This window comes from Bradyrhizobium sp. 154 (genome assembly GCF_023073875.1).
Classification (GTDB): Bacteria; Pseudomonadota; Alphaproteobacteria; order Rhizobiales; family Xanthobacteraceae; genus Bradyrhizobium.
This window is the reverse complement of record NZ_JADPKG010000092.1, coordinates 1-51,606: the sequence shown is the minus strand read 5'-3', so window position 1 is coordinate 51,606 and position 51,606 is coordinate 1. Positions and strand designations below refer to the sequence as shown.

At 64.6% G+C, this 51,606-nt stretch carries 39 protein-coding genes; 28 read left to right on the top strand and 11 right to left on the bottom strand.

Features of this window, described 5'->3' with window-relative positions:
- Positions 1–158: 158 nt before the first annotated feature.
- Together IVA92_RS21225 and alkB are read left to right on the top strand one after the other, a co-directional pair.
- On the top strand, positions 159–905 hold the full coding sequence (locus tag IVA92_RS21225; protein ID WP_247278932.1) for a 2OG-Fe(II) oxygenase: 747 nt from the start codon (positions 159–161) through the stop codon (positions 903–905).
- 9 nt (positions 906–914) lie between these two features.
- A complete protein-coding gene (gene alkB / locus IVA92_RS21220; protein ID WP_247278931.1) occupies positions 915–1,568 on the top strand; it encodes a DNA oxidative demethylase AlkB in 654 nt (217 codons plus the stop codon).
- A gap of 122 nt (positions 1,569–1,690) precedes the next feature.
- Here the strand turns inward: alkB and IVA92_RS21215 are convergent, their stop codons facing one another.
- From IVA92_RS21215 to hpaH, 6 genes are all read right to left on the bottom strand, one after another.
- Positions 1,691–3,319 carry a thiamine pyrophosphate-dependent enzyme gene (locus IVA92_RS21215; protein WP_247278930.1) on the bottom strand — a complete coding sequence of 543 codons (1,629 nt, stop codon included), beginning with the start codon at positions 3,317–3,319 and terminating at the stop codon, positions 1,691–1,693.
- A 25-nt stretch (positions 3,320–3,344) separates the two neighbouring features.
- The gene (locus IVA92_RS21210) at positions 3,345–4,214 is read right to left on the bottom strand and encodes a fumarylacetoacetate hydrolase family protein (protein ID WP_247278929.1); all 870 of its coding nucleotides are present in this window, start codon (positions 4,212–4,214) and stop codon (positions 3,345–3,347) included.
- Positions 4,214–5,197, bottom strand: a complete 984-nt coding sequence (gene hpaD, locus IVA92_RS21205; RefSeq protein WP_247278928.1) for a 3,4-dihydroxyphenylacetate 2,3-dioxygenase — start codon at positions 5,195–5,197, stop codon at positions 4,214–4,216. Before hpaD ends, IVA92_RS21210 begins: the two co-directional genes overlap by 1 nt.
- 128 nt (positions 5,198–5,325) lie before the next feature.
- Entirely contained in the window at positions 5,326–6,864 is a 1,539-nt protein-coding gene (hpaE, locus tag IVA92_RS21200; protein WP_247278927.1) for a 5-carboxymethyl-2-hydroxymuconate semialdehyde dehydrogenase, read from the bottom strand.
- Positions 6,857–7,255, bottom strand: coding sequence for a 5-carboxymethyl-2-hydroxymuconate Delta-isomerase (locus IVA92_RS21195; RefSeq protein WP_247278926.1), 399 nt, complete (start codon positions 7,253–7,255; stop codon positions 6,857–6,859). The genes hpaE and IVA92_RS21195 overlap by 8 nt, the downstream gene beginning before the upstream one ends.
- A gap of 33 nt (positions 7,256–7,288) precedes the next feature.
- Complete coding sequence (gene hpaH, locus IVA92_RS21190; protein WP_247278925.1) at positions 7,289–8,095, bottom strand: 2-oxo-hept-4-ene-1,7-dioate hydratase; 807 nt, start codon at positions 8,093–8,095, stop codon at positions 7,289–7,291.
- 111 nt (positions 8,096–8,206) lie between these two features.
- On the opposite strand from hpaH, the gene hpaR reads away from it, so the two are divergent.
- The 14 genes from hpaR (at position 8,207) to IVA92_RS21120 (ending at position 28,096) form a co-directional block, all read left to right on the top strand.
- Positions 8,207–8,725 carry a homoprotocatechuate degradation operon regulator HpaR gene (gene hpaR, locus IVA92_RS21185; protein ID WP_247278924.1) on the top strand — a complete coding sequence of 173 codons (519 nt, stop codon included), beginning with the start codon at positions 8,207–8,209 and terminating at the stop codon, positions 8,723–8,725.
- Between the two features lie 118 nt (positions 8,726–8,843).
- Positions 8,844–9,929 (top strand): malate/lactate/ureidoglycolate dehydrogenase, encoded by a 1,086-nt coding sequence (locus IVA92_RS21180; protein WP_247278923.1) that lies wholly within the window; start codon positions 8,844–8,846, stop codon positions 9,927–9,929.
- Between the two features lie 115 nt (positions 9,930–10,044).
- Positions 10,045–10,821: an aldolase/citrate lyase family protein gene (locus tag IVA92_RS21175; RefSeq protein ID WP_247278922.1), complete on the top strand. Its 777-nt coding sequence runs from the start codon at positions 10,045–10,047 to the stop codon at positions 10,819–10,821.
- 211 nt (positions 10,822–11,032) lie between these two features.
- On the top strand, positions 11,033–12,556 hold the full coding sequence (locus IVA92_RS21170; RefSeq protein ID WP_247278921.1) for an altronate dehydratase family protein: 1,524 nt from the start codon (positions 11,033–11,035) through the stop codon (positions 12,554–12,556).
- A 104-nt stretch (positions 12,557–12,660) separates the two neighbouring features.
- Positions 12,661–15,936 (top strand): transglutaminase family protein, encoded by a 3,276-nt coding sequence (locus tag IVA92_RS21165; RefSeq protein ID WP_247278920.1) that lies wholly within the window; start codon positions 12,661–12,663, stop codon positions 15,934–15,936.
- 27 nt (positions 15,937–15,963) lie between these two features.
- A complete protein-coding gene (locus IVA92_RS21160; RefSeq protein ID WP_247278919.1) occupies positions 15,964–18,489 on the top strand; it encodes a circularly permuted type 2 ATP-grasp protein in 2,526 nt (841 codons plus the stop codon).
- A complete protein-coding gene (locus IVA92_RS21155; RefSeq protein ID WP_247278918.1) occupies positions 18,486–19,364 on the top strand; it encodes a transglutaminase family protein in 879 nt (292 codons plus the stop codon). Before IVA92_RS21160 ends, IVA92_RS21155 begins: the two co-directional genes overlap by 4 nt.
- 216 nt (positions 19,365–19,580) lie before the next feature.
- Positions 19,581–20,408, top strand: a complete 828-nt coding sequence (locus IVA92_RS21150) for an HD domain-containing protein (protein WP_247278917.1) — start codon at positions 19,581–19,583, stop codon at positions 20,406–20,408.
- A 112-nt stretch (positions 20,409–20,520) separates the two neighbouring features.
- Positions 20,521–21,411 (top strand): alpha/beta hydrolase, encoded by an 891-nt coding sequence (locus IVA92_RS21145; RefSeq protein WP_247278916.1) that lies wholly within the window; start codon positions 20,521–20,523, stop codon positions 21,409–21,411.
- 137 nt (positions 21,412–21,548) lie between these two features.
- On the top strand, positions 21,549–22,175 hold the full coding sequence (gene folE / locus IVA92_RS21140) for a GTP cyclohydrolase I FolE (protein ID WP_247278915.1): 627 nt from the start codon (positions 21,549–21,551) through the stop codon (positions 22,173–22,175).
- 27 nt (positions 22,176–22,202) lie between these two features.
- Positions 22,203–23,726, top strand: coding sequence for an FAD-dependent oxidoreductase (locus IVA92_RS21135; protein ID WP_247278914.1), 1,524 nt, complete (start codon positions 22,203–22,205; stop codon positions 23,724–23,726).
- Between the two features lie 169 nt (positions 23,727–23,895).
- Positions 23,896–25,107, top strand: coding sequence for an ABC transporter substrate-binding protein (locus IVA92_RS21130; RefSeq protein WP_247278913.1), 1,212 nt, complete (start codon positions 23,896–23,898; stop codon positions 25,105–25,107).
- A gap of 29 nt (positions 25,108–25,136) precedes the next feature.
- Positions 25,137–26,354, top strand: coding sequence for an acyl-CoA dehydrogenase family protein (locus IVA92_RS21125; protein ID WP_247278912.1), 1,218 nt, complete (start codon positions 25,137–25,139; stop codon positions 26,352–26,354).
- Positions 26,355–26,665: 311 nt separating this feature from the next.
- The gene (locus IVA92_RS21120; RefSeq protein WP_247278911.1) at positions 26,666–28,096 is read left to right on the top strand and encodes a hypothetical protein; all 1,431 of its coding nucleotides are present in this window, start codon (positions 26,666–26,668) and stop codon (positions 28,094–28,096) included.
- Between the two features lie 258 nt (positions 28,097–28,354).
- Here IVA92_RS21120 and IVA92_RS21115 read toward each other — a convergent pair whose 3' ends face one another.
- Positions 28,355–30,094: a methyl-accepting chemotaxis protein gene (locus tag IVA92_RS21115; RefSeq protein ID WP_247278910.1), complete on the bottom strand. Its 1,740-nt coding sequence runs from the start codon at positions 30,092–30,094 to the stop codon at positions 28,355–28,357.
- A 318-nt stretch (positions 30,095–30,412) separates the two neighbouring features.
- Between IVA92_RS21115 and IVA92_RS21110 the strand changes: the two genes are divergently transcribed.
- The 4 genes from IVA92_RS21110 to IVA92_RS21095 all read left to right on the top strand — a co-directional run bounded on the left by IVA92_RS21110 (position 30,413) and on the right by IVA92_RS21095 (position 36,891).
- Positions 30,413–31,795, top strand: coding sequence for an ethanolamine ammonia-lyase subunit EutB (locus IVA92_RS21110; RefSeq protein WP_247278909.1), 1,383 nt, complete (start codon positions 30,413–30,415; stop codon positions 31,793–31,795).
- A gap of 147 nt (positions 31,796–31,942) precedes the next feature.
- On the top strand, positions 31,943–33,529 hold the full coding sequence (locus IVA92_RS21105) for a B12-binding domain-containing radical SAM protein (protein ID WP_247278908.1): 1,587 nt from the start codon (positions 31,943–31,945) through the stop codon (positions 33,527–33,529).
- Between the two features lie 6 nt (positions 33,530–33,535).
- A complete protein-coding gene (eutC, locus tag IVA92_RS21100; RefSeq protein ID WP_247278907.1) occupies positions 33,536–34,321 on the top strand; it encodes an ethanolamine ammonia-lyase subunit EutC in 786 nt (261 codons plus the stop codon).
- A gap of 206 nt (positions 34,322–34,527) precedes the next feature.
- On the top strand, positions 34,528–36,891 hold the full coding sequence (locus IVA92_RS21095; protein WP_247278906.1) for an MMPL family transporter: 2,364 nt from the start codon (positions 34,528–34,530) through the stop codon (positions 36,889–36,891).
- Positions 36,892–37,010: 119 nt separating this feature from the next.
- On the opposite strand, the gene IVA92_RS21090 is transcribed toward IVA92_RS21095, so the two are convergent.
- A complete protein-coding gene (locus IVA92_RS21090) occupies positions 37,011–37,508 on the bottom strand; it encodes a hypothetical protein (protein ID WP_247278905.1) in 498 nt (165 codons plus the stop codon).
- Positions 37,509–37,956: 448 nt separating this feature from the next.
- Between IVA92_RS21090 and IVA92_RS21085 the strand changes: the two genes are divergently transcribed.
- The 6 genes from IVA92_RS21085 (at position 37,957) to IVA92_RS21060 (ending at position 44,104) form a co-directional block, all read left to right on the top strand.
- On the top strand, positions 37,957–38,190 hold the full coding sequence (locus tag IVA92_RS21085; RefSeq protein ID WP_166817451.1) for a hypothetical protein: 234 nt from the start codon (positions 37,957–37,959) through the stop codon (positions 38,188–38,190).
- Positions 38,191–38,369: 179 nt separating this feature from the next.
- A complete protein-coding gene (gene hpnC, locus IVA92_RS21080; protein WP_247278904.1) occupies positions 38,370–39,254 on the top strand; it encodes a squalene synthase HpnC in 885 nt (294 codons plus the stop codon).
- A complete protein-coding gene (gene hpnD, locus IVA92_RS21075; RefSeq protein WP_247278903.1) occupies positions 39,244–40,083 on the top strand; it encodes a presqualene diphosphate synthase HpnD in 840 nt (279 codons plus the stop codon). The genes hpnC and hpnD overlap by 11 nt, the downstream gene beginning before the upstream one ends.
- Complete coding sequence (gene hpnE, locus IVA92_RS21070; protein ID WP_247278902.1) at positions 40,083–41,339, top strand: hydroxysqualene dehydroxylase HpnE; 1,257 nt, start codon at positions 40,083–40,085, stop codon at positions 41,337–41,339. The genes hpnD and hpnE overlap by 1 nt, the downstream gene beginning before the upstream one ends.
- A 51-nt stretch (positions 41,340–41,390) precedes the next feature.
- Complete coding sequence (shc, locus tag IVA92_RS21065; RefSeq protein WP_247278901.1) at positions 41,391–43,358, top strand: squalene--hopene cyclase; 1,968 nt, start codon at positions 41,391–41,393, stop codon at positions 43,356–43,358.
- On the top strand, positions 43,355–44,104 hold the full coding sequence (locus IVA92_RS21060) for a phosphorylase (RefSeq protein ID WP_247278900.1): 750 nt from the start codon (positions 43,355–43,357) through the stop codon (positions 44,102–44,104). The genes shc and IVA92_RS21060 overlap by 4 nt, the downstream gene beginning before the upstream one ends.
- Positions 44,105–44,182: 78 nt before the next feature.
- Here the strand turns inward: IVA92_RS21060 and hpnH are convergent, their stop codons facing one another.
- The gene (gene hpnH, locus IVA92_RS21055; protein ID WP_247278899.1) at positions 44,183–45,340 is read right to left on the bottom strand and encodes an adenosyl-hopene transferase HpnH; all 1,158 of its coding nucleotides are present in this window, start codon (positions 45,338–45,340) and stop codon (positions 44,183–44,185) included.
- A gap of 35 nt (positions 45,341–45,375) precedes the next feature.
- Complete coding sequence (gene ispH, locus IVA92_RS21050; RefSeq protein WP_247278933.1) at positions 45,376–46,302, bottom strand: 4-hydroxy-3-methylbut-2-enyl diphosphate reductase; 927 nt, start codon at positions 46,300–46,302, stop codon at positions 45,376–45,378.
- 465 nt (positions 46,303–46,767) lie between these two features.
- Here ispH and IVA92_RS21045 point away from each other — a divergent pair, with 465 nt between their 5' ends.
- Entirely contained in the window at positions 46,768–49,356 is a 2,589-nt protein-coding gene (locus IVA92_RS21045) for an MMPL family transporter (protein WP_247534312.1), read from the top strand.
- Here IVA92_RS21045 and IVA92_RS21040 read toward each other — a convergent pair.
- Positions 49,324–49,950, bottom strand: coding sequence for a DUF2147 domain-containing protein (locus tag IVA92_RS21040; protein WP_247278897.1), 627 nt, complete (start codon positions 49,948–49,950; stop codon positions 49,324–49,326). The genes IVA92_RS21045 and IVA92_RS21040 overlap by 33 nt on opposite strands.
- Positions 49,951–50,091: 141 nt before the next feature.
- Between IVA92_RS21040 and hpnO the strand changes: the two genes are divergently transcribed.
- Positions 50,092–51,483, top strand: a complete 1,392-nt coding sequence (gene hpnO, locus IVA92_RS21035; protein WP_247278896.1) for an aminobacteriohopanetriol synthase HpnO — start codon at positions 50,092–50,094, stop codon at positions 51,481–51,483.
- The last annotated feature ends 123 nt before the right edge of the window (positions 51,484–51,606 follow it).

Here is a 51,606-nt window from a genome sequence, read left to right as displayed (position 1 = left end):
ACCCCATCAGGCCTTGGCAGGACAAACTCCCAAGGCCTTCGCCGCTACCAAGACCACCGCGATCCAATCAGCGAATTATTGAACATCGACAGCAATGACGGGGAGATAGTCGGGAATCGGGTGGCGGCGGGTAGGGCAGTCTTGCGAAAGTCCTGGCCATGACAGCAACCGCACGCAAATCACCCCAGAAGCCATCCGCTGACCCTTCCGCCCAGGTCAACGCCCTCGACTGGCCGCAAATCACCGCCGAACTCGACGCCCAGGGTTGCGCTGTCCTGAAAGGCCTGCTGACGCCGGAGCAATGCCGTAGCATCGCCGCGCTCTATCCAGACGACACGCACTTCCGCAGCCGCATCGTCATGGGGCGCCACGGCTTTGGCCGCGGCGAATACAAGTACTTCTCTTATCCGCTCCCCGACCTGATTGCGCAATTGCGCCCCGTGCTTTATGCGCAGCTTCAGGGCGTCGCCAATCGCTGGAACGAGGCGATGGGGATCGACATCCGCTATCCCGCCGCGCATGCGGCGTTCCTCAAGCGCTGCCACGAAGCAGGCCAGAGCCGGCCGACGCCGCTGCTGCTGCAATATGAGGCCGGCGACTACAATTGCCTGCACCAGGATCTCTATGGTGAGCATGTGTTCCCGATCCAGGTCGCGATTCTGCTGTCAGAGCCGGGGCGCGACTTCACCGGCGGCGAATTCGTGCTGACCGAGCAGCGGCCGCGCATGCAGTCGCGCGCCGAGGTGGTGCCGCTGGCGCAGGGCGACGCCGTCGCCTTCGCCGTGCATCACCGCCCGGTGCAGGGGACACGCGGGACATACCGGGTTAACCTGCGTCACGGCGTCAGCCGGATTCGCTCCGGCCAGGGCCACACGCTGGGTGTGATCTTTCATGATGCCAAATGAGTGAGGCGATTGACTGCGGATTTGTTCGATAGCGTCGCCGAGGCGCAGCCATTGCGCGAGGAGATCGCTGACGGCGCCGTGCTGCTGCGCGGCTTCGTCACGCCGATCGAGAGCGAGTTGATCGAAGCCGTGCGCGCCATCGTGGCGCAATCGCCGTTTCGGCGCATGACCACGCCCGGCGGCTATCAGATGTCGGTGGCGATGACCAATTGCGGCGAGCGCGGCTGGATCACCGATCACACCGGCTATCGCTATGATCCAATCGATCCGCGAAACGGCGAGCATTGGCCGGCGATGCCGGCAGTATTCCGTGATCTCGCCCGCCGCGCGGCGGAGCAGGGCGGCTTCAAAGACTTCGCGCCCGATGCCTGCCTCGTCAACCGCTACGAGCCCGGCACGCGGCTGTCGCTGCATCAGGACAAGGACGAGCTCGACTATTCGGCCCCGATTGTCTCGGTCTCGCTCGGCCTGCCCGCAACCTTCCTGTTCGGTGGCTTGGCGCGCAGCGACAAGCCGCGCCGCTTCCGCCTCGTCCATGGTGACGTCGTGGTCTGGGGCGGGACTAGCAGGCTCGCTTATCACGGCGTCGCGCCGCTCGCCGACGGCGAGCATGCTCTGCTCGGCCGGAAGCGAATCAATTTGACGTTTCGACAAACACGCTAGTCCATCCCCTCATCCTGAGGAGCTTGCGAAGCAAGCGTCTCGAAGGATGGAGGCCCGAGCCGCCGCAGCGGGGGACCTCGTGGTTCGAGACGGCGCTTCGCGCCTCCTCACCATGAGGACAACTACGGCTTCGGCGGGTGAATGAACGCCCAGGGACTGACTTCGGAGTCCCGCGTCACTTCCACCGAGATCAGATACGGCCCGCCATGGGCGAGCGCCTTCTCCATCGCCGCCTTGAACTGGTCCGGCGCGGTGACGCGCGCAGCGGCAACGCCGAAGGATTCCGCGAGCTTGACGAAATCCGGATTGACGAGATCCGAAGCCACCACGCGGCCGTCAAACCGCTCGCGCTGGTCGCGGCGGACATTGCCGTAGGCGTTGTTGTTGAACACCAGCGTCACCACGCCGATGTTGAACTGCACGGCGGTCGAGAGCTCCTGCACGCCGAACATGAAGCCGCCGTCGCCGGTGATGGCGACGACGGGTTTGTCAGGGTTCGCGACCTTGGCGCCAAGCGCAGTCGGAAAGCCCGAGCCGAGCGTGCCCTGATAGCCTGACGTGATGAAGGTGCGCGGCTGATAGACCGGAAAGCCGTACCAGGAGGCGAAGCCGAACTGCGACAATTCATCTGTCACGATCGCATTCGCCGGCAGCACCTCGCGCAGGATGTTGAGATACGCCATCTGCGGCTGGATGCGCTGGATTTCCTGTTGCGCGGTTGCGGCGGCCTCGCGGATGTCTCCCCGCCGGCTGCGGCTTCTCGCATAGCCGGCCTTCTTCACGGCGGTGACGAGATCGGCCGTGCCAGCCTTGGCATCGGCGACGATGGCGGTATCGAAGGCGAGCCGCCGCATCTCGGCCGGATCGATATCGATCCGAATGGATTTCAGTCCCTTCGGCTGATAGGGCCAGCGAAAGCCAGAGGCCGGCAGCTCCGCGCGGGTGCCGATTGCGATCATCAAATCAGTGTTCGGCCACAGCTTATAGGCAGCAGCCATGGTGAGTCCGAGTTCGTGCGCATTGGAGACGATGCCGCGGCCGCTGCGAAAGGCAACGACGGGCGCATCGATCATCTCGGCGAGCTCGAGGATCTCCTCGCGCGCCTCGATCGCGCCGCTGCCGACGAAGATCATCGGCGCCTTGCTGGTCTTGATCAGCGCGGCGGCCTGCTTGATCAGGTCAGGATCAGGCAGCGGCGCGGGCAGCGGCTCCAGCATCTGTGCGGCGGCGGTTTCGGCGCGCTGGGTGAAGACGTCCCACGGCATCTCGACAGACGCAGGCCCACGCCGCCCCGACATCATCTCCTGAAAGGCGCGCGCGACGACCGTCGGCGCATTGCCGGGATATTCGATACGGTCTGCCCATTTCACATAAGTGCGCAGGGTCGCGAGCTGGTCCGGCATCTCGTGGAGATGGCCGCGACCCTTGCCCAAAAATGGCGTCGGCACCTGGCCGGTGACGCAGAGCACCGGCTCGTTGCAGCCGAACGCGGTGAGCAACGCCGCGCTGGCGTTGAGCACGCCGGGGCCAGGCACCACGCTGAACACGCCGGGCTTGCCGCTGGAGCGCGCATAGCCGAACGCCATGTAGCCGCAGGCCTGCTCGTGCCGCGCGCCGATCACCTTGAGCTGGGCTTGGTGGAAGGCATCGAACAGGCCGTAGACCTGCGCGCCGGGCAGGCCGAACACGGTGTCGACGCCGTGGGCGACGAGGCCGCTTACGATCGCTTCGCCGCCGGTGAGAGTGGTCATGGTGCTATTCCACTTCGATGGTTGATCAGGCTTCGTCGACGACGCCGTTGCGCAAGAGCCCGATGCCTTCTGCTTCGACCTCGACGATATCGCCCGGCCTCAGGTAGCGCGGCGGATCGAACCGCGCGCCGGCGCCGGTCGGCGTGCCGGTGACGATGATGTCGCCGGGGACGAGGGTGGCAAAGGTCGAGATATAGTTGATGAGGTAGCGGAACGGGAACATCAAGCGGCTGGTGCGATCGTCCTGCCTGAGCTCACCGTTGACATGCGTGGTGAGGCGAATGTCGGCGATCTGGGATTCCGTTGTATAGGGCACGAGCCATGGCCCGAGGCTGCCGCTGGAATCAAAGTTCTTGCCCTGCGTGACGTTGAACTTGGCATGACGCAGCCAGTCGCGCACCGAGCCTTCGTTGCAGAGTGTGAGCGCGGCGATGTGATCGAGCGCTGCGCTCTCCGCAATGTGCCGGCCTTCCTTGCCGATCACCAGCACGATCTCGCCTTCATAGTCGAGCTGTGCGGAGGCGCGCGGCCGCACCAGCGGCGTGCCATGGCCGACGAAGGAGCGTGGGCTCCGCATGAACATGCTCGGGTATTTCGGCGCGTCCTGGCCATCCTTGTACTCGGCGTTGCGATCGGGATAGTTGACGCCGATGCAGATGATCTTTTCCGGCGCGGGCACTGGCGGCAGAAAGGTGATCTCGCGGAGGGGATGATCCGGCGAGCGGCCTGCGGCTTCCTCGGCAAGGCTCGTCAGCTTCCCGGCCGCGATCACCTCGCGCAGCGTCGGAAAATCCTTGGCGTGGCGCGCGGAGAGATCGACCACGCCGCGATCGACGGCCGCGCCGTAGCGCGTTGCCCCCTCGACGGAATAGGTGGCGAGGCGAGGGAGTGTCATCAGTCTGCCACCAGCACGTCGGCCACGAATTTCGGCTCGCGCACGGCCTGGCCAGTGAAGGGCGAGCCCTGCTCGAACCAGGAGCGCGGCGCGGGGGCACCCCACAGCGTCTGCCGGCGCGGATCGCGCAGCGACCAGCGCAGCGGCTCGTGGTCGTGATCGCCCGTGAAGTAATCGCTGGTGTAGAGCTCGAGCCGGTGGCCGTCAGGGTCGCGCACATAAAGGAAGAACGCATTCGAGATGCCGTGGCGTCCGGGGCCGCGCTCGATGTTCTTCACGAAGCCCTGGGAGGCCATGACGTCGCAGAGATGGATGATGTTCATCGCCGTCGGCGTCCAATAGGCGAAGTGGTGCAGGCGAGGGCCCTTGCCGTTGGTGATGGCGAAGTCGTGGACGTTGCCCTTGCGATGCATCCAGGCTGCGGCGATACGTCCGTTCGGTCCGTCCTCCTCGGCATATTCGGTCAGCCGGAAGCCGAGCCGGGCGTAGAAATCGACGGTGTCCTGCACCTCGGCGGCGAAGACGTTGAAATGGTCCAGCCGCTGCGGGTGGCAGCCTCTGTAGAGATCGTAGCGGCGCAAGAGGTGTGGCCGGCGGTCCATCGCTGCATAGAGCTCGATCTGGAAGCCGAAGGGGTCCGTGAATTGCAGAGTGCGGCCCTGGAACGGCTGGTCCGCGAAGCCGTAGGCGAGACCGTTCTCGGAGAGGAATGCGGCCGCCTTGTCGAGATCCTTGTCGTTGCCGACCTTGAAGCCGAGCCGCGCGCAGGCGGGCGCTGCGGCCTTGCGCAGGACGAGCGAGTGATGCTGATGCTCTTCAGCTCCGCGCAAATAAACGACATTGTCGTCGGCGTCCTCGACATGCAGGCCAACAATGGTCTCGTAGAACTCGCGGCTCAGTTTCAGATCGGTGACGTCGAGCACGACATGGCTGGAGCGAATGATGTTGAACGGCGGCTCGAAGACGTGTTGCGGTATGGGCATTTGCGTTTCCCCTTGTATCAGTCATCCGGGGGGGCGGCTCGTTGAGCCGAACCCGGAATCTCGAGGTTCTCAGGTGCGCAATTGCGCACCATAGTTCGTGCTTCGCACGCCCCAAAACGACGGTTTTCCTAGATTCCCAGCTTCTGAATCTTGTGCGTGCCCCGCGCCAGCGAGACGTGCTTGGTTTCCATGTAGAAATCGAACGAATAGTCGCCGCCGTCGCGGCCGATGCCTGAGGCCTTCATGCCGCCGAACGGCGTCGGCAGGTGGCGGACGTTTTCCGAGTTCAGCCAGATCATGCCGGCCTCCAGCGCGTCCGCGACACGCAGGGCGCGGCCCATGTCGTTGGTCCAGACATAGCCGGTGAGGCCATAGCGAATGTCGTTGGCGATCTCGATCGCGTCCGCCTCGTCACGGAACGGCAACACGGTCAGGAAGGGGCCGAACACCTCCTCCTGCGCCACCCGCATCTTGCCATGCGCACCGGTCACCAGCGTCGGCTCGACGTAATGTCCGCCGCCGAGGCCGTCACAGGGCTTGCCGCCGACCGCGATCGTCGCGCCGTCCTGGCGCGCGACGTCGAAATAAGAGCAAACCTTTGCGAGGTGACGCTCGTGGATCAGCGGCCCGATCTCGGTTGCGGGATCGAGGGGGTGGCCGACCTTCAGCGCCTTCACGCGCGCGGTCAGCTTCTCCACGAATGTCTCGGCGATGCTCTGCTGAATCAGCAGGCGGCTGGAGGAGGTGCAGCGCTCGCCATTGAGCGAGTAGATCATGAACACCACCGCATCGAGCGCGCGGTCGAGATCGGCGTCATCGAACACGATCACGGGGTTCTTGCCGCCGAGCTCGAAATGCACGCGCTTCAAGGTCGGCGCGCCCTGGATCATGATCGCCGAGCCCGTCGCACTCTCGCCGACGAAGCCGATCGCCTTGATGGCGGGATGTTCGGTCAACGCCTTGCCGGCCTCTTCACCAAAGCCGTGCACGGTGTTGAGCACGCCATCGGGAATGCCGGCTTCCTTGACGAGCTTCGCCAGAATGGAGGCCGTCACCGGCGACCACTCGGCCGGCTTGTGCACGACGGTACAGCCGGCTGCCAGGGCAGGGGCGATCTTCCAGGTCGAGAGCATGAACGGCGTGTTCCACGGCGTGATCACGCCGACCGGGCCGATCGGCACGCGCGTCGAGACATTCCAGTGCTCGTCGCTCGGCGTGTTGAGGCCGTCGCGCGCCTCGGCGCATTTGTCGGCGAAGAACCGAAAGTTCTCGGCGGCGCGGATGGCGGCCTTGGCCATGAAGCGATAGGCTTGGCCGGTGTCGATGCATTCGAGCACCGCGATGTCATCGGCATTGTCCTCGATCGCGTCGGCGACCCGATGCAGCAGCTTGCGCCGCATAGCCGGGCCCATGTCGCGCCAGGATTTGAAGGCCAGCGCGGCAGCAGTGGCCGCACGATCGATGTCCTCGGCATTGCCGCGGGCGACGCTCGCGAGCGTCGCGCCATCGACCGGCGACTTGGTCTCGAAGGTCTCGCCAGAGATCGATGGCTCGATCTTGCCGTCGATGATGTGACCGATGCCGTCCGCGCGGAGCTTTTTCAGCAGCGGTGCGAGGCGGTCGCGGTTGGCCTGGAACACGTCGGCTTTTGGCGCGGGCTTATCCATTTGCGGCCTCCACTTTCAGGGCGTCGTGGATGTTGTTGCGCTTCCAGCTCGTGTCCTTGTCGTTGATCTGCATGTCGAACGACAAGGCGAACTTGCTGGCAGCGAAGACGGGGTCGAGATGTTTTGAGAGCGCCTGGAATACGTGCTCGCCGGCTTTCTGGCGCGTCTTGAGATCGCGGCCCTCGCCGATGCGCAATACCATGTCGAGAAAGCCGTAGTCCTGCCGCGCGTCCGCGATCGCGTAATGCTCGCACCTGACGGCGCGAACGCGGATGCCGCCGAGCGGGAAGATGCCGGTCTCGACCGCTGCCTTGCGCACGACTTCGCATACCAGGCCCATGTCGAGGCGGCCATCGAGATTGGCGGAATATTCGATGGTGAAATGCGGCATCGCGGTTTCACTCCCTGTCTTCTTATTGTCCGTCTAAGCGAAGTAGCAGCTCACCGAGCCGTAGGCGCCATAATCGGCCTGAATTGTGTCGCCCTTGCGGGTCTCGATCGGGCGGATGAAGGAGCCGGCGAGCACGACCTGTCCGGGCTCCAGCGCATGGCCGAGCGGTGCGATCTTGTTCGCGAGCCAGGCCACGGCGGTTGCGGGATGGTTGAGCACGCCGGCGGCAAGTCCGGTTTCCTCGAGCTGGCCGTTCCGGAAACACAGCGCGCCGATCCAGCGTAAATCGGCGTCCAGCGGCCGTATCGGCCGCCCGCCGAGCACGATGCCGGCATTCGCCGCGTTGTCGGCGATGGTGTCGAAAATCTTCCGCGTCGCTTTGGTCCTCGGATCGACCCGCTCGATGCGCGTGTCCAAAATCTCCAGCGCCGGCACCACGAAGTCGGTGGCGTTCAGCACGTCGAACATCGTGCAGCCGGGTCCTGAAAGGCGCTTGCTCATGACGAAGGCGAGCTCCGCCTCGACGCGCGTCGCGATGAAGCGCTCCGTCGGGACGGGGCCGCCATCAGCAAAGAACATGTCGTCGAGCAGCACGCCGGAATCCGGCTCGTCGATATCGAGCGCGCTCTGCATCGCCTTCGAGGTCAGGCCAATCTTGTGGCCTTTGACGATCCGCCCCTCGGCGATCTTGACGTCGACCCAAGCCTTCTGAATCGCGTAGGCGTCAGCGATGGTGATCCCAGGAAAATCCTGCGAGAGCTGCCGGATCTGCGTGCGAGTCTTCTCCGCCTGGTGCAGACGCCTCGCGCAAGCTTGGATATCGTCGTTGGAAAGCGCCATTTGTGATCTTACAAATCGGGGTGCCCGGAGATACTTAACATGTTAAATGAATGCGTCAAACACAATTCGCGCTTGCTGCATTGCGAAGATTTTGCAGCTTGAAAGGGTATCATGACGAAGAAACCCGCCGATCCCGCCGGCGAAAACGCGCCTGCCGCGCGGCAGGTGCCGATGCGCGACTTCTCGCGTTCACTGCCGATGTCGCTGCTGCGGGCACGCGAGGCGGTGATGCGGCAATTCCGCCCCTCACTGCGCGAGCACGGCTTGACCGAGCAGCAATGGCGCATCCTGCGCGCGCTGGCCGGCATCGAGGCGGCCGAGGTCACGGAACTCGCGCGCACGGCGTTCCTGCTCGGGCCGAGCCTGTCACGCATCCTGCGCGACCTCGAAGCGCGCAATCTGATCGAGCGCAAGACCGCCAAGGCGGACCAGCGCCGCAGCATGGTCTCGATCTCGAAAGAAGGCGTGAAGCTGATGGCCTCCGTGGCGCCGACGTCGGAGGCGATCTATGCCGAGATCACGCGACGCTTTGGCGCACGCAAACTCGTCGAGTTGCAGGACATGCTTGGCGAGCTCGAACAGAGTCTCGCAGGGCTCGGCAGCGGCGAGGGGGCAAGTGCCGAGGAGTGAAAGCTGATATGCGCGAGGGCGCGGTGCGAGCCATGGACATGGCCGCGTTTTTTCGCTCAAAGTGCCGCCCAAGCCGATCGCTGCAAAATCGGCAGCGGGTAGAGGTAAGCAGACCGTCATGGTCACCATTCAAGTCCAGAGGCTGATCGACTTCGTCAGCGAGGTCTTTGCGCATGCGCAGTCCTCGCCGGAGGAAGCCAGGCGCATCGCCACCTACCTCACAACAGCGAACCTGACCGGCCATGACAGTCACGGCGTGATCCGCGTGCCCGTCTACATCCGTTGGCAGAAATCCGGCGCGGTCGTGCCCAACCAGAACGCGGAAGTGGTGCTGGACACGCCCTCGCTCGCGGTGGTCGACGGCAAGTTCGGCTACGGCCAGACCGTGACGCCGCAGGCGGTTCGGATCGGCCTCGACAAGTGCAAGAAGGCGGGGCTTGCCGCGGTCGCGCTGCGCAACGCCGGCCATATCGGCCGTGTCGGCGACTGGGCCGAGATGGCTGCCGCCGAAGGGCTGATCTCGGTGCACTTCGTCAATGCGGCGGGCTCGCTGCTGGTTGCGCCGTTCGGCGGCGTCGAGAAGCGGCTGTCGACTGCGCCATATTGCGTCGGCATCCCCCGCGCGGGTCAGGATCCGATCGTGCTGGACTTCGCGACCTCGGTCGTCGCCGAAGGAAAGGTGCTGGTCGCAAGCCGTGGCGGCAAAAAGCTGCCGAAAGGCGCGCTGGTCGATTCCGACGGCAGCCTGAGCGAGGACCCAGTCGTGCTCTACGGCCCCTACACGCCGGCGGGACCGCGCGATCATACCAAGGGCACAGGCGCCATCCGTGCCTTCGGCGAGCACAAGGGATCGGGGCTCGCCTTCATATGCGAGCTCTTGGGCGGTGCGCTGACTGGAACCGGGGCCACATCGGGCGGGCGGCGCTTTGCCAACGGCATGCTGGCGTTCTATGTCGATCCGAAGGTGGTCGATACCTCCAACCTTTTCGACGACGAAGTCTCGCGCTATGTCGATTTCATACGCGCCACCAAGCCGATGGCCGACGTCGATCGGGTGCTGATTCCCGGCGATCCCGAGCGGAAAATCCGCGCGGAACGCACGAAAAACGGCATCCCCTTGCCGGATGACACCTGGGCGGCAATAGTGAACACGGCCCGCGAGGTCGGCGTCAGCGAAGTCAGCATCCAGAGGGCGACCGCATAGGTCTTGCGCCATTGCGAGCGTAGCGCGGCGATCCAGTTCGCGGTAACAGCGGGGTTGTGCTGTCGCGGCGCTCGTCATGGTGACGAAGGTTCAAACAACAAAGAAGGAAGGCAACGTGGCGAACAAGGTCAAGGAAATCTGGAAGTCGGGCAAGGCCGTGGTCAACGCGTGGCTCGCTATACCCTCTGGCTTCTCGGCCGAGATGGTCGCGCAATGCGGCTTCGACAGCGTCACCGTCGACATGCAGCATGGCGTGCAGGACTATCTGTCAATGGTCCAGTGCTTCCAGGCCATGGACAAGCATCCGATCACCCCGATGGTCCGCGTGCCCTGGAACGAGCCCGGCATCATCGGCAAGGTGCTCGACGGCGGCGCCTATGGCGTGATCTGCCCGATGGTCAATACGCCGCAGGAAGCCCGGAACCTGGTCTCCTATTCGAAATATCCGCCGAAGGGCGTGCGCTCCAACGGTCCGATCCGCGCCGGCATGTACGGCACCGCAGGCTCCTACCAGAAGACGGCCAACGACGAGATCGTGCTGCTGCCGATGATGGAGACCAGGACCGCGGTCGAGAACATGGAAGCGATCCTCGACGTCGAGGGCATCGACGGCGTCTATATCGGCCCGTCCGACCTCGGCTTCTCCTACGGCCTCGAGCCCAAGCTCGACCGCAGCGAGCCGGAGATCCTCGCGATCTACGAGAAGATCATCAAGGAGTGCGGCAAGCGCGGCCTCAACCCGGGCATCCATTGCAGCGGCGCCGAAGGCGCAGCGCGCGCCATCAATATGGGCTTCAAGCTGGTGACGTTGTCGAACGAGGTCGGTCTGATGACGACCTACGCCAAGATGCAGGTGAATGCGACCCGCAAGGAATCAGGCGGGAAGGCGTGATCTAGCGTGTCCCGGACGCGGTGCAGCGACAAAAGCGCGTTTACGCGCGTCTTTGACCGCTATGGCGATGCACCGCAGAGCCGCGACCCAGTTGCTGCGCAAGGCTGGCGTGACAAGGCTGACGTGACAATGGGCCCGGGATCAGCAGTGCATCCTTTCACGCTGCGCTGCGTCCGGCGCACGATATTTTGAAGACCCAAGGAGACCTCCCATGACCATTAGCCCCGTCATCCGCCTGCATCCCGATGATGGCGTGCTGATCGCGCGCGCGAGCCTGCCGCCCGGCACAATGGTCGCCGACGGCGTGATCACGGTCGATCGCATTCCCTCCGGCCACAAGGTCGCGATCAAGCCGATCGCATGGGGAGAGCCAATCAAGCGCTACGGCCAGATCATCGGCTTTGCCACGGTGCCGATCGCGCCGGGCCAGCACGTCCACACGCAGAATTGCGGCATGGGCGATTTCGCCAAGGACTATGCCTATTGCGCCGACGTCAAGCCGACGCCGAATTTCGACCTGCCGGCGACCTTCGAGGGCATCCGCCGTCCGGACGGCCGCGTCGCCACGCGCAACTATATCGGCATCCTCACCTCGGTGAATTGCAGCGCGCATGTCGCCAGTCTCGTTGCCGACGTCTTCAAGAAGAATCCCTTCACCGGCGACAACCCGCTGGCCGATTTCCCCAACGTCGACGGCGTGGTCGCGCTGACCCACAAGACCGGCTGCGGCATGACGCAGAACGAGCCGCTGGCGCTGCTCCGCCGCACGCTTGGTGGCTATGCGCGGCACGTCAATTTCTCTCACGTCATCGTGCTCGGCCTCGGTTGCGAGGTGAACCAGATCGGCGGCCTGATGGAAGAGCAGAAGCTCGCCGGCCGCCTGCGTGCGATGGACATCCAGGAGGTCGGCGGCACGCGCAAGACGGTGGAGGCGGGCATCGCCTTCGTGCGCGAGGCGCTCGCCGATGCCAACAAGGTCAGGCGCGAATCCGTGCCGGCAAGCGAGCTCACCGTGGCCCTGCAATGCGGCGGCTCGGACGGCTATTCCGGTGTATCAGCCAATCCCGCGCTCGGTGCTGCCAGCGACCTCGTCGTCCGTCACGGCGGCACCGTGATCCTGTCGGAAACGCCGGAGACCTATGGCGCCGAGCATCTGCTGACGCGCCGCGCCGTCAGCCGCGAGGTCGGCGAGAAGCTGGTCGACCTCATGCGCTGGTGGGACGAATACACCGCGCGCGAAGGCGCTGAGATGAACGCCAATCCAAGCCCCGGCAACAAGGCCGGCGGCCTCACCACCATCCTGGAAAAATCGCTCGGCGCAATGGCGAAGGCCGGCACCACCAATCTCGTCGAGGTGCTGCGCTACGCCGAGCCCGTCACCAAGAAGGGTTTTGTCTTTATGGACACGCCCGGCTACGACCCGGTTGCAGCGACCGGCCAGGTCGCAGGCGGCGCCAATCTCGTCTGCTTCACGACCGGGCGCGGCAGTGTGTTCGGCTGCAAGCCGGCGCCGTCGATCAAGCTCGCCACCAACACGCCCATGTACAAGCGCATGGAAGAGGACATGGACGTCAATTGCGGCACCATCCTCGAAGGCGAGGAGAGCGTCGAGCAGTGCGGCCAGCGCATCTTCGATCTCATCCTCAAGACGGCCTCGGGACAGCCGACCAAGAGCGAGAGTTTTGACTTTGGCGGCGCCGAGTTCGCGCCGTGGGTGTTAGGGGCGACGATGTAGTAAACCTGCAGCCTGCGCCATAGGCACGGTCTGCACGTTGTTAGTGCTTGATCGCGCTCACATCAGGTGTTCTGCTCAAAAAAGCTGCTGGAGCACCGCACCCCGTGTCGATCTACGTCGCACTACACCACGTCACGCACTACAAATACGACCGCCCGATCGATCTCGGCCCGCAGACCATCCGGTTGCGGCCGGCGCCGCATACTCGCACGCCGATCCTGAGCTATTCGCTCAAGGTCACGCCATCCAATCATTTCGTAAACTGGCAACAGGACCCGCAGGGCAATTGGCTCGCGCGCTACGTCTTCCCGGAGAAGACGACCGAGCTGAAATTCGAGGTCGATTTTACGGCGCAGATGACCGTGGTCAATCCGTTCGACTTCTTCGTCGAGCCTTATGCCGACAGCTTTCCGTTCGACTATCCGAAGGACCTGAAGACGGAGCTTGCGCCCTATCTCGAGACCATCAAGCCCGATCGCTTGTTTGCGCAATATCTCGATGCGATCCCGCAGGAAGCGCCGAACACCGTCAACTTCCTGGTCGATCTCAATCGGGAGCTCCAGAAGAAGATCCGGTACGTCATCCGCATGGAGCCGGGCGTGCAGTCTCCGGAGGAGACGCTCAGTTCCGGCGCCGGCTCGTGCCGCGATTCCGCCTGGCTCTTGATCCAGACCTTCCGCCATCTCGGGCTCGCCGCCCGTTTCGTCTCCGGCTATCTCGTCCAGATCCGTCCCGACATCGATCCGATCGAGGGGCCGCCGGAGGTTGAGAACGATTTCACCGATCTGCACGCCTGGGCCGAGGTCTACCTTCCGGGCGCGGGCTGGATCGGGTTCGACGCGACCTCCGGCATGCTCGCGGGCGAGGGGCACATCCCGGTTGCCGCAACACCGCATTATCGCTCGGCCGCGCCGATCTCCGGTGGCGCCGGCTTTGCCGAGGTCGAGTTCGCATTCGACATGAGCGTGAAGCGCATTCGCGAGGCGCCGCGCATCACAAAACCGTTCTCTGACGAAGCCTGGGCGCGGCTCAACGATCTCGGCGAGCAGGTCGACGGCGAACTTGCCGCCCACGACGTGCGGCTCACCATGGGCGGCGAGCCGACCTTCGTCTCGGTCGATGATCTTGAAGCGGCGGAATGGAACATCGACGCCGTCGGTCCGACCAAGCGCGCCGTTGCCGACGATCTGATCCGCCGCCTGCGCGTGCGGTTCGCGCCCGGCGGCCTGCTGCACTTCGGCCAGGGCAAATGGTATCCTGGCGAGACCCTGCCGCGCTGGGCGTTTGGCCTGTATTGGCGCAAGGACGGCGTGCCGATCTGGAAGAATGCGGATCTCATCGCCAGGATCGAGAACCCGGGGCGCGCTAACGTCAAGGACGCCGAGGCCTTCATGGAGGGCACGGTCGCACGGCTCGGCCTCGATCCCGGCTACATCATGCCGGCCTATGAAGATCCCGCCTATTGGTTGCAGAAGGAGGGGGAGCTTCCGATCAACGTCGATCCCTCGGATTCCAAGCTGTCCGATCCGGAAGCGCGCGCCCGAATGGCGCGGGTGTTCGACGAGGGGCTGAATACGCCAAAGGGCTTCGTGCTGCCGGTGCAGCGCTGGAACGCGGACGCGCCGCGCTGGCGCAGCGAGCGCTGGAAGCTGCGTCGCAAGCATCTGTTCTTGATGCCCGGCGATTCCCCGCTCGGCCTGCGATTGCCGCTCAGCGCGCTCGAATATATTCCGCCCGATCGCTATCCCTATATCGTCGAGCAGGATCCGATGGAGCCGCGCACCAAGCTGCCGGTGTTCGAGCGCATGCCACGCCTGCAATCGCCGCCGCCGCGACTGGCGCCGGACCGTCCCGACGCAGCGGAGCCGGTACGCACCGCGATGTCGATCGAAGTCCGCGACGGCGTGCTCTGCGCCTTCTTGCCGCCGGTCGAGCGCATCGAGGATTATCTGGAGCTGGTCGCGGCCCTCGAAGCCACGGCCGAGGAGATGCAGCTCCAGGTTCATGTCGAGGGTTATCCGCCGCCGTTCGATCCGCGCATCGACGTCATCAAGGTGACGCCTGACCCTGGCGTAATCGAGGTCAACGTCCAGCCGGCAAAGAATTGGCGTGAGGCTGTCGACATCACCGTCGGGCTCTATGAGGATGCCGCCAAGATCCGTCTCGGCGCCAACCGTTTCCTGATCGACGGCCGCCACACCGGCACCGGCGGCGGCAATCACGTCGTGGTCGGCGGCTCGTCACCGCAGGACTCGCCGTTCCTGCGGCGGCCCGATCTCTTGAAGAGCCTCGTGCTGTACTGGCAGCGGCATCCGTCGCTGTCCTATTTCTTCTCCGGCCTCTTCATCGGCCCGACCAGCCAGGCGCCGCGTATCGACGAGGCGCGCCACGACAGCATCTACGAGCTCGAGGTCGCGCTGTCGCATGTGCCGCCGCCCGGCACCCAGACGCCGCTGTGGCTGGTGGATCGCCTGTTCCGGCATCTGCTGGTCGACATCACCGGCAACACCCACCGTGCCGAGATCTGCATCGACAAGCTCTATTCGCCGGAAGGTTCGACCGGGCGCCTCGGCCTGGTCGAATTCCGCGCGCTCGAAATGCCGCCTGATCCGCGCATGTCGCTGGCTCAGCAGCTCCTGATCCGCGCGCTGATCGCAAGGTTCTGGCGCGAGCCGCTGACAGGCAAGTTCGTGCGCTGGGGCACCGCGCTGCATGACCGCTACATGCTGCCGCGTTTCATCTGGGAGGATTTTCATGACGTGCTCACCGAGCTGAAGCAGTTCGGTTATTCCTTCGAGCCGGAATGGTATCTGGCCCAGCTCGAATTCCGCTTCCCCGGCTTCGGCCGGGTCCATCATGGCGGCGTGACACTGGAGCTGCGCCAGGCGCTGGAGCCCTGGCACGTGCTCGGCGAGGAGGGCTCGGCCGGCGGCACGGTGCGCTATGTGGACTCATCGGTCGAGCGGCTTCAGGTTAAGGCCGAGGGATTCGTCGAGGGTCGCCACATTGTCACCTGCAACGGCCGCCGCCTGCCGATGACATCGACCGGCCGCTCGACGGAAGCCGTGGCCGGCGTCCGCTTCAAGGCCTGGCAGCCGGCCTCCGGCCTGCACCCGACCATTCCGGTCCATGCGCCGCTGACCTTCGACCTGATCGACACCTGGAACGGCCGCTCGCTGGGCGGCTGCGTCTACCACGTCGCCCATCCCGGCGGACGCAACTACGATACCAAGCCCGTCAACACCTATGAAGCCGAGGCGCGGCGGCTGGCGCGCTTCCAGGACCACGGCCATACCCCTGGGCCAATACAGCCGCCGCCCGAGGAACGCACAAATGAGTTTCCGCTGACCCTCGACTTGCGGACCCCGCTCCTGCAATGAGTATGATGGTGGGGCAGGGAGAGGCGCATGGCCGAGGGCGCAGCCGAGCAGGACGACCAGGCGGGCAGGGCGCAAGGACTGCGTGAAGGCCAGCGCCGCCTTGCGCAATGGGTCCGCGATTATAGCCGCCTGCCTGGCATCCCCGACGAGTTCCTGGGACCCGACGGCGCCCCGCGGGCGGTCTGGAGCCGCTTCTTCGATGCCTTCGGCGCGCTCGCGCCCGACGAGGTCGAGCGTCGCTTTGGCATGGCCGACCGCCATCTCCGCGAGGCCGGCGTCACCTACCGCGCCCCAGGCGACAGTGCCGACCGGCCGTGGTCGATCAGCCATCTGCCGCTCCTGATCGACGAGGCCGACTGGAAGCAGCTCTCCGCTGGCATCACCCAGCGCGCCGAATTGCTCGAGCTCGTGCTGCGCGACATCTATGGCGAGGGGCGCCTCATCGCCGAGGGCGCACTGCCCGCGGCTGCGATCGCCGGCAGTCCCGAATATCTCCGCCCCGTCTGCGGCGTGCCGCCGCCCGGCGGGCGCTACCTCTCGATCTATGCCGCCGATGTCGGCCGCGGTCCTGACGGCCGCTGGTGGGTGCTTGGCGACCGCACGCAGGCGCCGTCGGGGGCCGGCTATGCGCTGGAGAACCGCCTGGTGCTCTCGCGCGCCTTCTCCGATCTCTACAAGTCGATGAATGTGCCGCGCGTCGCGCCGTTCTTCGAGGCGTTCCGCGATAGCCTGCGCGCGCGTGCCGACCGCGACGAGCCGCGGATCGGCGTGCTCACGCCGGGCAGCTTCAGCGAGACCTATTTCGAGCATGCGACGCTGGCGCGCTATCTCGGCTTCCTCCTGGTTGAGGGCGACGATCTCGCGGTCAGCGACAACCGCGTTCACATCCGCACCGTCGCCGGCCTGAAGCGGCTCGACGTGCTCTTGCGCCGCGTCGATTCCAACTCGCTCGACCCGCTCGAGCTCGACGCGTCCTCGCATCTCGGCGTGCCGGGGCTGATCGACGTGCTGCGCAAGGACGGCGTCGTCATCGCCAACATGCCGGGCTCGGGCGTGCCGGAAGCACGGGCGCTGCTCGGCTTCCTGCCGGCGCTGAGCCGCCGCCTGCTCGGCGAGGAGCTGAAGATGCCGCACATCGCGACCTGGTGGTGCGGCCAGCGCGCGGCGCGCGACGAGGTGCTGGCGCGGCTCGACGAGGTCGCGATCGAGGGTGCCTACCGACGAGGCGTTCCCGGCTTCGACAGCACGGGACCGGTGCTCGCGAGCGAGTTGGATGCGAGCGAGCGCCAGCGCCTGGTCGATGCGATCACCGCGCGCGGCATGGACTATGTCGGTCAGGAGGTGGTGCGGCTCTCGACCATGCCGGTGTGGGAGCAGGGCCAGCTCACGCCGCGGCCGTTCGTGCTGCGCGTGTTCGCAGCCGCCACGCCCGATGGCTGGGCCATCATGCCCGGCGGCTTCTGCCGGATCGCCGAGCAGGCCGACGCGCGCGCGGTATCGATGGGCGACGGTGCCCGCGCCGCCGACGTCTGGGTCGTCTCGGACAAGCAGGTCTCGACCGCGACGCTGCTGCCGGCGACCGACAAGGTGCGCATCCGCCGCATCGCCGGCGTGCTGCCGAGCCGCGCCGCCGACAATCTGTTCTGGCTCGGCCGCTATCTGGAACGCGCCGAGGCGACGCTGCGCCTGGTGCGCGCGTTGGGATCGCCGAGCGGGCCCAACAAGGGCAGCTCGGCTACGATGCAGTCGATTGAACGGATCCAGCGCCTGCTGGTCGCATGGGGCGCGGTCTCGCAAATCTCGCGCGCGGCGCCTGGACCTATCGTCGCCGAAGCGCTGCAGAGCCCGGAGCGTTTCGGCTCGTCGCTGTCGCTGGTCCGCGCGGCGCAGCGCACGGCGACCTCGTTGCGCGAGCGCCTCTCGCCTGATGCCTGGCAGGTCATCACCGAGATGGCCGAGCGCCTCGCCCACGAGGTCGAGGACGACGACAGCGTCTTGAGCGCGGCCGAGCTCACTTTGCAGGAGCTCGCGAGCTTTGCAGGCCTCGCGCAGGAGAACATGAACCGCGCCGCCGGCTGGCGCTTTCTCGACATCGGCCGCCGCGTCGAGCGCGCCGTCAACACCACGCGCTTCACGCGTCAATTCGCCTATGACGAGGCCGGCGACGAGGATCTCGACATCCTGCTGACGCTGGTGGATTGCCAGATCACCTACCGCTCGCGCTATCTGCTGGCGCCGGTCCTGGCGCCGGTACGCGACCTCGCCGTGCTCGATCCCTACAATCCGCGTTCGGTGGCGTTCCAGGTGACGACGCTCAACGAGCACATCGCCGCGCTGCCGAGCCTGAAGGAGCACGGCCTGATCGAGAAGCCGCAGCGGCTTGCAGTGGCGATGCAGGCGATGCTCGCGACCGCGGAGGCCGAGAAGCTCGAGGTCAAGACGCTGTTCGCGCTGGAGCAGGATCTGCTCAGCCTCGCGGAGGCGATCGGGCAGCACTATTTCCCGCACGGCCCCAATGCCAGCCGGCCGGAAAAGTTGACGGGGCTGGCGTGATCTACGACATCCGTCACGTCACGACTTACGAATATGAGAGTCCGGTCAGCTTCGCCCGCTGCACGCTGCGGCTGGAGCCGAACAGCGGCAATGGCCAGGAACTGATCTCACACCACGTCGAGATCCGTCCGCGTCCGGCCGAGCGCAATCTCCGCCGCGATTTCTTTGGCACGCTCACCGAGAGCGTGGTGATCGAAGCTGCGCACCGCAACTTGCGGATCGATTCTCGATCACGTGTGTCCGTCTCGCGACAGCCGCCAGCGCGTGATGCGGAAAGCCCGGCCTGGGAAAGCATTCGCGACATTGCCTTCGAGGCGACGAGCCTCGGGCCGTCCTCGCCAGTCGGCTATGTCTTTGCGAGCCCGCTGGTGCCGGTGTTGCATCCGCTCAGCGCCTACGCGGCGATGAGCTTTGCGCCCGGCGCCGGCATCCTCAAAGGTGCAGCCAATCTCATGCACCGCATCCGCAGCGATTTTCGCTACGACCCAAAGGCGACGGTGATCTCGACGCCGCTCGGCGAGGTCTTCGACAAGCGTCACGGCGTCTGCCAGGATTTTGCTCATGTGATGATCGCAGGGTTGCGCGGGCTCGGCCTGCCTGCAGCCTATGTCAGCGGTTATCTGCGTACCGTTCCGCTGGCGGGCCAGCCGCGTCTGCAAGGTGCCGACGCCACCCACGCTTGGGTGTCGCTGTGGTGCGGGCCGGAGCTCGGCTGGGTCGATTTCGATCCCACCAACGATCTCCTGGTCGCAAATGACCATATCGTGCTCGCGGTCGGGCGCGATTTTTCCGACGTGTCGCCGGTCGACGGCATCATCGTCGGCTCGCCGAAGCAGAAACTCGGCGTCGCCGTGGATGTGCTGCTGGTGGAATGACCGCAATCTTGCGGTTTGGACGGAAGCGACCCTAAGATGTATCGCGCCGCAACTGCAACTGAGATATGACGCAGCGCAACGGCAACATATTTTCGTGTTTTCGTGCCGGGATTTGGTCAGTCGGCCCAAGATGGGCTATGCTCGCTCGTGCGTCGAGGACAAGAATGAGGCGTCGGGAGTTGGTATGGAACACCAGCGACAGACGGGGCTGCATCCATGATGACGTTACCGAGACTGGCGGCCGAGACCCTCGAGAAGATGCTGGGCTCGTTCATGCGTCGCCGGTACGACGAGACCTCTGCCAGGATGCTGGAAGGCTCGACGCGCACCGCGATGGAATGCATCGGCAACAGCGACGCGCTGTATCACAACATCGAGCATACGATGCTGGTGACTCTGGCCGCCCAGGCGATCCTCATGGGACGTAATCTCCATGCGCATCTTGCCGCGGAGGACTACCTCCATATCCTGATCGCCTGCCTTGCGCACGATATCGGCTATGTTCGCGGCCTGTTTCCTGAGGATGACGAAGACGGTTTCATCATCGACGAGGCGGGAACCAAGGTGTCGCTGCCGCGGGGCGCGTCGGATGCCAGTCTGATGATGTATCACGTTGATCGCTCCAAACTCTTTGTGCGGCGGCGGCTGCCGCCGATCCGCGGCCTCGACTCTGAGCGTGTCGCGCGCGCCATCGAGGGCACGCGGTTTCCTGCCCGCGAGGGCCAGGACTATGACAAGGACGCCTCGATCCTGCGCGCCGCCGATTTCATCGGCCAGCTCGGCGATCCCAACTATCTGCGCAAGGCCAACGCGCTCTATTACGAGTTCGAGGAGGTCGGCATCAACCGCCAGCTCGGCTACGACTCGCCCGCCGACATCGTCAACCGCTACCCACAGTTCTACTGGAACAGCGTCGCGCCGCACATCCAGACCGAGATCGGCTATCTCAACAAGACCGAGATCGGCCGGCAGTGGATCGCCAATCTTTACAGCAACGTGTTCCGCGCCGAACGCGACATCTCGCTGTCCGGTCCGCAGAAATGAGATCGAGCTCGAAGCTCGGATGAGCGCAGCGATATCCGGGTTCAGCATGCCTCATCCCGGATGTCGCTTCGCTGGTCCGGACTATGATAGCGAACAGCTTGGCGAAAAAATCATGCAACACAAAACGATCGCCACCGACATCCTCGAGATCGCCTATCTCGACTATGGCCCGATCGACGGCTGGCCCTGCATCATGGGCCACGGCTTTCCCTACGATGTGAACGCCTACGCCGAGGCCGCACCGATCATTGCACGGGCCGGCGCGCGGGTGCTGGTGCCCTGGCTGCGCGGCTACGGGCCGACGCGGTTTCGTGCTGCCGGGACGCTGCGCTCCGGCGAACAGGCGGCGCTTGGCGTGGATCTCCTGGCCTTCATGGACGCCCTCGGCATCAAGCGCGCGGTCGTCGGCGGCTATGACTGGGGCGGACGCGCCGCCTGCGTGGTTTCGGCGCTCTATCCGGAGCGCGTGATCGCCCTCGTCTCCGGCAATTCCTACAACATCCAGAACATCGCCCGCGCGATGGAGCCGGCCTCGCCGGCCGAAGAGGCCGCGCTCTGGTATCAATATCTCTTCCACAACGAGCGCGGCCGCCGCGCGCTGGAGCGCAACCGGCGCGGCTTTGCGCGTCAGCTCTGGTCGATGTGGTCGCCGAAATGGACGTTCGACGAGGCGACGTTCGAGAAAAGCGCGCTATCCTTCGACAATCCTGATTTTGTCGATGTCGTGATCCATTCCTACCGCCACCGCTATGCGCTTGTTGACGGCGACCCCGCCTATGCCGCGATCGAGGCCAAGCTCGCCGCGCAGCCGCCGATCCGCGTCCCGACCATCGCAATCGACGGCGACAGCGACGGCGTCAATCCTGGCACCGCCCATCACGCGCGCAAGTTCGAGGGGTTGTTCGAGCGGCGCGTCTTCACGAATGCGGGTCATAATTTGCCGCAGGAGCGGCCGGTCGAATGGGCGAGGGCCGTGCTCGACGTCCGGAAAGCGGCCGCATAGAGCCCGTTTCTAGTCTCGCGGCTGGCTTGTCTGTCATGCTTCCGATTTTTCCTGATTCTGGGAACCTTTTCCGATTGCAGCCGTCCAAGCTGTGGGGCCGCCTCTGTGTTGCGGCTCGTCGCAAGGGGAGGATCTAGATGAAGTCACAAGTGCGCAAGCTGGAACGTGTCGCGGTTGCGCAGAGGCCAACCGAACGGCCTGATCGGGCGGAGGTCGAGCAAGCGGTCCGGACCATGATCCGCTGGGCGGGCGATGATCCCGCGCGCGACGGCCTGCGCGATACACCGGATCGGGTTGCGCGTGCCTTCGAAGAATATTTTTCCGGCTATGCGCTGGATCCAACCGAAATCCTGCAAAAGACCTTCGAGGAAATCGAGGGCTATGACGAGATGATCGTCCTGCGCGGCGTCCGCTTCGAAAGCCATTGCGAGCACCACATGGCGCCGATCGTCGGCCGCGCCTGGGTTGCCTATATTCCGCAAGGGCGCGTGGTCGGCATCTCAAAGCTGGCGCGCGTGGTGGACATCTATGCGAAACGCCTCCAGATCCAGGAGAAGATGACCGCGCAGATCGCCAATACCATCAACGACGTGCTGAAGCCCGAAGGCGTCGGCGTCATCATCAAGGCGACGCATCACTGCATGACCACGCGCGGTGCGCACAAGCCCGGGACCGATCTCGTCACCAGCCGCATGCTGGGCGTGTTCCGCGACAATGCGCTGACACGTCAGGAGCTGTTGGGGCTGGCCAATTCGGACGATTGATCCGCGCTTGCTCAAGGAGATGACGCCATGACCGAGGACAATAAGCCGAGCGGACCCGATCTGGCCAGGGGCGTATCACTGACCGCGTTCGAGGACGGCAAATTGCTCGGCCACGTCGGCGAGGAAGACGTCCTGCTGGTGCAGGCCGGCAGCGAGATTTTTGCGATCGAGCCGGCCTGCAGCCACTACCACGGCCCGCTCGCCGATGGTCTGGTCGTCGGCGACACCATCCGCTGTCCCTGGCATCACGCCTGCTTCTCCCTGCGCACAGGCGAAGCCACCCGCCCGCCGGCGCTGAACGCGCTGGCGGTGTGGGAGGTCACGCGCGATCGGGACAACATCGTCGTCCAGCGCAAGCGCGACGCACCGAAGCCGTCGGCAGCGCATCGCAGCGCGTCGACGCCGGAGAAATTCGTGATCATCGGCGGCGGCGCGGCTGGCTTCGCCGCGGCCGACACGCTCCGGCGCGAGGGCTTTGCCGGTGCCATCACCATGCTCAGCAATGACGGCGCGATGCCGGTCGACCGGCCCAACCTGTCAAAGGATTACCTCGCCGGCAACGCGCCAGAGGATTGGCTGCCGCTGCGGGCCGAGGATTATTATCACGACGCGGGCATCGATCTCAGGCTCAACACGAACGTCTCCGCCATTGATCCGCAGGCGCGCAACGTCACGCTGGGCAATGGCGACAGACTGCCGTTCGACAAGCTGCTGCTGGCGACCGGGGCCGAGCCGGTCAAGTTGCAGATCCCGGGCGCGGACCAGCCGCGCGTCCACACCTTGCGCTCGGTTGCCGATAGCCGCGCCATCATCACGGCCGCAGGGACCGCCAAGCGCGCCCTGGTGATCGGCGCCAGTTTTATCGGCCTCGAAGTCGCAGCTTCCTTGCGGGCGCGGAAGATCGAGGTGCATGTGGTCGCGCCCGAGCAACGGCCGATGCAGCGCGTGCTCGGCTCGGAGATGGGCGACTTCGTTCGCGCACTGCACGAAGAAAACGGTGTGATCTTCCACCTCGAGGACACCGTGGAGAAGCTCGAGGGCGCACGCGCCACGCTGAAGAGCGGCGGCGTCATCGAGGCCGATCTCGTCGTGGTCGGCATCGGCGTCAAGCCGCGTCTCGCGCTCGCCGAGCAGGCGGGTCTTGCCGCCGATCGCGGCGTGAGCGTGAACGAATATCTGGAGACCAGCGCATCCGGCATCTTCGCCGTCGGCGACATCGCGCGCTGGCCCGATCCGCACTCAGGCCAGAACATCCGCGTCGAGCATTGGGTCGTTGCCGAGCGCCAGGGCCAGACCGCAGCGCGCAACATGCTCGGCAAGCGCGAGCGCTTCGACGCGGTGCCGTTCTTCTGGTCCCAGCATTACGATGTGCCGATCAACTATGTCGGCCACGCCGAGAGCTTTGACGATATAGTGATCGACGGCAGCATCCCGGGCAAGGACTGCCTGCTGAAGTACCGCAAGGGCGCCCGCGTGCTCGCGGTTGCTTCGATTTACCGTGATCTCGACAATCTCAAGGCCGAGCTCGGGATGGAGCGGTCGCGCACCTGAAGCCAAGCATCGGGTTTGACCCTCAACTCCTCACGTTACAGGCGCTGGAGGCGCTCCATCAGCAACTCGACGCAAGACCGTCTGGCGCAACTCCGCTGATCTGATGTGCTGACAAAAAACAGCACGCAGCGCGTTCGCTTCGCGCGGAGATGATCACCGGGGAGAAACCATGAAATCCGCCTTGGTCCTGGCCGCAGCGCTGGCTTCCGCCTGTCTGTTCACGCCCGTCGCCGCGCAAAAATCCTACGGTCCGGGCGTCACCGACACCGAGATCAAGATCGGCAATACCATGCCCTATAGCGGCCCGGCCTCGCCGCTCAGCATCACCGGCAGGGTGATCGCGGCCTATTTCGATGAGGTCAACGAGAAGGGCGGGGTCAATGGCCGCAAGCTCAATCTGATTTCCCTGGACGACGCCTTCTCCCCGCCCAAGACCATGGAAGCGGCGCGGCGGCTGGTCGAAGGCGATGGCGTCGCCTTCATCTTCGCCACCATGGGCACCGCGCCGAGCTCGGCGATCGCAAAGTACCTGAACAGCAACAAGGTGCCGCAGCTGTTCCTGATCAGTTCGGCCTCGAAATGGAACGATCCCGCCAACATGCCCTGGTCAATGGCGCTGCCATGGGCGCCGAACTACACCAGCGAAGCGGCGATCGACGTCGCCTATGCCCGTGCCAAGAATCCGAATGCGCGCTTTGCGGTGCTCTATCAGAACGACGACGCTGGGAAGGAATATCTGCGCGGCGTCAAGGAAGCGCTCGGTGCCGACGCCGACAAGGCGATCGCGATGGCCTCGAGCTTCGAGGTTGCCGACCCCACAGTCGATTCCCAGGTGCTGACGCTCGCCAATACCAAGGCCGACGTCTTCATGATCTATTCGGTGACGCCGCGCGCCTGCGCGCAGGCGATCCGCAAGGCGCATGAGGTCGGCTGGCAGCCGACGCGCTTCCTCGCCTCCGGCTGCGCCAACAAGGCGACCGTGATGGTGCCGGCCGGCCTCGATGCCGGCAAGGGCGTGCTGTCGCTCGGCGCGCTCAAGCCGTTCGTCGCCGAGCCCAAGAACGATCCGGCGATGACGGCCTATATCGATTTCATGAAGAAGCGCCTGCCCAATGCAGACATCAACAACGTCGCCGGCCTCTACGGCTACACCGTGGCCGAGGCGCTGGTGGTCCTGCTCAAGCAGTGCAAGGACAATCTGACGCGCGAGAACATCATGGCGCAGGCGTCGAACCTGAAGAACGTGCCGCTGTCGCTGCTGATGCCCGGCATCACCCTCAACACCACCCCGCAGGATTTCCGCCCGATCAAAGACGGCTACATGCTCCAGTTCGACGGCAACGACTGGGTCGTGGCGAGCGAGCTGCTGCGCGGTACCTGACGCGCCGGCCGAGCGAACGGGAGGATACGATGGATTTTCAACACTCCGCCCGTTCGCTCGAGCTCCAGGACCGCGTCCGCCAATTCATGCGGACGCATGTCGAGCCCGTCGAGGAGCTCTATTACGAGCAGGTCAAGCCGGAGGCCGCGCGCTACAAGACGCCGCAGGTGCTTCAGGACCTGAAGAAGCTGGCGCGGGAGCACGGGCTCTGGAACCTGTTTCTCTCCGGCGAGCACGGACCGGGCCTCAGCAACCTCGACTACGCGCCCGTGAAGGAGATCATGGGCCGCATCCTCTGGGCGCCCGAGGTCTTCAACTGCTCGGCCCCTGATGTCGGCAACATGGAGGTGCTGGCGAACTACGGCACGCCCGCGCAGCAGGAGCGCTGGCTGAAGCCGCTGCTGGAAGGGCGCATCCGCTCCGGCTTCTCGATGACGGAGCCGCAGGTCGCCTCCAGCGATGCCACCAATATCCAGTGCGAGATCCGCCGCGACGGCGACGATTACGTCATCAATGGCCGCAAATGGTTCACGTCAGGCGCCATGAACGAGGATTGCGAGATCCTGATCGTGATGGGCAAGACCGCGCCCGATCATCCCGACCGCCACCGCCAGCAATCCATGATCCTGGTGCCCAAGGCGACGCCTGGCGTGCGCATCGTCCGCGATATGCTGACCTACGGCTATGACGACGCGCCGGTCGGCCATCCCGAGATCGTCTACGACAACGTCCGTGTGCCCGCTGAGAACATCCTGCTCGGCGAGGGCCGCGGTTTCGAGATCGCGCAGGGGCGGCTCGGGCCCGGCCGCATCCACCATTGCATGCGGCTGATCGGCTGTGCTCAGCGCGCGCTGGAACTGATGTGCCGGCGAGCGACTTCCCGTCTTGCCTTCGGCAAGCCGCTGGCGGAGCAGGGCTCGGTGCGCGAGGACATCGCGCACTCCTTCTGCGAGATTGCGCAGGCGCGGCTGCTCACGCTGCAAGCCGCCGATAAGATGGACCGCGACGGCAACAAGGCCGCGCGCGACCTGATCGCCGCCGCCAAGATCGTGGTGCCCAGCATGGCCGCCCGCGTCATCGATCGCGCCATCCAGATCCACGGGGCTGCCGGCGTCTCGCAGGACACGTTCCTTGCGCGTGCTTACGTCTACGCCCGCTTCATCCGCATCGGCGACGGGCCGGACCAGGTGCATCTTGCGGCGGTGGGGAAGGAGCTGATCAGGCGTGGCGGGGTGACGGCGGGCTAGGGCTATTGCGCTCCTGCTCTCGGTCAGTCGGATAGCCAGGCTGCCCATGTCGAATGCAGGCGCACCGGGCCCACGTCTCCAGGGCTTGATAGCTCTCGCCCGAAAAAGACCGTGATGGCCACCGGAAGCGAGATCTCTGCGGCAGGGCGAAGTGCCTTCACTGTTACCCTCTTTTAGGGCGTGTGGGCTAAACACGCGGGTGCCCGATCGATGCGGATGTCCGCCTAGGCTGCCACGGGCTGCTCTGCAGGAGAAGGTACGCCGTGGGTCTGTTAGATGACCAATTCAGCGCAAGACGACGTTGGATTGTCGTGGCTGCGATCCTCCTGGCGGCCCTGGTCATTCAAATCCCCCTCGTCCTCCACGCGGATCTGGGCTGGCTTCTGACTGCAAACGAAAAGATCCTGGATGGCCGGAAGCTCGGCATCGACCTCTTTGAGTCCAACCCGCCTCTGTCGGTCTACATGTACATGCCGACGGTGATGCTCGCGCGCGTGACCGGTGTTGCACCCGAATTCGTCGTGATCGTCTTGGTGATTGCCGAGATCGCCGGCGCGCTTCTGTTGATGGACCGAGCGGCCGCAGCCGCAAGGCTGGGAGCCCGGGAGAGAAGTATTTCAACCTGGTCGTTTGCGCTTCTGCTCGCAATTCTTCCGGGTGCCATCTTTGGACAACGTGAACACATCGCGGTGATCGCGTTGATCCCGTTTGTCGCCGTCGCCGCACTGCGCTGGCGCGGGCTCGATTCTGGATGGGTGGCGATCGTCGCCGGAGCGGGGGCGGGGCTCGCCATGAGTATCAAGCCATTCTTTGCTCTGGTGGCAGGCCTCCCGATCATCCTGGGCGCGCTCCGCCAGCGTTCTTTCAGGTCCTTGTTCACCTCGGAAGCGTGCACGGCTGCTGCTGTCGTCATCGGCTACGCGGCGGTGGTGATAGCCGTCTTCCCCGCCTATCTCTCCACCTATGCCCCGATGGTCGCCGAGGCGTATCTGCCGATCAGAAGGGAATTTGGTCGCCTGCTCCCCATTCCAATCGCGGTGATAGGCGCTTCCATCGGCTTCCTGCGCCTGCTTGGCCGCCAAACTCTCAAAATGCAGAGCGAGGCGATCCCTTGGCTGGCCGCCGCGGTCGGCGGAGCCGCGGGTTTCCTTCTTCAGGGCAAGGGCTGGCCATATACGGCTTTCGCGCTTTGTCTGTTTGCGATTGCGGCGCCGCTGCTACAGGCCTGCGCGAGGGCAGTGCGAGCGCCGATTGTGATCGGTGGCCTCGCAACCGTTGTGGCCATCGGGCTGTATTTGTCCTCACCGGCCCCAGGGTTTCCGCCGTTGAAGGAGCGTGTCCAGGCCCTCGTGAAGCAGCCGCGGCTGATTACGATCACCGACCACATCGGACTGGGGCACCCCCTCGTCCGTCAGATCGGCGGCACTTGGGTGGGCAGCTCGTGTGCGCAGCTTTTGGCGGCCGGCGCAATACTGCGCGAGAACAGCTCGCAACCGACTCCGGAGGAGCGGGCACGATTGGACAGCATCATCAATTTCGAACGACGGCATTTGCTGGCGGACCTGCGAAACGGTCGGCCAAATGTCATTCTCGTGGATACTTATCTGCTGAGCACGTTCGAGTTCGATTGGTTGGCCTGGGCCAATTCAGACGCTGAACTCAAGCTGGAGCTAAGTCGCTATCGCGAAATCGAGGACGTCGGCCGCGTTCGCATCTTCGTCGATCGATCAAGCCTGGAATGATAAGCCGCTCTCTCGTTCGATGTGCACCGACCGAACGGCAGATAAAGGCTTGCGGCGCAGCCGGGGCTGCAGGGAGAACGCTGGAGGGCGCGCCATTGCGATGGTGACATCATGCCCCTGTTTTGCCCGACGTGTCAAACGGCTTCGTGAAATCCGCAGTCGTTGGCGCCGACCGTCAAGTCATTGATATAGCTGCCCCCGCCTACTGTGCATGGGGTTGTTTTTCGACTTTTTTCGAGGATGGGCCTTGCCGTTCGCTCACCCCGCCTTGGCGGTGCGGCCGTCCGCCGCGCCCGAACGCAGGTTCTGGAAGAATTTCTCGACCTCGCGCGACAGCGTGTCCGCCGTCTCCGTCAGGCTGCTCGCCGCCGTCAGCACGGATGCCGCCGCCGTGTCGGTCTCGCCGATCGCGTCGCGCAGCGAGGTGATGTTGGCGACCAGGGTCTCGTTGCCCTGCGCGGCCGATTGCGCGTTGGAGGAAATCTCGCGCGTGGCGGCGTCCTGCTGGTCGATGGCGCCGGCGATCGCCGAGGTGACCTCGTTGATCTCGCGCACCGCGCCGCCGATCTCGCGGACGGCCTCGACCGCATTGCGCGTGGAGGCCTGGATCATCGAGACGTTCTCGCCGATCTCGGCGGTGGCCTTGGCGGTCTGGCCCGCGAGCGCCTTCACCTCATGGGCGACGACGGCAAAGCCGCGGCCGGCATCGCCGGCGCGGGCCGCCTCGATGGTGGCGTTGAGCGCGAGCAGGTTGGTCTGCTCGGCGATCGCCTGGATCAGGTTGAGAACGCCGTCGATACGTTGGGTGGCCGCGGCAAGGCTCTCGATCTCGGAGATCGACTTCTCGGTGCGCTGGCCGGTCTGCTCGACCGCGCCGGCGGATTGCCGCACCTGGCGACCGATCTCTTCCACCGAGGCCGACAGTTCCTCGGCGGCGCTCGCCACCGCCGTGACGTTCTGCGAGGCCTGCTCGGTGGCGTTCGCCGCCGTGCCGGCGCGACTATTCGCATCCGCAGTGACGCGCGTGATGGTCTGCGCCGTCTCGCGCATGGTGGAGGCGTTGTCGCTGAGGCCGCGCATGATGGCGCCAATCGCCTCGCGAAACGCCTCGACGGATTTTTCGATATGGCGGGCGCGCTCCTCGCGCGCGGCGGAGTCGTGCGAGACCTGCGAGGCGAGATTGCGGTTGCGGTCCATTGCCTCCTGGAAGACCTCGATCGCGCGTGCCAGCGCGCCGATCTCGTCGGCTCGGTTGCTATAGGGCACCACGACGTTCTCGGTCCCGTCGGCGACCTGCTTGATGGTCGCCGTGATGGCCGAGAGAGGCCGTGCGATCGAGCGGGCGATGATGACGATACCGATCACGACCAGGGCCAGCGCGATGCCGCCGAGGCAGGTCAGGACGAAAGACAGCGTGCGATTGGTCTCGGTCTGCTGGACGATTTGCCTGCCGCGTTCGGCATACACCTTGGAGAGCGCTTCGAGGTCCTTGTTCAGCGCCGAGCGCACGCTGCGATTGGCGTCGTTGTCGCCCCATTCGCGGCCCGCGGCCGCATTGATCTCAATGCCGCGGCGCACCAGCTCCTTGCGGAACTCGACGAACTGTTCGATGCGCTTCTTGAAGGTGGAAAACTGCTCGGCGTCGTCGGCCTTGACGATAGTCTCCCAGCGCTTCACGACGTCGAGGATCTGCGCGTTGAACTTGAGCAGGCCCTCGCCGTATTTCTTCACCACGGCGGGCTCGGTCGACATGTAGACGCCGCGCGATTCCATCACGACCGCATAGACCAGCGAGTTGACCCGCTCGACGTTCAGCGCGGCCGCGTTCGCCGTCTCGATCGCGCTGGTCAGGTCGGCGCTGCGGCGGCTGTTGTAGTCGGACAGCATCGCGATCGCTGCCGTGAGCAGCGCAAACAGCGCGAAAATCGCGTAGAGCTTGGTGGCAAGCGTGAAACGGCCGGCGAGGCCAGCGGCATTCCCAGATCGGTCTGATGGCATGGTGTTCAAGAGGCCCGTGATGGCCTGGAGCGGCCGGTGGCGCGGTCGTTTGAATTTGATGCAAAACTATGCAGAACGAAGATGGATGCGGCGTTAACGCCGCAGGCCCGGAAGAGCGCGCCGGCCGGGCGGAAACACGAAATGTTTCAGCTGGTTGGGAAAGCTCAGTCGATCTCGGGCAGGTCGCCCCCGGGAATCCGGCGGGACGCTCCAAACATCGGCGTGCACGCCGGCCGCCGAAAGCGTATTCCTACCGTCGGGATCGCCTTCGAGATTGAATTTGGACTCGGCCACTGGCCGACGACCCTGGAGAGGCCCTTGGTCTACCGCCACACCATCGACGCGACGACCTACACGTTCCCGGACCTGCGCGACCTTCTCGCCAAGGCGACGCCGCCGCGCTCCGGCGACCGGCTGGCCGGGATCGCCGCCGCCAGCGCCGAGCAGACGATCGCGGCGCGGATGGCGCTCGCCGATCTCCCCCTCGGACAGTTCCTCCAGGAAGCCGTCATCCCCTATGAGGCCGACGAGGTCACCCGACTCGTCGTCGACAGCCACGACGCAAAGGCCTTTGCGCCGGTGGCCTCGCTGACGGTCGGCGCTTTCCGCGACTGGCTGCTATCGGACGCCGCCACGCCCGAGGCATTGAAAATGCTCGCGCCCGGCCTCACGCCGGAAATGGCGGCCGCGGTCTCGAAACTGATGCGCAACCAGGATCTGATCCTGGCGGCGCGGAAGTGTGAGGTCACCACCGCCTTCCGCAACACCATCGGCCTGAAGGGGCGGATGAGCACGCGGCTGCAGCCGAACCATCCGTTCGACGATGCCAGGGGCATCACCGCCTCGATCCTCGACGGCATCCTGCTCGGGGCCGGCGATGCCTGCATCGGCATCAACCCGGCGAGTGACGATCCGGCCGTCGTCGCCCAATTGCTGCGGCTGCTCGACGAGATCATCGCGCGGCTGAAGATCCCGACCCAGGGCTGCGTGCTCACCCATGTCACGACGACGCTGTCGCTGATCGGGCAGGGCGTGCCGGTCGATCTCGTCTTCCAGTCGGTCGCCGGCACCGAAGCCGCCAACCGCAGCTTTGGCGTCGACCTCGCGCTTCTGAGGGAAGCCCACGAGGCCGGGTTGTCTCAGCGGCGCGGCACCGTCGGGCAGAACGTGATGTATTTCGAGACTGGCCAGGGCTCGGCGTTGTCGGCGGGCGCCCATCACGGCGTCGACCAGCAGACCTGCGAGGCGCGCGCCTATGCGGTCGCCCGCGCCTTTGCGCCGCTTCTGGTCAACAGCGTGGTCGGCTTCATCGGACCGGAATATCTCTATGACGGCAAGGAAATCATCCGGGCCGGGCTAGAGGATCATTTCTGCGGCAAGCTGCTCGGCCTACCGCTTGGGGTCGACATCTGCTACACCAACCACGCCGAGGCGGACCAGGACGACATGGACAATCTGCTGACGCTGCTCGCCGCCGCCGGCGTCACCTTCATCATGGGCGTGCCCGGTGCCGACGACGTCATGCTGAACTACCAGTCGACCTCTTTTCACGACGCGCTTTATGTCCGTGACGTCTTTTCCCTGCGCCGCGCGCCGGAATTCGATGACTGGCTGGTGTTATCAGGCATTGCCGGCGCCGACTTCCGCCTTGCCGGAGATGCAGGCCTGCTGCCCGATTTTGCCTCGCGGCTGATCGCGTAAGATCACGGAAAACGCCCGGGAAACTATTGGTGCCCCTCGCGAATTGAATGCCGGCCACAATATTGAGAAATTCCGGCGACAGCATTACGCTAGGTGACTGGCTGGCAATTTCCGCACCATTCGGTCGAGCGTGGCGGGGGAGCTTTGATGCGAGCTGAAAGTAACGGAACGTCCCGGCGGATTCTCTGTGTGTTTCCGCGCTACACCTCGTCGTTCGGCACGTTCGAGCATTCCTATCCTCTGACCGACGGCGTCCGCGCCTTCATGCCGCCGCAGGGGCTGCTGCTGATTTCCGCCTATCTTCCGAAAGAGTGGCAGGTCAAATTCGTCGACGAGAACCTTCGCCGCACGTCGAAGGAGGAGTTCGAATGGGCCGAGGCGGTCTTCGTCAGCGGCATGCACATCCAGCGCCAGCAGATGAACGACATCTGCCGCCGCGCCCATGAATTCGATCTGCCGGTCGCGCTCGGCGGTCCCTCGGTCAGCGCCTGCCCGGATTACTATCCGTCGTTCGACTATCTGCATGTGGGCGAACTCGGCGACGCGACCAACCGGCTGATCGACATCCTGTCGCGCGACACCTCGCGGCCCGCGCAGCAGGTCGTGCTCACGACCAAGGACCGCGTGCCGATGACGGAGTTTCCGATCCCGGCCTACGAACTGGCCGACGTCAAGAAATACTTCCTCGGCAGCATTCAGTATTCCAGCGGCTGTCCCTATCAGTGCGAGTTCTGCGATATCCCCGGCCTCTACGGGCGCAATCCCCGGATCAAGACGCCGGAGCAGATCATCGCCGAGCTCGACCGTCTGCGCGAATGCGGCATGACCGACACCGTCTATTTCGTCGACGACAATTTCATCGGCAATCGCAAGGCGGCGATGGACCTGCTGCCGCATCTGATCCAATGGCAGAAGCGGACCGGCTACGTGGTGCGGCTCGCCTGCGAGGCGACGCTCAACATCGCCAAGCGACCCGAGATCCTCGAGAAGATGCGCGAGGCCTATTTCATCACCATCTTCTGCGGCATCGAGACGCCCGACCCCGATGCACTGAAGGCGATGCACAAGGATCACAACATGATGGTCCCGATCCTGGAGGGCGTGCGCACCATCAATTCCTACGGCATGGAGGTCGTGTCCGGCATCATCATGGGACTCGACACCGACAAGCCGAACACGTCGGAGGCGCTGCTCGCTTTCGTCGAGGAGTCCCGGATTCCGCTGCTCACCATCAACCTGCTCCAGGCGCTGCCGAAGACACCGCTGTGGGACCGGCTGGAGCGTGAGGGACGCCTGGTCGACGACGACCGTCGCGATTCCAATGTCGATTTCCTGTTGCCCTATGACGAGGTCGTCGCATCCTGGAAACACACCATGGCGGTCGCTTACGCGCCCGAGAAGGTCTACGCCCGTTACCAGTATCAATGCGACCACGTCTACGTGCACCGCCTCAAGATGCCGGTGCCGGACGAGATGAAGACCTGGCCCAATATCAGACGCGCCCTCGTCATGCTGCGCAACATCTTCTGGAAGGTCGGCGTGCTCGGCGACTACAGGCGCGTGTTCTGGAAATTCGCGCTCGGACGCATCAAGCGCGGCGACATCGAAGGCCTGATCGGCTGCACCCTGACCGCGCACCACCTCATCACCTTTGCGCGCGCGGCCTCCAGCGGCAAGCAGAACGCCTCGAACTATTCCATTCGCCTGCGCGAGGCCGCCATTCCCGCCGAATGATGCGACATGTCTGATCCGCCTCCGCCGCGCCGTCCCACGCTCGATCTGCGGACGTTCACGCCCGCACGCGTTGCGCTGGGCCGCAGCGGCGCGAGCGTGCCGACGCGCGCGCTGCTCGATTTCACGCTCGATCATGCCCGCGCCCGCGATGCTGTGCATGCCGTCTTCGAGGTGCCGCGTCTGGTCACCGATCTCCGCGCGCTAGGCCTGGTCGTGACCGAGGTGAGGAGCCGGGCGGTCGACCGCAGGGACTATCTGCGGCGGCCGGACCTTGGACGGCAGCTTGATGCCGGCTCAGCCGAGCTTCTGGCGCAAAGGGCCTCGGCGCCGTGCCAGCTCGCGGTCGTGATCGGCGAGGGCCTGTCGGCGGCAGCGGTCCACGGCCATGCGGTGGCGCTGCTGAGGCGCCTGCTGCCGCTGCTCGCGGCCGGCGATGGTGTCGCGATCGGCCATGTCATTGTCGCCTCGGGCGCGCGCGTCGCGCTCGGCGACGAGATCGGCGCGATTCTCGGCGCGCACATGGTCGCGATGCTGATCGGAGAGCGGCCGGGCCTGTCGGCGCCCGACAGCCTCGGCGCCTATCTGACCTTCGCGCCCAAACCCGGCCGCACCGACGCTGAGCGCAATTGCGTGTCGAACATCCACCGCGCTGGGTTGAGCTATGACGACGCTGCTTTCAAGGTCGCCTGGCTGGTCCGTGAGGGGCTCGCCCGGAAGACCACCGGCGTGGCGCTGAAGGACGAGAGCGCGGACCGCGCGCCGCGTCGAATTGGCACGGCTTTGCTGGAATGACTAGCATTCCGGCAAAATCGCCGCATCTTGATCGATTCGGCCACATTTCGCCGGCTTGCGAGAAGGGTGATTGACCTGCTAAACCCCTCGCGGCGATTTTCCGCGCATTTTCAAAGGGCAAGCCTCCCATTGGTATGGCGTTTTCAAGCCGTTCGCGGGGCGTAATAAGCTCTCAAGACCGAACCGATTTAGGAACTGGATAAGGCATGCTCGAAAAGCACAGCGAGAATGAGGTTCATGTCGACAAGGTCGAGCAGGGACCTACGTCCTCGATCGCCTTCGGGCTGGAACGGCTCGGGCTGATCGCCGTCCGGACCCCGATCGTTTCCTGTATCGTCCTGCTCGCGCTGATCGTCGGCGCCGTGTTCGGCATTCACCGGATCAAGATCGACGATTCGCTGTCGCAGCTCTTCCGCTCCGACACCCGCGAATTCCACCAATACGAAGAGGTGACCAAGAAGTTCCCGGCCGAGGAGTTCGACGTTCTCGTCGTGGTTGAGGGCAAGGATCTGCTGGCGAGGAACAACCTGGAGAAGCTGCGGGACTTCATCACGGACCTGCAATTGGTCGAAGGCACGCGCGGGCTGGTCTCGCTGTTCTCTGCGCGCCAGGCGCCGGCGCCGGGCAAGCTGCCGGCGGCGCTGTTCCCGCCCGAGCTGCCCGAGGGCGCGGCCTATGACAAGTTCATCGAGACCGTCAAGAACAACGAGATCATCCGCGGCAAGCTGTTGTCGGAGGACGGCACGCTGGCCCTGATCGTGTTGTCGCTCGATCCGGAGGTGGTCGGCTCCAATAAGCTGACCAAGACCGTCGGCGACATCCGCGCGCTGATGAAGGAGGACCTTAGCGACACCGGGCTCAACGTGCAGCTCTCCGGCGTGCCGGTGATGCAGCTCGAGATCCGCAACGCGGTCGAACGCGACGGGCTCACCTACAACATCCTCGGCATCCTCGCCGGCTGTATCATCGCCATCATCTTCTTCCGCAAGATCTCGTTCATGGTCGCGGCGGCATTCCCGCCGATGATCGCGATCCTGCTGGCGCTCGGTGCGCTCGGCTGGGCTAATTTCAACCTTAACATGTTCCTGAACGTGATGACGCCGCTCATCATGGTCATCAGCTTCTCGGACTCGATGCAGCTCACCTTCGCCGCGCGCGACCGGCTGATCGCAGGCCAGGACAAGTTCACCGCGTTCAAGAACGCCGTGCTGGTGGTGGGACCGGCCTGCGTGCTGACGCACGGCACCGCCGGCATTTCCTTCATCGCGCTCCAATTCTCCGACTCCGACCTGATCCGCAAGTTTGGCGAAGCGGGCCTTGCTGCCACCATCATCGCGCTGGTCGCGGTGCTGTCGCTGGTGCCGGTGTTCGGCGTGCTGTTCGTGCGCAACGAGAAGGTTTTTGCGGTCAAGTTCCAGGGTGCCGATGCCGGCGTCCAGGCGCTGCGCAATTTCTGCTATTGGATCGCGGTGCGCATGGTCGGCCGTCCCGGCCTGTTCAGCCTGATCGCGGTGCTGTTCGTCGGCGGCCTCGGCGTCATCTATGCCAATCTGGAGCCGCGCTACCGGCTCGCCGATCAGGTGCCGGACAAGCGCCAGGCGGTCGCCGCCAGCGACCGGCTCGACGCCAAGCTGACCGGTGCCAATCCGGTCAACGTTCTGATCGCGTTCCCCAAGGGCGAATCGCTCTATTCGCCGGAGACGCTCCAGACCATCGGCGACGTGCATGCGATCGTGGAGAAGGCGGCCGGTGTCGGCAACGTCTGGTCGCTCGAGACCCTGCGCCGCTGGCTGGCGGAAAAGGCCGGCAGCGCCGACGTCGCGACGCTGCAGGAATATGTCAACGTCATCCCCGAGCACCTGGTGCGGCGCTTCATCGACGCCGAGCAGGACGCGGTCGTGGTCGCCGGCCGTGTGCCGGACAAGGATTCCAGCCAGCTGCTGCCGATCGTCGACAAGCTCGATTCCGAACTCGACGCCGTCCGCAAGAAGCATCCCGGCTACGAGATTGCGGTGACGGGCCTCGCTGCGATTGCGGCGCGCAACTCGGCCAGCATGATCGAGAAGCTGAACCGCGGCCTCACCGTCGAATTCGCGCTGGTCGCGATCTTCATCGGCCTCGCCTTCCGCTCCTGGGTCGTGATGTTGGCCTGCATCCTGCCTGGCATCTTCCCGGTGGTGATGTCGGGTACGGTGCTGTGGGCGATGGGCGAGGGCCTGCAATTCGCCAGCGTCGTCGCGCTCACCGTCTCGTTCGGCCTCGGCCTCAGCGCCACCATCCACTTCCTCAACCGCCTGAGGCTCGAGAGCAAGCCGGGCGTCGGCTCGGCGCTCGCGGTGGAGCGCGCCACCGTCTTGGTCGGCCCGGCGCTGATCCTGACCACGGTGGTGCTGGCCTGCGGCCTCGTCGTGACCGTGTTCTCCGACCTGCCGTCGCTGCGGCTGTTCGGCTGGCTCAGCGCCTTCTCGATGGTGATGGCGCTCGTCGCCGACCTCTTCATCCTGCGGCCGACGGCGATGTGGCTGATCAATCTGCACGCGAAGCTGCAGGGCGACAAGCCGGCGATTTGAGCGGGAGGGCCCGGGCCGTCTCGTATTCGACGTCAAGCAGCCATACGCATGTCCATGTCAACAAAAAGCCCCCGGCTCGCGAGAGCCGGGGGCTTTGTTGCTCGTGAGCGGAAAGGACGTCAGCCCTTCGTCATCGTGATGTTGACGCCGCGGATTTCGCCCTTGGAAGAGATCTGCACCGTCTGCTTGGTGCCGTTGGTGCGCAGTGACAGATTGGCGGCAAAACCGTTGGCCTCGACGAACACGTCGATCTGGCCGCCGCCGGCGGTGCCCTGGAGGTTGCCGAAGATGTTGCGGCTGGCTTCGCTCCAATTGCCGGAGATGCGGTCGCCCTGGCTCGTCACGTCGCTCGTGAGGTCGAACTTGTAGCTGTCGGACGCGCAGTGCAGCGCCTGCTTGAGGTTGAGGCCGCTGCCGGCGACCTTGTAATCGGCCTTGCAGCGGATGCGTTCGGTGGAGCCGTCGGACAGCGACACCGTGCCGGTGCCGGTCCACGCGCCGTCAAAACCGGCAAATGGGCCGGACGATTGAGCATGGCTTGCCGACACTGAGAAGAGCAGCGCAGCCCCGATGCCGACCGCCTTGATTGCCTGTCCAGATCGCCCAAAGAATGTCATCTCAAATATCCCGTTTTGGAACGACGTCCATTCAAGACAAGGACGTCTCGCCACATCGAAAGTTTAGTGTTCCGAGCCTGTGCTAGGTTCAACGCGTGACCACCGAAGATGGTGCTTCGTGCCACGCGCAATAACGCGATTCCCCGTGTTTCGGTGTGTTTCTGACCGAAACAGCGAGGCGGAGAGATGCAGCTCTGCAACAGATCCCAGCCAAAACGCGATGTTCCAGAATTATCTCGTAGTATCAGCCTCTTACATCTGCCAATGAAGGCGCAGGGAAGACCTGATTTGGTGGAAGTGGCGCCAATTTGGCCGCATTTGCCAGTGCTTGTGCCTTCTCTGAGCCCGCTACTCCCGCGGCAACTTGCCATCAGAAGAATCCGCGCCGGACATCCGCCCTGTGCAGCCCGTGATCGGTGCGATTCTGCCGTCAGAATGAAGGAATACAATGCGTAAGCTTCTCGTCGCTCTCACCCTGCTGTCGGCCTCTCTTTCGACGGCGGCGTTCGCCCAGCAAGGGCGTGGCACGGACGCTGAGCAGAAGGCCTGCACACGCGACGTGCAGAAGTTCTGCCGTCCGGTCATCGACCAGGGCGATTTCACCGTCCTGGCCTGCCTCAAGGAGAACCGGGCCAAGATCTCGCAGGCCTGCGACCAGGTCCTGAAGAACCACAACCAGTAAGCTCGGCCGCTGGCCGACAAGGGCGGCCTGGGCCGCCTTTGTCGGCGCGATCCGCAAGGGGCAGCCATCGAGAGACAGGATTGGTTTTGCGGCCGTATTCCCCTATATGGGGGCCGCCGGCATGAGCCCGCGCGAGCGAAAAAGCCCTTCCTGTCCAACCGATTGTAAACCAGCCCTCGATGACCTCTGCGAGCGAATTGCGATCCGGCAAGAGTGACCGCGACGAGAATTTTCCCGTCGCGTCCTGGATCATTCATCCGCGTCATCGCGCGCTGATTCTGGCGTATTACAATTTCGTCCGCACCGCCGACGACATCGCCGACCATTCGACGCTGCCGCCCGACGAAAAGCTCGCTTATCTCGACCTGCTCGAGGCGGAACTGCTCGGCAGGGGCGACACCCAGGCCGAATCGGTCACCCTGCGCCGTGCACTGGCCGAGCGCGGCATGGCGCCGCGCCATGCGCTCGACGTGCTCATCGCCTTCCGCATGGACGTCACCAAGCTGCGCTACGAGAATTGGGACGAGGTCATCCACTATTGCCGCTATTCGGCGATGCCGGTCGGCCGCTTCATGCTCGACGTTCATGGTGAGAGCACCTCGACCTGGGCTGCCTCGGATGCGCTCTGCGCGGCGCTCCAGATCAACAACCACCTCCAGGATTGCGGCAAGGATTTTCGCGAACTCAACCGCGTCTATCTGCCGCGCGATGCGCTGGCCGCGAGCGGCGCCTCCGTCGAGCAGCTCGGGCTGACGCAGTCGCCGCCGGCGATGCTGGCCTGCCTTCAGGCGCTCGCCGTGCGTAACGAAGCGCTGCTGAACGAGAGCAAGTCGCTCAGCGCGCAGGTGAGGGACTTCCGCCTGGGCGTCGACATTTCGGTGATCCAGGCCTATGCCGACCGCATCGTGCGCCTGCTCAAGGTGCGCGATCCCCTGCGCCAGCGCGTGCATCTGAACAAGCTCGAGCTGCTCGCCTTCAGTCTCGCCGGGATGATTGGCGAAGTCGGCCGTCGCGCGATCGGACGCAGGGCCATTTCCAGACCGGGGACTGCACATGACGCTTGAGGCGACCTCGCCCGGCGCCAATTATGGTTCGACCGCATCCGGCAGCTCTTTCTACGCCGCGATGCGCATCCTGCCGCATGATCAGCGCGAAGCGATGTTCCAGATCTACAGCTTCTGCCGCCAGGTCGACGACATCGCCGATTCTGACGGCCCGCGCGCGGAGCGGCTTGCCGCGCTTCAGCAGTGGCGCAACGACATCGATGCGCTCTATCAGGGCAATCCGCCGCCGCGCCTGAAGGACTACGTCGCCTCGGTGAAGACCTTCGGGCTGAAGCGCGAGGACTTCCTTGCCATCGTCGACGGCATGGAGATGGACGTGCCGCAGGACATCCGCGCGCCCGATATGGCGACCCTCGATCTCTACTGCGATCGTGTCGCCAGCGCCGTGGGGCGCCTGTCGGTGCGGGTGTTCGGCCTGCCTGAAGAAGACGGTATCCTGCTTGCCCATCATCTCGGCCGCGCGCTTCAGCTCACCAACATCCTGCGCGACATCGATGAGGACGCTGGCCTCGGCCGGCTCTATCTGCCGCGCGAGGCGCTGCTGCATGCCGGCATCACCGCCACCGATCCCAACCGCGTCATCGCCGAGCGCGCGCTGCCGAAAGTCTGTCTGCCGCTGGCGCAGCGCGCGAAATCGCATTTCGAGAAGTCGGACGAGATCATGAACCGCAACAAGCGCCGCGCGGTGCGCGCGCCGCGGATCATGTCGAAATACTATCATTCCATTCTGGACCTCCTGATGGCGCGCGGCTTCGACGCGCCGCGCGCGCCGGTGCGTGTGTCGAAGATCACACGCATCCTGATCCTGCTCCGTTACGCTTTCATCTGATGCAAAAGACAGTTCATATCATCGGCGCCGGGATTTCCGGCCTCTCCGCCGCCGTGCGGCTCGCCAATGCCGGCTTCAAGGTCGCCGTGCACGAGGCAACGCACCAGGCCGGCGGCCGCTGCCGGTCCTATTTCGACGGCGCCACCAATCTCACCATCGATAATGGCAATCATCTGCTGCTGTCGGGCAACAGCCATGCGCGTGCCTATGCGCGCGCGATCGGCACCGAGGCCGGCCTTGTCGGCCCCGAGCGCGCGCAGTTTCCCTTCGTCGACATCAAGACCGGGCAACGCTGGCAGATCGATCTCGGCGATGGCCGGCTGCCGACCTGGGTCCTCGACGAGAGCCGCCGGGTGCCCGATACCGGGCTGAGCGATTATCTCAAGCTGGCGCCGCTGATCTGGGCGTCGGAGGAGACACTGGTCGGCAAGTCCATTCCTTGCGAGGGCATCCTCTATCAGCGTCTGGTGCAGCCGTTGCTGCTGGCGGCGCTCAATGTCGATCCGCCCGAGGGCTCGGCCGGGCTCGCCGGCGCGATCGTGCGCGAGACGCTGCTCGCGGGGGGGCAGGCCTGCCGTCCCCTGATCGCGCGCGACGGCCTCAGCGCCGTCCTGATCGAGCCTGCTGTGAAATTCTTGGCTGAGCGCGGCCACACGGTTCAGCTCGGCCATGAGCTGCGTTCGTTTTACACCAATGACGGCAAGGTCGCCGCGCTGAATTTCGGCGGCGAGGACGTGATCGAGCTCAGTGAGGGGGACGTCATCGTAATGGCGGTGCCACCCCGCGCCGCCGCCAGCCTGCTGCCCGGCCTGAAGACGCCCACCGAATTCCGCGCCATCGTGAACGCGCATTTCCGCTTCGAACCGCCGCCGGGCTCTGCGCCGATCCTCGGCGTGATCGGCGGCGTTGTGGAGTGGCTGTTCGCGTTCCCGAACCGACTTTCCGTCACCATCAGCAATGGCGACCGCCTGGTCGACATGCCGCGCGAGGAACTCGCGCAGGCGATCTGGAACGACGTCTGCAAGGCCGGCGGCGTGTCCGGTGAGTTGCCTCCGTGGCAGATCGTGCGTGAGCGCCGCGCCACGTTTGCCGCGACGCCAGCGCAGAATGCCCTGCGTCCGGCGCCGGTCACTGCGCTGAAAAACCTGTTCCTTGCTGGGGATTGGACTGCTACGGGATTGCCGGCAACCATCGAGGGATCGGTCCGGTCGGGCGATCGCGCCGCCGATCTGATTCTCGCCGCACAGCGGCCCTGACGGGCAAATGTCCCGGTCAATTTCAATCGACAATCGGAGCAATCGAGCGACATGGATTCCGTGAACGCGACCAGCCGCGAAGCCTTGGATCCAAGCATCTTGGAATCGAGCATTGCATCGGCGACGCAAGGCGTCCTCGGCTTCCAGCAAGCGGACGGCCATTGGGTGTTCGAGCTCGAGGCCGACTGCACGATTCCGGCCGAGTATATCCTGCTGCGCCATTATCTCGCCGAGCCCGTCGACACTTTGCTCGAAGCCAAGATCGGCAACTATCTGCGTCGCGTCCAGGGTGCCCATGGCGGCTGGCCGCTGGTGCATGACGGTGAGTTCGACATGAGCGCCAGCGTGAAAGCCTATTTCGCGCTGAAGATGATCGGCGATTCCATCGATGCCCCGCACATGGTGCGTGCGCGCGAGGCCATTCATGCCCGCGGCGGAGCGATTCACAGCAACGTCTTCACGCGCTTCCTGCTCGCGACATTCGGCGTCGTGACCTGGCGCGCGGTGCCGGTGCTGCCGATCGAGATCGTGCTGCTGCCGTTCTGGTCGCCGTTCCACCTCAACAAGATCTCCTATTGGGCGCGCACAACGATGGTGCCGCTGATGGTGATCGCCGCGCTGAAGCCGCGTGCGAAGAATCCGAAGGGCGTCGGCATCGACGAGCTGTTCCTGCAGGATCCGCGTTCGATCGGCATGACCGCGAAGGCGCCGCACCAGAGCATGGCCTGGTTCCTGCTCTTCCGCTCGCTCGATGCGATCCTGCGCGTGATCGAGCCGATGTTTCCCAAGAGCCTGCGCAAGCGCGCGATTGATGCGGCGCTCGCCTTCACAGAGGAGCGGCTCAACGGCGAGGATGGCATGGGCGCGATCTATCCGCCCATGGCTAATATCGTCATGATGTATGACGCGCTCGGAAAGGACGAGAATTATCCGCCACGCGCGACGACGCGGCGGGGCATCGACAAGCTGCTCGTTATCAAAGACGACGAAGCCTATTGCCAGCCCTGCGTCTCGCCGGTGTGGGACACGACGTTGACGGCCCATGCGCTGCTGGAAGCTGGCAACGCGCCAGCCGTGCCGGCCGCCAAGCGTGGCCTCGATTGGTTGATCCCGAAGCAGGAGCTCGAAGTGAAGGGCGATTGGGCGGTGAAGCGGCCCAACGTGCGTCCGGGCGGCTGGGCCTTCCAGTACAACAATGCCCATTATCCCGATCTCGACGACACCGCCGTCGTGGTGATGTCGATGGACCGGATGCGCCGGGAGCACGGCGCGACCGGCTATGACGCCGCGATCGCCCGCGGCCGGGAGTGGATCGAGGGCATGCAAAGCGACGACGGCGGCTGGGCTGCCTTCGACGTCAACAATCTCGAATATTACCTGAACAATATCCCGTTCTCCGACCACGGCGCGCTGCTCGACCCGCCAACCGAGGACGTCACCGCGCGCTGCATCTCGATGCTGGCCCAGCTCGGCGAGACCGCGAAGACCAGCAAGCAGGTGGCCGACGGGGTCGCTTACTTGCGGAAAACCCAGCATCCGGAAGGGTCCTGGTACGGCCGCTGGGGCATGAACTTCATCTACGGAACCTGGTCCGTGCTCTGTGCCCTCAACATGGCCGGCGTCGACCACAAGGACCCCACGATTCGCAAAGCCGTGGCCTGGCTGGCCTCGATCCAGAACGAGGACGGCGGCTGGGGCGAGGATGCCGTCAGCTATCGCCTGGACTACAAGGGCTGGGAGGCTGCGCCCTCGACCGCCTCGCAAACGGCATGGGCCTTGCTTGCCCTCATGGCGGCAGGCGAGGTTGATCACCCAGCCGTCGCCCGCGGGGTGGAGTACCTGATTGCAACACAAAACAAAAAAGGACTGTGGGACGAGCAGCGGTACACCGCCACAGGCTTCCCCCGCGTGTTCTATCTACGATATCATGGTTACCCAAAGTTCTTCCCGCTGTGGGCACTGGCGCGGTACCGGAACTTGCGGAACACCAACAGCAGGGTGGTAGGGGTCGGAATGTGACTTTGGGGACGGGGGACTATCTTACCGCGGGTAATACGATCGACCCGCGGCCGATACTGATCGTGACCGGTTTGGTTCAGGAGGCCCGCATTGCAGCCGGGCCCGGAATGGCGGTCATCTGTTCATCCAGCAGCCCGACCCAGTTGCGGGCCCTGCTGACGGTGGTGGATCCCGAAACGATTCGCGGTGTGATCTCGTTTGGTGTGGCTGGCGGGCTCGACCCGACCTTGCGCTCCGGTGACGTCGTGCTGGCGACCGAAGTGCTGTCCGGCGACACCCGCTGGGCCGCCGGCCTGTCGCTCGGCGACGACCTCATCGATCGCCTGACCTCGGGACGCCGCCGTGTCGTGCGCGGTAGCCTCGCCGGTGCCGAGGAAGTGGTCACCGGGCGGTCCTGCAAGGCGGCGCTGCATTCCGAGACGGGAGCAGCGGCCGTCGACATGGAGAGCCACATCGCGGCTGCCTACGCCGCCGAGGCCGGGCTGCCCTTTGCCGCGGTCCGCGTCATCAGCGACCCCGCCCATCGCGCGCTGCCGGCGCTCGCCCGCGCCGCCATTAAGCCGAACGGCCAGATCGACCTTCCGGCCGTGCTGCGCGGCATCGTGCGCAATCCGGCGACGCTGCATGCGCTGGTCTCGACCGGCCTCGACTTCAACCGCGCGCTGCGATCCTTGCGCGGCTGCCGCGACTTTCTGATCGGCACCGAGGTCGCCGGCAGCGAGACCCTGGTCTCAGAGGCGGCCTGAGCGGCTTCTTCGAGCTGACGAAAAGAAAGGCCCGGTCGCATTGGCGACCGGGCCCTTCTCTTAACTGCTTGGCCTGCCTCAAGCCGCCGTCGAAGCCTTCGTCGCCTTCTCCTGCGCTGCGAGAGCTTCGTCGCGGCGAATCTCCGAGAGCTTCTTCTGGACCTGCTCGGAGAAGATGTACTGAGCCGGGCGCTGCTTGGACATGTCGATCTCCGGCGCCATCGGGCCAGTGGTCCTGATGCCGCGCAGCGACACCCACATCGCCTTCAGCGGATTGTTGAGGGCTGCGGTCGCCGCGGTCGGCTCGTAGCCGCAATGGGCCATACAGTCGGCGCACTTCTCGTATTTGCCGGTGCCGTAGCTGTCCCAATCGGTGGTCTCCATCAGCTCCTTGAAGGTCTTCGCATAGCCTTCGCCGAGCAGGTAGCAGGGCTTCTGCCAGCCGAAGATGTTGCGCGCGGGCATGCCCCACGGCGTGCACTCGTATTCCTGGTTGCCGGCGAGGAAGTCCAGGAACAGGCCGGAATGCATGAAATTCCACTTCTTGCCCTTGCCCATGGCGAAGACGTCGCGGAACAGCTTCTTGGTCTTGGTGCGGTTGAGGAAGTGCTCCTGGTCCGGCGCGCGCTCATAGGCGTAGCCCGGGGACATCGAGACGCCGACGCCGAGCTCGACGGTGAAGTCGAGGAATTTCGCGATCTCCTCGGCCGGATGGCCGTCGAAGATGGTGGCGTTGACGTTGACGGTGAAGCCGCGCGCCTTGGCCGCCTTGATTGCGGAGACGGCGCGGTCGAACACGCCCTTCTGCGACACCGCCTTGTCGTGGTGATCGCGCAGGCCGTCGAGATGCACGGAGAAGAACAAATACGGGGAGGGCTCGAACAGATCCAGCTTCTTCTCAAGCAGCAGCGCGTTGGTGCAGAGCGAGACGAACTTCTTGCGCGCGACGAGGCCGCGCACGATCTCGCCGATCTCCTTGTGGATCAGCGGCTCGCCGCCGGGAATCGCGACCATTGGCGCGCCGCATTCGTCGGCGGCGTCCCAGCACTCCTGGGCCGTCATGCGGCGGTTGAGGATCGCGTCGGGATAATCGATCTTGCCGCAGCCGACGCAGGCGAGGTTGCAGCGAAATAGCGGCTCCAGCATGAGCACAAGCGGATAGCGTTTGCGGCCAAGCAGTTTCTGCTTGAGCAAATAGCCGCCGATACGCATTTCCTTGAAGAACGGGATGGCCATTACAAGTTTCTTTCTGGGCTTTGAATTCGGGTGGGTCAGCTCGCAGCCAGTTGGGCCGGAAGCCTGAATTCGATGTTTTCCTCGCGACCCGGCAACACCGAGACCTTCACGGGTCCGATCCGCCGCATCGCTTCGATCACGTCATCCACGAGTACCTCGGGCGCCGATGCGCCGGCCGTGACGCCAACAGTCCTGGCATCCTTCAACCACTCCGGATTGAGCTCGCTGCCGTCGGAAATCAAATAACTCGCGACGCCGGCTTCAGTGCCGATTTCGCGGAGCCGGTTCGAGTTCGAACTGTTGGCAGCGCCAACCACCAAGATCACGTCGACCAGCTTGCTCAAATCCCTTACCGCAGTTTGGCGGTTCTGTGTCGCATAGCAGATATCCCGGATATCCGGACCTTGAATATCTGTAAAGCGGGCCTGAAGGGCCGCGATGATGTCCTTGGTGTCGTCGACCGACAGGGTGGTCTGGGTGATGTAGGCCACTGGCGTATCCGCCGGCAGCGTCAGCGCCTTAACCTCTTCAACGCTTTGAACCAGCAGCACGGGAGCGGGAACCTGGCCCATCGTGCCCTCGACCTCGGGGTGGCCGGCATGGCCGATCAGGATCAGCGTGCGTCCCTTGGTGATGTAGCGCTTCCCCTGATTGTGAACTTTCGTGACCAGGGGGCAGGTGGCGTTCAGCACCGGAAGGTCCCGCGCGGCGGCCTCTTCCTCGACGCTGCGGGCGACGCCATGGGCGCTGAAGACGGTCACCGCTTTCGGCGGCACCTCGGACAATTCCTCGACGAAGATCGCCCCCTTGTTCTTCAGGCTCTCGACCACGTATTTGTTGTGCACGATCTCATGGCGCACGTAGACGGGCGGGCCGTACTTTTCCAAGGCCCGCTCCACGATCTCGATCGCACGCACCACGCCCGCGCAGAAGCCGCGCGGCTGCGCCAGATAAACTTCCATTGGACGTCCATCACGCAAGTTGCACCAATCCACTTCAAAGTTCCCGACAGCACCCGATAGTGACCAACGAGCTGCAATAACCGCACCATCGGTCTTGCGCACGCGGTAGCCGCCACTCCCCGTTTGGGGCTCCGGCGCATGGAGGCGCAATACTTTGTGTCAAAAAATCGGCAGCAAGGGAAGGCTGAATGAACCTAGGGTTCCCGACAAAATCCCATTCTATGGTATTATAGTAGAGTGATTCACGGTGAGCGAGATGCGGCACGGTGCTCACTCTTTCGTCACTTTCCCGCCTCAACTCCCCGGTTATACCGACCGCCCCGCATCATTTTTGCCACGCTCCTCCGCCGTTTACCTCGAACCTTCGCCCGGCGAGAGCCACTCAAAACAGCAATAGGTTTCGCCCGGGAACTCCGATAAACAGCGGGCGTTTCCGGCAAGCTGTTAACCGCAGAAAGAAAAGAAGTGCTGCAAAGCGTAGTCGTTGCCATTTTCAGGGCCTGCACCCGGTTTGCCTCCCTCGTCGTCGTTCTCGGGCTCCTGCTGTCGGTGGGAGCGGGCTATTACGCTGCGCGCCACTTCGCCATCAACACCGACATCAATTCGCTGATTGCCCAGAATCTCGACTGGCGCCAGCGCGACCAGCAGTTCGACCGCGCCTTCGACCGCGACGCGACTATCACGGCGGTCGTCGAGGCCAAGACGCCCGAAATGGCGAGCGCCGCGGCGGACGCGCTCTTTGCCAAGCTGAAAGACGACAAGACCAACTTCCAGTCGATGCAGCAGCTCGGCAGCGGCGAGTTCTTCGAGAAGAACGGCCTGTTGTTCCTGCCGACCGAGGAGGTCGGCAAGATTACCGGTCAGTTCGAATCCGCAGCGCCCCTGATCGAGATCATGGCGGGCGACCCCTCGATCCGCGGCCTGACCGGCGCGCTCGAGACCGGACTTGCCGGCGTCAAGCGCGGCCAGGTCAAGCTCGACAGCACGGAACGGCCCTTCAACCTGATCGCGCAGACGGTCGAGACCGTGCTCAACAAGGGCAATGCCAGCTTCTCCTGGCGCGAGCTCGTCAGCGACGAGCCGCTGAAGGATTCGGACAAGCGCGCCTTCATCGAGTTCAAGCCGATCCTCGACTACAACGCGCTGGAGCCGGGCAAGGGCGCCACCGATGCAATCCGCAAGGCCGCAGCGGATCTGGATTTCCCCACCAAATACCAGGCGCGGGTGCGGCTGACCGGCCCGGTCCCGATCGCCAACGAGGAATACGCGACCGTCCAGGAAGGCGCCGTCGTCAACGGCATCGGCACGGTCCTCGTCGTGCTGCTCATCCTGTGGCTGGCGCTGCATTCGGCGAAGATCATCTTCGCGGTGTTCGTCAACCTCTTCGTGGGCCTCGCGATCACGACCGCGGCCGGCCTGATGATGGTCGGCTCTCTCAATCTGCTATCGATCGCGTTTGCGGTGCTGTTCGTCGGTCTCGGCGTCGATTTCGGCATCCAGTACAGCGTCCGTTACCGATCCGAGCGCTACAAGCACGACAATCTCTCGGGCGCGCTGGTGCTGGCCGCCAAGCGCTCGGCGGTGCCGCTGTCGCTCGCGGCGATGGCAACGGCCGCGGGCTTCCTCTGCTTCATGCCGACCGACTACAAGGGCATCTCCGAGCTCGGCCAGATCGCCGGCGTCGGTATGCTGGTGGCGTTCATCTCTTCGATCACCGTGCTGCCGGCGCTGTTGAAGCTGTTGAACCCGCCCGGCGAACCGGAGCCGGTCGGTTACGCCTTCCTGGCGCCGCTCGATCACTTCCTCGAAAAGCACCGCGTCCTGATCGTCGGCGGCACGCTGCTGCTGGCGCTCGGCGGCCTGCCGCTGCTCTACTTCATGAAATTCGACTTCAATCCGATGAATCTGCGCAACCCGCACGCCGAATCCATCGCGACCTTCCTCGACTTGCGCAAGGATCCCAACACCGGCGCCAATGCCATCAACGTGATGGCGACGTCGGAGGAGCAGGCAAGGCAGGTCGAAGCCAAGCTGGAGAAGGTGCCTGAGGTGCTGCGGGTGATGTCACTCGACAGCTTCGTGCCGCAGGATCAGCCGCCGAAGCTGAAGCTGCTCGCGCAGGGCGCCAAGGTGCTGAATCCCGCGCTCAATCCCGACCAGATCGATGCGGCTCCCTCCGATCAGGAGAACGTCGAATCGCTGAAATCCTCGGCTGACAATCTGCGCCGGACCGCGGGGGATGCGAAGGGCCCGGGTGCGGCCGCCTCGCGCCGGCTGGCGGACGCGCTCGAGAAGCTCGCCAATTCCGATGAGGCCACGCGCAACAAGGCGCAGGACGTGTTCGTCACGCCGATGAAGATCGTGTTCGACCAGCTCAGGAACGCGATGCAGGCCGAGCCGGTCACCCTGAAATCACTGCCGCCGGATCTCGTCAGCGCCTGGAAGAGCAAGGACGGCATCATCCGCGTCGAGGCATTGCCCAAGGGCGACCCCAATGACAACGACACCCTGCGCAAATTTGCCGCCGCAGTGCTCGCGGCCGAGCCGACCGCGATCGGCGGGCCGGTCTCGATCCTGAAATCCGGCGACACCGTGGTGAAGGCGTTCATCCATGCCGGCATCTATGCGCTGCTGGTGATCGGCTTGCTCTTGTGGGTCACGTTACGCCGGTTCGTCGACGTGCTGATGACGCTGGTGCCGCTCCTGGTTGCCGGCGCGGTGACACTCGAGATCTGCGTGTTGATCGGCCTGCCGCTCAACTTCGCCAACATCGTCGCATTCCCGCTGCTGCTCGGCGTCGGCGTCGCCTTCAAGATCTATTACGTCGTGGCGTGGCGCTCGGGCAGGACGAACCTGCTCCAGACCAGCCTGACACGCGCGATCTTCTTCAGCGCGCTGACAACGGCGACCGCGTTCGGCAGCCTGTGGCTGTCCAGCCATCCCGGCACGTCCAGCATGGGCAAGCTGCTCGCACTCTCCCTGGTGACGACGCTTGCCGCCGTGCTGCTGTTCCAGCCGGCCCTAATGGGCAAACCCCGCAATCTCAGGGAGTAGGCAGATGTCGCCGATCGGGTCGGCGGCGCCCTTCTGACCGGCCTTGGCTGCGCCGACGGCCTTCGGGGCAGCGGGGGCAGGTGCTGTGGCGCCCGTCGTTCCCTGGGCCTTCGGTGCCGCGCCGCTGGACTTCGGCGCGCCCCTGGCCATGGCGTTGGCGGGGCTCAAGGGGATCGGCGGACCAACCCGGGTCCAGGTCTCGCCCCCGCAGAGGAAGCCCATCACGCAGCCCTTGATTTCGAGCTGGTCGGTACCGGCCGGCGTGATGGTTGCACTGTAGAGCTGGCCGTCCTTCGCGTTGTAGACCTGTCCCTCCCACTGATCGACGCCGGGCTTCTTCTTCATGTCGATCAGGGTCGCCATGCCCAGCGTCGGCCTGTTCTTTTTCGACACATCCGGGTTGTTCTCGTCGCGGCCGCCAGGCTGCTTTTCCCAGGACACGGCACCCCACATGCTGCCGTTGCATTGGGCGACACGGATGTTGGCGACGCCGTCGGCGACCCGCCAGTCGCCGGTCGGGTCTGCGGCGAGCGCGGGGGTCGGACAGGTGTAACCGGCAGCCAGTATTATTCCGGTGTAAAGGGCTAAACGCATGATAGTTCCTTGGCAGTGCAACATCGCTTAAAGCTGTGCTTGCGAAGATGGTCCGAAAAAGGGCAAAAGGCCGCACAGAGCGTTTTCGACAGCGGTCCGTTTTCAGTTGACGAGACGGCCCTCAACCGAAGTATGTAGCGGATGCACAGTCCAAATCCAGACATGTCTGAGCTCTTCGCGGACCGTCAGGCCCAGCGTAGCGCCCTGCATAATCGGTATCTGAACGAGCAGTTCGTTCGGGTTCTGAAGACCATCGGATACGATGTCGGGTTCCAGAAAGGGCAGGGGCAGTACCTCTATGATCGCGATGGCGCGCGCTATCTTGACCTCTTGTCAGGGTTCGGCGTGTTTGCGATCGGGCGCAATCATCCCGTCATGCGTGAGGCGCTCAAGAGCGTGCTCGACGCGGACCTGCCCAATCTCGTCCAGTTCGATGTCTCGGTGCTCGCCGGCGTGCTTGCCGAGCGGCTTTTGAAGTACGTCCCTTATCTCGACAAGGCGTTCTTCGCCAATTCCGGCGCAGAATGCGTCGAAGCAGCGATCAAGTTCGCGCGCGGCGCGACCGGCCGGCCCGGCATCGTCTATTGCGCCCACGGCTATCACGGCCTGACCTATGGCGCGCTGTCGCTCACGGGTGATTCGAACTTCCGCACCGGATTCGAGCCGCTGCTGCCGGGCTGCACCCCGATCCCGTTCAACGATCTGGCCGCGCTCGAAAAGGCCCTGGCCTCGCGCGAGGTCGCAGCCTTCGTCGTCGAGCCGATCCAGGGCAAGGGCGTCAACATGCCCACCGACGAGTTCCTGCCCGGCGCGGCCGCGCTCTGCAAGAAATACGGCACGTTGTTCGTCGCCGACGAGATCCAGACCGGCATGGGCCGCACCGGCCGCTTCCTTGCGGTCGAGCACTGGAACGTCGAGCCCGACATGGTGCTGCTGTCGAAGTCGCTGTCGGGCGGCCACGTGCCGGTCGGCGCGGTGCTGACGCGCAAGAGCATCTTCGACAAGATCTTCAACCAGATGGATCGTGCGGTGGTGCACGGCTCCACCTTCTCCAAGAACGACCTCGCCATGGCTGCGGGCATCGCCACGCTCGACGTCATGGAGTCCGACAAGCTGATCGAGTCCGCCGCCAAGCGCGGCGCCGAACTGCGCCTCGCGCTGACGCGCATGGTGCCCGGCTACGAGCTGATGAAAGAAGTCCGCGGCAAGGGGCTGATCATCGGCGTCGAGTTCGGCCCGCCGAAGTCGCTGCGCCTTCGCGCTTCCTGGAACGTACTGGAGACCGCCAACAAGGGCCTGTTCTGCCAGCTCATCACGGTGCCGCTGTTCAAGGATCACAAGATTCTGACCCAGGTCGCCGGCCACGGCAGCCACACCATCAAGCTGCTGCCGCCGCTCACCATCACCGAGGAAGACTGCACCTGGATCGAGCGCGCCTTCGACGACGTCATCGCCGGCAGCCACAAGGTCCCCGGCGCGATCTGGTCGCTCGGCAAGACCTTGGTCGACAACGCGGTGCGACGGTCGGCGTAGTTTCGCCGATCGGTCTCAACGCGCGTCATTGCTGTCGATGTTCAATAATTCGCTGATTGGATCGCGGTGGTCTTGGTAGCGGCGAAGGCCTTGGGAGTTTGTCCTGCCAAGGCCTGATGGGGT

What these genes read in the sequence shown, in the direction of transcription:
- IVA92_RS21090 (WP_247278905.1), bottom strand. Translation starts at nt 37,508, where the DNA reads ATGACATTCTTTGGGCGATCTGGACAGGCAATCAAGGCGGTCGGCATC.
- IVA92_RS21225 (WP_247278932.1), top strand. Translation starts at nt 159, where the DNA reads ATGACAGCAACCGCACGCAAATCACCCCAGAAGCCATCCGCTGACCCT.
- IVA92_RS21195 (WP_247278926.1), bottom strand. Translation starts at nt 7,255, where the DNA reads ATGCCGCATTTCACCATCGAATATTCCGCCAATCTCGATGGCCGCCTC.
- IVA92_RS21170 (WP_247278921.1), top strand. Translation starts at nt 11,033, where the DNA reads ATGACCATTAGCCCCGTCATCCGCCTGCATCCCGATGATGGCGTGCTG.
- hpnE (WP_247278902.1), top strand. Translation starts at nt 40,083, where the DNA reads ATGCAAAAGACAGTTCATATCATCGGCGCCGGGATTTCCGGCCTCTCC.
- hpaD (WP_247278928.1), bottom strand. Translation starts at nt 5,197, where the DNA reads ATGCCCATACCGCAACACGTCTTCGAGCCGCCGTTCAACATCATTCGC.
- IVA92_RS21150 (WP_247278917.1), top strand. Translation starts at nt 19,581, where the DNA reads ATGATGACGTTACCGAGACTGGCGGCCGAGACCCTCGAGAAGATGCTG.
- IVA92_RS21160 (WP_247278919.1), top strand. Translation starts at nt 15,964, where the DNA reads ATGGCCGAGGGCGCAGCCGAGCAGGACGACCAGGCGGGCAGGGCGCAA.
- IVA92_RS21135 (WP_247278914.1), top strand. Translation starts at nt 22,203, where the DNA reads ATGACCGAGGACAATAAGCCGAGCGGACCCGATCTGGCCAGGGGCGTA.
- IVA92_RS21115 (WP_247278910.1), bottom strand. Translation starts at nt 30,094, where the DNA reads ATGCCATCAGACCGATCTGGGAATGCCGCTGGCCTCGCCGGCCGTTTC.
- hpaE (WP_247278927.1), bottom strand. Translation starts at nt 6,864, where the DNA reads ATGGATAAGCCCGCGCCAAAAGCCGACGTGTTCCAGGCCAACCGCGAC.
- IVA92_RS21040 (WP_247278897.1), bottom strand. Translation starts at nt 49,950, where the DNA reads ATGCGTTTAGCCCTTTACACCGGAATAATACTGGCTGCCGGTTACACC.
- IVA92_RS21180 (WP_247278923.1), top strand. Translation starts at nt 8,844, where the DNA reads ATGGTCACCATTCAAGTCCAGAGGCTGATCGACTTCGTCAGCGAGGTC.
- ispH (WP_247278933.1), bottom strand. Translation starts at nt 46,302, where the DNA reads ATGGAAGTTTATCTGGCGCAGCCGCGCGGCTTCTGCGCGGGCGTGGTG.
- eutC (WP_247278907.1), top strand. Translation starts at nt 33,536, where the DNA reads ATGTCTGATCCGCCTCCGCCGCGCCGTCCCACGCTCGATCTGCGGACG.
- IVA92_RS21125 (WP_247278912.1), top strand. Translation starts at nt 25,137, where the DNA reads ATGGATTTTCAACACTCCGCCCGTTCGCTCGAGCTCCAGGACCGCGTC.
- folE (WP_247278915.1), top strand. Translation starts at nt 21,549, where the DNA reads ATGAAGTCACAAGTGCGCAAGCTGGAACGTGTCGCGGTTGCGCAGAGG.
- hpnO (WP_247278896.1), top strand. Translation starts at nt 50,092, where the DNA reads ATGCACAGTCCAAATCCAGACATGTCTGAGCTCTTCGCGGACCGTCAG.
- IVA92_RS21085 (WP_166817451.1), top strand. Translation starts at nt 37,957, where the DNA reads ATGCGTAAGCTTCTCGTCGCTCTCACCCTGCTGTCGGCCTCTCTTTCG.
- IVA92_RS21210 (WP_247278929.1), bottom strand. Translation starts at nt 4,214, where the DNA reads ATGACACTCCCTCGCCTCGCCACCTATTCCGTCGAGGGGGCAACGCGC.
- IVA92_RS21095 (WP_247278906.1), top strand. Translation starts at nt 34,528, where the DNA reads ATGCTCGAAAAGCACAGCGAGAATGAGGTTCATGTCGACAAGGTCGAG.
- hpaH (WP_247278925.1), bottom strand. Translation starts at nt 8,095, where the DNA reads ATGGCGCTTTCCAACGACGATATCCAAGCTTGCGCGAGGCGTCTGCAC.
- hpnC (WP_247278904.1), top strand. Translation starts at nt 38,370, where the DNA reads ATGACCTCTGCGAGCGAATTGCGATCCGGCAAGAGTGACCGCGACGAG.
- hpnH (WP_247278899.1), bottom strand. Translation starts at nt 45,340, where the DNA reads ATGGCCATCCCGTTCTTCAAGGAAATGCGTATCGGCGGCTATTTGCTC.
- IVA92_RS21145 (WP_247278916.1), top strand. Translation starts at nt 20,521, where the DNA reads ATGCAACACAAAACGATCGCCACCGACATCCTCGAGATCGCCTATCTC.
- hpaR (WP_247278924.1), top strand. Translation starts at nt 8,207, where the DNA reads ATGACGAAGAAACCCGCCGATCCCGCCGGCGAAAACGCGCCTGCCGCG.
- shc (WP_247278901.1), top strand. Translation starts at nt 41,391, where the DNA reads ATGGATTCCGTGAACGCGACCAGCCGCGAAGCCTTGGATCCAAGCATC.
- IVA92_RS21105 (WP_247278908.1), top strand. Translation starts at nt 31,943, where the DNA reads ATGCGAGCTGAAAGTAACGGAACGTCCCGGCGGATTCTCTGTGTGTTT.
- IVA92_RS21215 (WP_247278930.1), bottom strand. Translation starts at nt 3,319, where the DNA reads ATGACCACTCTCACCGGCGGCGAAGCGATCGTAAGCGGCCTCGTCGCC.
- hpnD (WP_247278903.1), top strand. Translation starts at nt 39,244, where the DNA reads ATGACGCTTGAGGCGACCTCGCCCGGCGCCAATTATGGTTCGACCGCA.
- IVA92_RS21130 (WP_247278913.1), top strand. Translation starts at nt 23,896, where the DNA reads ATGAAATCCGCCTTGGTCCTGGCCGCAGCGCTGGCTTCCGCCTGTCTG.